This window comes from Candidatus Methylobacter oryzae, assembly GCF_003994235.2.
GTDB classification, from domain to species: domain Bacteria; phylum Pseudomonadota; class Gammaproteobacteria; order Methylococcales; family Methylomonadaceae; genus Methylobacter_A; species Methylobacter_A oryzae.
The window spans coordinates 57,672-114,626 of record NZ_RYFG02000121.1 but is presented as its reverse complement, the minus strand read 5'-3'; the positions used below and the strand labels follow the sequence as shown (position 1 = coordinate 114,626).

Sequence of the window (56,955 nt, the reverse complement as noted above, 5' to 3'; positions counted from 1 at the left end):
GACTCGATTTCACACTGATGCAAGGTTTGGGCTTGGGCATCGTCGAACCGGCGGAATACCTGTTTAGTCATCGCCCGGCCTATGCCGAATTCGAACAATGGATCGTGCAAAAGCTTGGCGGCGTTCCCGATTGTGCGTTAGTAGATCGCCTCAATAAAATGGTTAGTGCTTATCTGGAACAACCGCCCCATCATTATCCCATCGAGGGCAGCGATATTCAGGAGCCGGTATTGTCGGCAGAAGACCTGGCGTTCTGGCGGCAAAACGGCTACGTGGTGCTGCGCAATGCGATTCCCGTAGAAGATTGCCGGGCCGCCGAAGCGGCGTTATGGGATTTTCTCGGCATGGACCCGCAAACCCCCGAGACTTGGTATGACGGAACGCATACTTTTTGGATATCGCTGTTCCAACATCCGGCGCTGAACAAAAACCGCGCCGCCCCGCGTATCCGTAAAGCGTTCGAACAACTCTGGGGGACCGATGATTTATGGGCTACCGTAGACCGTTCCAGCCTGAACCGGCCCGAGCAAAACGGCATCGATATATCCGGCCCCAGCCGCCTGCACTGGGACGTCAGCATTGCGCTGCCTATCCCTTTCGGCATCCAGGGCTTGCTGTACTTAAGCGATACCAGCGCCGAACAAGGCGCTTTCCGTTGCGTGCCGGGCTTTCATCGCCGCATCGATCAATGGATTGGAAAACTCGCGCCGGAGCAGAACCCGCGCGACCAGGATTTGGAAAGCCTGGGACCGGTGCCGGTCACCGGTTGCGCCGGCGATTTCGTGCTCTGGAACCACGCCTTGCCGCACGGCAGCGGCCGCAATTTGGCGCATTATCCGCGGGTCGTGCAATACATTACGCTGTTTCCGCACGATTACGGCATTCATCCGGTTTGGAAATAATCGGCCTCTATCGCATTGACGCTGCTAATGCGGGGTAAGTAAACAACAAGAAATGCAGCGAATTCAAACTGAAATGGGTCAAAATCGAAGCTTCTATACGCCCGGTGTGGCGGTAGGCGCAGCCGTAACCGATACCTGCAACCGTAGCCAGCAGAATGTAGTTAATGCCGCCCATGTAATGCCTCAATCCGAACAAAACCGCCGCAATCGCTATCGCAAGCGCATCGCCGTAGCGGACTCTCGACAAACCCTGCACCAAATGTTTTTGAATAAAACCGCGAAAAAACGCTTCCTCAACCATACAGGTAAACAACAGATTGCCCCAGGCCCAAAGAAAAAATATCGGCGTCCATTTCGGTTGCCATTGCACGTAGCCGAGCCATAGCGACAAGCACATCACGGTCAGCCAAGTCAGCGGCGTAATCAGCGTCATGCCTTTTAGCGTCGACCGCCATTCCGAAGCGCCGCCCAAACGTTGATGACCGAAGCCCAAGATGAATAACGCGATCAACGCACTGTCGAAATTCAGGTATTTATTGTACGGAAGAGCGTTTTCGCTTAAATATAAATTCGCGATGATTTTCGGATTGTCAAACCCAGGCAAATAGTGCATCAGCAACCCGCCGGATAGCAAAAAAACGCTAGCGAACAACGCGCGTTTAACGGCTAAGCCCAAGTCTTTTTGAGTTAAAGCCCAAGCGCTACCGCCGAATAGAACAATCCACAATAAAGCCGTCGGCTGCAATATGTTGAAAAACAACCCGGCGATAATGGCGAGGACAAGAAAGACAGACCATGGCGCATATCGTGAAAGATGAGTTGTCCGCGGCAGCCATAAATCGAGCAACGCGAAGGTTAAAAAGCCATAGGTGATGAGTGTTGCGGAGTTTAACTGGATCATTGACCTGATTATTCGGCGGATGGAATGATGAGCCGGGCGCTAACCGCGCGATTATACACGTTGGGCATGCTCTACTTACCGCTTTAATTAACCAATCCCCCGATTTGTAAAGAACGGCGAATGAAAGCCTGAACTTTCTTTTCAAATTTACATCACATTTTTCAATGATGCATATAGGTAAAAACTTACTTCTGAATTAACTTGACCCGTATTTTCTCTTAGACAGCCGTAAATAAACCTATTGATTATGACCATACCTCAACCATGACCGATTTTATTCAGACTCTTGTCTATGCAAAGAACAACAAGCCTTGGCCCGATTCGTCTGACATAGAGCTAAATTTTGCGGTGACCCGCCCAATAAAATTAAATCTATCCGAAAAACACTCCGGCATACTGGAACACTTGCTATACCTGATTACACGCAATCCTGAAAACTTAATTGCTCATACCCAGCGCATTTTCTTTTGCTACCGTGAAAATTTGCCGGACCACTTAGTCGCTGCATTGATTGACCTGACGATTGCATTGGGTGAACGAGGAGCGACACTGAAACGCCGAATGTTGTCAGGCGCTAAGGCCAAGCTGAACGACGAGCAGTGGCGCTTGCTGCAAAACGCCGGACAGCCATTACAGACTGTTCCGTTCACTTTACTGACAACTGGGGCCGTAGGAAATATTCAAGTAGTGAAGCAAAGCGCGGCCGTACAATCGGATAGACCTGACGCTTTATCCTTGGCGCTCGATTACATTAACTACAGCCAATTGAATGAGGCGAAAACGGTGCTGGAATCGGCTATCTTGGAAGAGAGCCAAAAGGAAGATTTACAGCTTGAATTATTGGCTTTATACCGTTCCACTCAAGACGCTGCCGCTTACCGGCGTATGGCCGGCTTATTGGCCGAGTTCGAAAACCCCCATCAACACCTATGGGACGAACTGCGTTCGTCTTTCCCGGAACAGGTACATGAAGATTAATCAAAAGCCTTTGCAGCTCGCTTTACACGGCATGGATGAACGCGCTCAAAAAATGATGGCGATGTTTTTGCACGGCCCTTGCCAGGGAGCTGCCATGGTCGTTGCGAACAGCCAGGATGCACAAGCGAACGTGATTGATGCCGATATGGCCCGTTCACAAGCTGTGCTTAACGACATTGTGGACAAACATCCGGAAAAACCGGTCATCGTCCTTTCGGTACAAGACAGCCAGCCTGGGCAGGAAAAACTGATCCATGTTAAAAAACCGGTGACCTCGGCCCGGATGCTGACAGCGGTGGAGCAAGCAAAAAATCTCATTGCCCTAAACACCGGCCCGTCCACAGAGATGCAGCCGGACAGTTCGCCTGCCGATACTCAGGACTGCCAGGTCGCCCTCCTTAAAACCATTAACATCGGCAACGACGATCGCGCCAAAATCTCCAAGCATCAAGCAGCGATGAATATGGACGAACAAGGGTTTTCGGCGTTTATCGGCATAGCGCCCAACATCGACTTTAGCGACCCCGGTCAAGTAGTCTTGGCATCCTACAACGCTAAACTACATTTTCAGGGTATTGTGCAGGCAGCCTATAAATTTGCGTTTGAAAAAGTGCGGGCTATCAATTTGGGGTCCGGTTGGAAACCACTACTGATTTTTCCCGACAACCGTGAAATTTGGCTCGATGCCGACGACAAAATGCTCAGGGCTTTCGCCGGCATTAAAATGAATTCACCCTCCCCCACCATCGCAGTCATCGATGAACGCACATATACCGCCGTTAACGGTCAGCCCGAAAAGTTTCAAGATATGAATGCTTTTTTATGGAAACTGGCCATCTGGACATCAAAGGGGCGCTATCCACAAGAGCTTGATATTACCAAACCGGTGTATTTGAAAAGATGGCCCGAATTCACCCGTTGGCTTATTACTCCGCACGCTTTGCGTATAGCCGCCTTGCTGATTCAAAGCCCGCGCACGATGATGAATACCGCACAGGTGTTGAACATCAATCCCCGTTACGTGTTCGTTTTTATCAGTGCAGCTCATGCCGTAGGTTTAGTCGGGCAGACACAACGCGAATCTGACGACAAAATTGAAACGCCAGCTCATAAACCTAATGTACGCAAAGGCCTGATGAGCCGGATCATTAGCAAATTACGCCGAGATTAACCGCAAAATTACGGATCGAAAATGAGCCATTATAAAATTATCTTCACCGGACCGGTCGGTGCCGGCAAAACAACAGCCATCGCATCCATCAGCGACCAAGCTCCGGTTCAAACCGACGCTTCCGCCAGCGATATGACCAAGTCCCGCAAAGCCGCGACCACCGTTGCCATGGATTACGGCATCATGAAGCTGGCGGGAGGTGAAAAACTCCATCTTTACGGCACCCCAGGCCAGGAACGTTTTGATTTCATGTGGGATATTCTCAAAACCGGCGGTATTGGCCTGATTTTGCTGCTGGATAATACTCGCGCTGATCCGTTCCAGGATATGCGTTTTTTTCTGGATGCGTTCAAAGATTTTATCGATAAGACGCAGGTTGCAATCGGCGTTACGCAAATGGATTTAAGCAGCACCCCCACTATTGACGATTACCATACGCATATTCAGGGCCTAGGTATCAACCCTCCTATTTTTGCCGTCGACCCCCGGGCAAAAAAGGACGTTTCTATCCTGATTCAGGCTTTGCTCTACTCATTGGATCCTGAACTGGAGGAATAATCCGTCATGAGCCAATATACCCTGACCGAGAGTTTGTACCTGTATCCGACACCGGCAGGCGCTTATTATGCGGTTTCCTCAACAAAAATCGATAAGCCTGCTCAATTTCTCAGGCTATTGTTACTGGAACCGCAAACACCGGCAATGAATCTGGACACACTAAAGCGCTTAATGGATATGAAAAATGCTGAACAATGTCTGGAATTATTACTGCATTGCCAGCAGTTAGGTTGGGTGCAAGGCGTTAATGAACCTATCGGCGCTCCGGAAGGTTCATTAGAAGTCATCTTGCCGGATTTATTGGCAGCCATCTCCTTACAAGGCAAAGTATTATTGGCTGATAATCTCGGTTTTTACCTATCGACCAGCGGTTTCCCCCACGAAGTTGCCGAAGAGCTCTCTGCACTTAGCGCCGAAATCGCAGCCATCCATGAACGCCGGTCCGGAGTTCTATCAAATAACATGGGCATTTCCAGCAACGCCTGGGCCATCGTCGACGCCGCCGGCAACAGTAAAGTCGGTTTCTGGCCTGTCTATGTGGGCACTAACAGGTTTGTCCTAGTCATTTCCGGTATTCCCTACTTTAACCGGCCTGAGCTGGTAACCCTGATTTGGGCTTTAAGCATTCGCTATGCTTAATTAAAACCAAGGACTCCAATGCTTGCGTTTAGGCACTCGAATGGCATGATTAAAGCAAGCACTAAACATTAAAATTAAAATTAAAATTAAAATTAAAAATATTCAAGGAGAATAAAATGAGAGCAGATATGTTGACTTCTATACTGAAGCAACTGAACGGTACTTCAGCCGAAATTGAAGCTTCAGGAGTGATTTCAACCGATGGTTTGATGATGGCTGCGGAATTGCCTCAAAGCCTGGATGAAGACCGGGTCGGCGCTATGAGTGCGGCGATGTTGTCGTTAGGCTCGCGCACAGCGCAAGAATTGGACCGCGGCCATATGGATCAAGTATTGATTAAAGGTGAAAAAGGCTATGTTCTGATGACCCAGGCCGGACAAGATGCGGTCTTAACTGTGTTGGCCAAACCTAATGCAAAATTAGGACTCATTTTTCTGGATGTGAAACGGGCGGCGCAATCTATTCAAGAACTGATTTAACCCTTTTATTTTGATTTAATTCGAAGCATCGCGGAGGCGGATATAACATGATCCAGGATATGAAGCCTGAAAATATTGTAGGAGAGTTCAAGGAAATCATTCTAAATTTATACGGTGGTTTTAGCCGGAAAATTTACTATTCCGAGCTGGAAACGCCTTACCCCGACGGAAAACTGATTGTGTCGACAACCGATCCTGCTGGCGTTATTACGCATGTCAATCAGGCTTTTATCGATATGTCGGGTTATACCGAAGACGAACTCATCGGCGCGCCGCATTCGATTCTCAGACATCCGGATATGCCGCCGGCAGCGTTTAAAGAGCTCTGGGATACTGTGCAAAAAGGTGAAAAATGGCAGGGGTTTGTTAAAAATCTGCGCAAAGACGGCGGTTATTATTGGGTTAAAGCGACAGTAATCCCTAATATCCGGAACGGGATTACTGTCGGCTATACTTCGGTGCGCCGCAAACCGTCGAAAGCCAAAGTCGATGAATGCATCAAACTATACCCAACCTTATTTTAACCAACTTCCATTACCAGCGATCCTATGTCCTATATTTTCACAGTCAGCCCCGATTTTTCGCCTGACCATATTTCCGGGTGGTACATATTCAATACTTGGCTGCAAAAACACACAGATCTGGCCATCCATTTGGAGATGTATAACAATTTTCACAGTCAGCGTTCGGCTATTCAAAACGACAGCATCGATTTGATTTACGCCAACCCTTACGATGCCGCAATACTGGTCAGGGACAAAGGCTTCCGCCCTTTGACAAAGCCCAGGGGATGTTGCGACGAAGTCATTGTCGCCACCTCTATCAATAGCCCGGTTCAAGATATTGCAAATTTGCAGCCCGGCATTAAGGTTGCCACAACCGAAGATCCGGACGTCAACATGATCGGTATGATTATGCTGGAATCGGCCGACCTGAATGCGGCTAATATCGAATTGAAGACCTCCGATTCTTATGTTTTAGTCGCGAAGCATCTGCTACGCGACGATAGCGATGTCGGTTTTTTTCTGGCCGAAGCTTTCGACGATTTATCCACGCTGATAAAAAATCAGCTACGGATATTGGTTCGCAGCCAAATCAGCGTTATTCACCACTCGTTAATGCTAGGCCCCAAACTGGCCGACCAACACGACCTCATCAGCCGCCTGCTTCTGGATATGGATGCCGATGAGAAAAACCGGGAAGTGCTCTCCAGTCTAGGCTTTACCGGTTGGGATAAAGTTGAAGATGAGGAAATGGAGTTTATGATTGATCTAATGGACACGTTGAAAGTTTAGGCCAATATCCCGGACCCAGACCGATTCTTCATTGCAAAGAACGACAGGCTGTGTAGAGGCTATAGCCTCTACATATTCACAGGCAACAGCCTAGCCAGCAACTGCAACGGATGCTCCACCCTGCCCCCGCCGGCGTTCAAATAAACCGCACAACCGAAATTAGCGCTAACCACCAAATCCGCTTCGGAATCGCCGATCGCCCGCCGTTTCAAATCGCGCAACTGCCCGGCATTGTCGGGATGAGTCAGCATGTAGCTGCCGCCTGCACCGCAGCAGATGTGATTATCGGCCAGCGCGGCAATGCTTAAACCGGGAATTTTTTCCAGCAACGCATAAACGGCTTGCTGGTTTTTCAGTACGTTGCGCTGGCTGCACGGCTCATGCACCGCGACTTTCAACCCGGATGCCGTCAATTGCAGTTCGTCCGGCCAATGTTGCAGCAAAAATTCGTTGATGTCGCACAAGCGCTGCCGAAACCGTTGCCCGGCGTCATCGTCGGCTTGATATTCGCTTAGCATCGCGCCGCAACCGGTGGCTGTGTGGATCACCGCATCGACGTTCAGCGCGTTGAACACGGCGATGTTATTGTCGATCAATGCGGCGGCGGATTGGCCGTTGTGCTGGTGTATCGCTCCGCAGCAGCCTTGTTGCGGCGGCACCAGCACGTCGTAGCCTATCGCATTCAGCAGTTGGATTGCAGCCTGTAAAGTTTCGCGGTCGAAATGCTCGGCGATACAACCGGTGAACAACGCCACTTGGCCGCGCTTCGCCGCCCTCGCAGGATAAGAAACGACCAATGGACGCAATGCCGGTTTAGCCAACAAGGCTTCGGCCTCCGCCAAACGCAGTTTTTTCAGCAATCCGCTAAAGCGTAACGGTTTTTGCAGGCCGGATTTCAGGTAAACAACCAACAGCGGCATTAAGCGCCTCAACCAGTGTTTGTTTTCAATCAGTTTGAAAGCCAGTTTCGCCAGCAGACCCGGCTTAACTTTTAATTCGGCTTGTGCCTGATCGAATAACTGCCCGTAAGCCATCCTACTTGGACAAACGCTCTCGCAAGCCCGGCATTGCAGGCAGTTATCCAGATGCTTGCGCTCCTCGGCACTGACCGGCTGCTTCTCAACCAGAATCCTGCCGATCGTGCGGATGCGCCGGCGCGGGGTTTCTTCGTCGATCTGGAACAGCCGGAAAGTCGGGCAACTGCTGACGCAAACGCCGCAACGCATGCATTCCCCGGCATCCGGGATATAAGGCCCCGCTCCCACGGGTTCGTAGGCTTCATCGTAGTCGATGTCCATAAAATCAAACATAGTAAACCTACATCACTTTGGTATAGGCGCGGCGCAGCAACTCCATTTCCGCAGGCGGCCTGCCGCGCAGTTCCGGCAGGGTTCTCATCCGACAATCCCGGCTTTGCATCAATTTGTGCGGCGGATCGAGCAGCATGAAGCGCGCCATATGCACGGTAATAATGCCGCCGGGCGCGTCGATTTGCTCGCTAAATTCCGGCTCGACGCGCAACAGGTCATTGTCCAGTTGCAACAGTTGGTTGATGTTGTTGACCAGCGTAGCAGGATGGGTACTGACCTTGCCGGACTGAAACTCCTCCGGTTCCAACGCGCTGGACAACGCCGGCAATGCCTCTGGAAAACAAATGCTGCCGTTGCTATGCTGGGCGAACAGCACCAACGCGCTGATGTCGCCTTTGTAGTAAAGCAACAAACGATGGTTGGCGAACCGGCTCATTAGACAAGCACTGTAGAGACCAGCTCTTCGACATCCACATCCAGGATTTCCAGGCCTATTTTTTTGCAATAACGAATTTCTTTGTCGGTCGGATTTTTATTTAAAACCCAGCCTTTTTTTTCTGCCGCACCGTAAATAATGTCGCTCATGACCATGCGCTCCGAGTCCCTGTTTAACGGCACGCCGATGAACAGGTATTGCTTGCCCTTGCGGTATTCTTTAAGGAACTCGGGGATCGCAAAGCCGCCCATCAACTCGGTGATGTAATCGACATAATCGGCATCCGAAGCGATATAGTTGGCTTCGGGCCTGGGCGTACCCAGCGGTTTAAATAAAATCGGCAGTTCTTTGTCGACCTGTTCCTGGGAGATTTCAAAATAATCGCTGCCGTCGAAATGATATATTTTGTATCGGTATTGGCTGGCGGTAATTCTTGCGACGCCTACGATTAAAGTGTGTTCTTCGTCGGCGTAAGTATCCTGCAACTGCGTGTCCCTGTTGATGTCGATCACATAGGCGGGCCGCCATTCGGCCAGCCAGTCGTGTACTGCGGCGCGCGTATATTCGGTTTCGCCGTAGAGCTTGGTCAGGAACTGGCCCAGAAAATTCCGGCCTTTTTTCAGCTCCTGGTTCATCGCCGCCCTCGGAAACTCGTACATCAGTTTGGGCGCCATCGGCACGCCGTTATTCATCGCCAAAATCAGGCTGTTGCTGTCGGCCGGCATCGGGGCTCCGGTTAGTTTATTGGTTGCATCGAAAAGCGCACCCGGCCCCAGGTAAGGCACAACGCTGTTTTCGTATAAACCATCGAGTATTTCGGAAAAAACAGTATCGGACATTGCAAACTCCTATTTTAAGTATGTGTATCTTTGTACTTAAGCAATATTCAATCCAGTTTCTTCCAGTTTTTAATGAATAACTTAACCGACTGAATAATATAGATTTACATATCTTGATTTACTGCTGAATGACGCTAGCGGTTTGTTCTGTTTATAACAATTCTTCTGTAGCCTCGTTTAATACAAACATAAAAGCTTTAATACATTTACCTTTTACATAAGGAGCCAAATGAGAGCTCTCAATATCCCTAGATTTCGCTGACTCCCAAAGCCCCGGCTCTCGTCGTTATACACATCTCGGATGTAGCACGGAACCAATTCCCTATGCCGCGCCGAGCACCGGAGCTTTCGCCAGGGAATTGCCCGCAGGGGCGCGGCAGGAAGCAAGCGGCATGGGGCCGCCTTTTCTTTGGTTACTTTCTTTTCGACTGCACGGATGCAGGAGGTACGACCCCACGGATGGGGGAGGTAGAATCGCGTCTGGAACAGCGATCGAGAGCAACGCAGGGAGCAATTGCCGAGGCGACGCAAAAGAAAGTAACTCGCCCTCGGGGGCGAGACCCCGATTCAAATAAACTGTCGCGCTAGCGACGCCTTAAGTCTAAATTCGACTGACTGCGTAACATCAATTACTCAAAATAATCCCAAGGATACTCAGGAGTTAAAATTGGCCGAAAACCGGACGGAACCGGAAAAGGCGCGGAAATAAATTCATAAACGCCTACCAGTTCGCGCGTAACCGTCATTCCCAAACCGGTAGCAAGGCCGATAGGAAAACCCACGGCGCCTTTAGCCTGGGTTTCCTTAACAATATTGCCCGGTATTTCAAGAAAGCCTGTCGTCATTCCCGCCAATCCCCTGCCGAACTTTTGCGCCGCGGTATGCCCGACCGATGTATGTTTAGCCGGTGAATGCGCATAAGCATTAGAAACAGAAAATACTGTTAAAACCGCTAACAAACAAATATGTGATTTTCTCATGAGCTGTTTTCCTTATTTTTGTATGAAAGTTTCATCTTAACCGGATAGCCAACACTACTTAGTAACTGTAATAAGCGTTTTTTGCTGTTGTGACACAAAAAAATCGAGCGCTTATTAAAACAGGTACCGCAAAATACGGACTATTCGAACAATATCGAATAACCGCACTGTTACTAAGCTTACAGAACATTACAAAATGTTTGAAAGACAACGCTACCCCGCCTCGCCAACAAAAAATATTTATATTATAAATCATACAGTTAAACTAATTTACAACACTTGGCACAGCCATTGCTTTAACCCTAATGTCATTAACAACAACGTCCTAATTAAGAGGAGAAGACCATGGCATTACGTCAATGTGCAATATACGGTAAAGGTGGAATCGGTAAGTCTACTACAACTCAAAACCTGGTTTCTGCATTAGCGGAATTAGGCAACAAAGTGATGATCGTCGGCTGCGATCCAAAAGCCGACTCTACACGTTTAATCCTTCACGCGAAAGCCCAAACTACGATTATGAGTTTGGCTGCCGAAGCAGGCAGCGTTGAAGATTTAGAACTCGAAGATGTACTGAAAGTCGGATACGGCGGCATCAAATGCGTTGAATCAGGCGGTCCGGAGCCCGGTGTTGGTTGTGCGGGTCGCGGTGTTATTACAGCGATTAACTTCTTAGAAGAAGAAGGTGCTTATGACGATGAACTTGACTTCGTTTTTTATGATGTACTTGGGGATGTTGTGTGTGGTGGTTTTGCCATGCCAATCCGTGAAAACAAGGCGCAAGAAATTTACATCGTCTGTTCGGGTGAAATGATGGCGATGTATGCGGCCAACAACATTGCCAAAGGTATCGTGAAATACGCTAACTCAGGCAGTGTCCGTTTGGCCGGCTTGATTTGCAACTCTCGCAACACGGCTCGCGAAGACGAACTGATCTCTGCATTGGCTGCAAAAATCGGCACTACTATGATTCACTTCGTACCGCGCGACAACGTTGTACAACGCGCTGAAATCCGCCGTATGACTGTTATCGAGTATGAACCCACTGCAAAACAAGCCGACGAATACCGTCAATTGGCGATGAAGATTCGCGATAACAAGAACTTCATTATCCCTACTCCAATCACTATGGATGAACTGGAAGAACTGATGATGGAATTCGGTATTCTCGAGCAAGAAGACGAATCGATTATCGGCGTAACAGCGGCAGCCGAAGCAGGCGCTTAATACCAAATAACCGTAGGGTACGTATCGCGTACCTTTTGGCAAGTCCAAAAAATGGTACGCGCTGCCTACCCTACGATTTCCATCCTAAAACCTGTCTGTTGGGGGATTACCCACGGCATAGTAGGAGACAATCATGGCAGCTCTAACAAAAGAAGAGACCGAAGCGCTTATCCAAGAAGTGCTGGAAGTCTATCCCGAACAAGCAAGGAAAGATCGCGCTAAGCATTTGGCGGTCAACGATCAATCTCTGGAAAAATCGAATAAATGCATTACTTCAAACCGTAAATCTCAGCCCGGCGTAATGACCATTCGCGGTTGTGCCTACGCAGGTTCCAAGGGCGTGGTTTGGGGTCCGGTTAAAGATATGATTCATATCTCGCACGGCCCGGTCGGTTGCGGACAATATTCGCGCGCCGGCCGCCGTAACTATTACGTCGGCACAACCGGCGTTAATACGTTCGGCACGATGAACTTTACGTCCGATTTCACTGAAAAAGACATCGTTTTCGGCGGCGACAAAAAGCTTGCCAAAATCATGACCGAAATCGAAGAACTGTTCCCTTTAAACAAAGGCATCAGTATCCAATCGGAATGCCCGATCGGCTTGATCGGCGACGATATTGAAGCAGTCGCTAAAAAAGCCAACAAAGAAATCGGCAAACCTGTCGTTCCGGTTCGTTGCGAAGGTTTCCGCGGCGTTTCCCAATCGTTAGGCCATCACATTGCTAACGATGCGATTCGCGACTGGGTTCTGGAAAACCGCGACGGCGACGATAGCTTTGCAACAACGCCTTACGATGTCGCAGTGATCGGCGATTACAACATCGGCGGCGACGCCTGGGCTTCGCGTACGTTACTCGAAGAAATGGGCTTGCGCGTGGTTGCGCAATGGTCCGGCGACGGCACGATTGCGGAAATGGAAAAAACGCCAAAGGTTAAATTGAACTTGATCCATTGCTATCGTTCGATGAACTACATCGCCCGGCATATGGAAGAAAAGTACAAGATCCCCTGGATCGAGTACAACTTCTTCGGCCCTACCAAAATCGCCGAATCTTTACGTAAAATTGCTGCGTTATTCGATGAAACGATTCAAGCCGGCGCTGAAAAAGTTATCGCTAAATACCAAGCCGAATACGATGCGGTCATCGCCAAATACAAACCGCGCCTGCAAGGCAAACGCGTGATGTTGTATGTCGGCGGCTTGCGTCCTCGCCATGTAATCGGCGCTTATGAAGACTTAGGTATGGAAGTGGTCGGTACCGGCTACGAATTCGCCCACAACGACGATTACGACCGTACCATCAAAGAAATGGGCAATGCGACGTTGATTTATGACGACGTGACCGGCTACGAATTCGAAGAATTCGTTAAGAAGGTTAAACCCGATTTGATCGGTTCCGGCATCAAGGAAAAGTACATTTTCCAAAAGATGGGTATTCCGTTCCGGCAAATGCACTCTTGGGATTATTCAGGCCCCTATCACGGCTATGACGGCTTTGCGATCTTCGCCCGCGATATGGACATGACCTTGAACAACCCATGCTGGAAACAAGTTAAAGCACCTTGGAAAACAGCTGAGAGTTCAGACGTAGCGGTCGCTGCAAGCGCTTAATTTTGTGTAGGAACGGCCCCTCCCCCTCAGAGCCGTTCCTACTCCTTCAACCGTCGTCCACAGATTAGTGGCGCGTAGGAGATTATCATGAGTCAAGAAGTCGAAAACATACAACCGAGTTATCCTTTATTCCGCAACGACGAATACAAGGAAAACCTCGCCAATAAACGTGAAGCCTATGAAGAGCGTCACCCGCAGGAAAAAATCGACGAAGTGTTCCAATGGACAACAACCAAGGAATACCAAGAAGTCAATTTCAACCGCGAAGCGTTAACCGTAAACCCCGCTAAAGCCTGCCAACCGTTAGGCGCTGTGCTCTGTGCATTGGGTTTCGAAAAAACCATGCCTTATGTTCATGGTTCGCAAGGTTGCGTCGCTTATTTCCGTTCTTATTTCAACCGCCATTTCAAAGAGCCTGTGGCTTGCGTTTCCGACTCGATGACTGAAGACGCGGCGGTATTCGGCGGCCAAAAGAACATGATGGCCGGCTTGGAAAACGCCAAAGCCTTGTACAAGCCCGACATCATCGCCGTATCAACCACTTGCATGGCGGAAGTTATCGGCGACGACTTGAATGCGTTCATCAACAACGCGAAAAAAGCCGGACATGTCGAGCAAGACTTTCCAACGCCTTTTGCGCATACCCCAAGCTTTGTCGGCAGCCATACCACCGGCTGGGACAATATGTTCGAAGGCATGATCAAGTATTTCACGCTGAACGAAATGGACGGCAAAAAAGTCGGTTCCAACGGCAAGATCAACCTGGTTCCGGGCTTTGAAACTTACCTGGGCAACTTCCGCGTCATGCATCGCATGATGAAAGAAATGGGCGTCGATTATTCGTTATTAAGCGATCCTTCCGAAGTTTTGGATACGCCTGCCGACGGCTCGTTCCGCCTGTATGCCGGCGGCACGACCCAAGCCGAACTGAAAGACTCGCCTAATGCAATCGATACTTTATTGCTGCAACCTTGGCAATTGGAAAAAACCAAAAAGTATGTACAAAGCATCTGGCACCAGCCGGCTACCGCAATCAACATCCCAATGGGCCTGGAATGGACCGACGAGTTCCTGATGAAAGTCTCCGAACTGACCGGCAAACCGATTCCTGCTTCGTTGGAACTGGAACGCGGCCGCTTGGTCGACATGATGACCGACTCGCACGCTTGGCTGCACGGTAAAAAGTTTGCGTTGTACGGCGATGCGGATTTTGTTATGGGCATGACGAAATTCCTGTTGGAAGTAGGCGCCGAGCCGACCGACGTATTGTGCAACCATGCCAACAAACGTTGGAAAAAAGCCATGGACAAAATATGCAAAGATTCGCCATACGGACAAAAAACCGAAGTCCATATCGGCCGCGATTTATGGCATTTCCGTTCACTGGTATTCACCAACAAACCGGACTTCATGATCGGCAATTCTTACGGCAAGTTCATCCAACGCGACACCTTGTACAAAGGTGAAGAGTTTGAAGTGCCGTTGATCCGCATCGGTTTTCCAATCTTTGACAGACACCACCTGCACAGAATGACAACGCTGGGTTACGAAGGCGCGATGTATATGCTGACTACCCTGGTTAATGCAGTGCTGGAGCAGTTGGATAAAGACACCCGCGGCATGGGTACAACCGACTATAACTACGATTTGATTCGTTAAGTTAGAAGATTTCACCATGAAGACACGAAGGCTTTAAATCAAGCGGGACGGGGTTTGCAACCCCGTCCTTAACGTTTAGCAATATTCCTCGTTCCCAGGCAGCGCGTGGGAACGAGAAACTTACCTTGTTTTCTTCGTGTCTTCGTGGCGAATCAATCAGTGTATCAACTGCGTTCCCAAGCGGGAGCTTGCGGACGAACAATCGGAGAAGAAAATGCCTAGTGTCATGTTGAAAAAAAATGCAGAAGGCAAATTAGTCTTCTACGTACCGAAAAAAGATTTGGAAGAAGTCGCGGAATCCGTTGAATTCGACAGTCCCGACAAATGGGGCGGCGAAGTTCTGCTCAGCGACGGCTCGAAATATTATTTCGAACCGCTGGACGAACAACCGGATTTCCCCGTCACCTTGCGCGCAAAACGTTTAGATTAGGAGAATAACCATGGCCTTATATATTGTTGAAGCGGATTGTATTTCATGCGGCGACTGCGAACCGGTCTGCCCGACTAATTCAATCAGCGAAGGAGCTGTCGTTTTTAAAATCGACAAAAAAACCTGTACCGAATGCGAAGGGGATTTTGACGTTCCTCAATGCGTCAAAGTATGTCCTATCGATAACTGCATTTTGCCTTTAGAGGCATAAGCCAATGAACAGCCAGGCTGCACTCTCGCGAGAACTGGCTTTACGTATCGGGCTGGCCGCTCGCGCCTTGCCCGATACCGATGCCAAACGCCTGCTTTCAGTCTTGACTGATTGCATCGGCCTTCCTATCACCGAAGAAAAAATTGCCGGCATTAACCTTAATACCCTTAAAACCGCTAAAGCCGGTGAGTTTATCGATGTCGACGAACCGCTGTTGACTCACGCTTTAAGCATTCTTAAATCCGGTTTTAACGTCCCCAAGCAGCAAGCTTATGTTGACGGCGACATGCCCGGCTCGGTCCGCATCGCTTGCGCCAGCAACGACGGCATCAACGTTGACGGTCATTTCGGCTCTTGCAGCCAATTCATGATTTACCAGGTTTCCGCCGATGAAGCCCGGTTAATCGACGTGCGCACTACCGATATTCCGGACGATCTTGAAATCGACGATAAGAACGTATTCCGAGCCGAACTGATCCGGGATTGCCAAGTGCTTTATATCGCCTCGGTCGGCGGTCCCGCGGCGGCAAAGATCGTCAAATTGGGCATCCATCCGATCAAACTTCCCGGTGTCGATTCTGTCAACGAAGTGATCGGACAACTGCAAAGCGTTATTGCCGGGACGCCGCCCCCGTGGCTGGCTAAAGTCATCGGTATTGAAGCAAACGACCGGTTCAGGTTTGAGCGGGAGGCGACAGGATGATTACCAGCGAACAAATCAACGCGATCACCGCAAAAATAGAAACGATGGGGCTGGGCGATGACACTGTCTCAGAACTCAGACAGCAATATCAACCGATCCATTTCACTTACTGCATGGACGACGACCTGCCCAATAACACGCCGGTTTTTGAGCATAAAGATTTCAATCTTTACTTAATCGACGGGCGCGAACATTGCCTGTGCCTGACCACTGATTTTGATATTGCAACCGGCATTGTCGTTGCAGAAATCATCCCTGACTAATCGGAAGTTCCCATGTCCGATCATAAAAGCCCTGTCAGCGTTCCGTTTGCCGATTGCAGCCTTTGTCCGTTTCGCGGCAAAACGCTGCTGATGGGGCGCTGCATGCCCGGCGACACCTGCGTGTTCGTCGAAAGCGGCCGCCAGATCGACCGCTTTTTCCGTGTTAATCCCGCTTACGCCGAGCAATACCTGCACGACCGCTTTTGGGAAAGGCGCGCGATTGCGGTTCGTTACGCGCCGCAAAAAGCGCTTGCCGAGCTGATCGACGACGAAGACGAAGTAGTCAGGCGCGCGGTCGCCTATCGGATATCGCCGTCGCAGTTACACCTGTTAATCGACGATACCGACCGGGAAGTGCGGATGACCGTTGCCGACCGTCTGCCGCCTGAAGACCTGGAAAAAATGGCCGGCGACAAAGACTATATCGTCAGGCTGACGATAGCCAAAAGGCTGCCGAAAGGCCGCCTGTTCCGCTTCATTCGCGACGAAGACCTGCAAGTACGGAAAATCGTCGCCGAACGACTGCCCGAAGTCAGCCTGGGCTTAATGATCGACGACTGCGCGCCCGAAGTCAGGCGCATCGTCGCCGAGCGCATGGACCCGGTCGATGCGGCGGTCATGCTGAAAGACGCCGATTGGGTCGTACGTTACACCGCTGCCCAACGCGTCGTGCCCGAAGCATTGGCCTGTCTGCTTGACGATCCCGAACCCGATGTCAGGGCGCTGGTGCAGGATCGATTAAATATACACTCTCATAACACCGAGAAACCGGGAGCAGCGTATGACTGACCAACCTTTTCGGCTTGACGGACAACAGCTTGCAAAAATCTGCAAGCACACCCTGCCCGACCAGGACGACGAACTATTACTTTCCAAACTTCAAGCGCTGAACCCCGGCTATCCGATTCGCTTGGCCAAAACCGGCGAAGAATGGTACCGGCTGGGCGGCATTGTCGATATGGACGGCAAACGCATCGCCAATAATTTGATCGAATGGACCGAACGCACCTACATCGAATGCGGCAAGAATTTACAAACATTGATCGATCATGCGCGAGAGCAGCAATTCATCGCCACCCGGCAAATCGGCAACACCCTTTATTTTGTTATCCAAACCGGCGCCAAAGCGGAACAATTCATCCAGATCGACATCGATAAAACCCATGAAATGTCGGACCGGCTGCTTGTTAACGGCGATTATCCGCCGGAGGATCTGGAAGAATTTATTGATCCACTGGACCCGGAATGCATAGAAACATTCGGTATTGGAACGTCGCGTTATTCTTATCGACGTAAAACTGACGTGGCGGTTTTCATGGATGAAATCAATAAATACCATGTCAGCGAACATCCCGTGCAGCGCTTCATGGACGACTGGAACCGCAGCAGCGCGCAGCAAAAAGCCGTGCTTTCCGACGACTGGATTGTTCGTCCATTCAGGCACACCGGCCGTTTCGGCGAACAAATCATCAACGTGGAACTGATCAATACCCTGCAAAAAAACGTACCGCAAATGGAAGACATTAGCGGCAAGAAAGGCACGCCGCTGCATAACCTGCTGACCCGTTTCGATAGACAAGCCGGTTACCCGTTTGCCTGGTTTTTCTATATGGTCAAAGGCAAACTGGTTTCGCCGAACTGCGGCGTAGCGGTTTATAAAGATATCAGCGGAGATTTTTCTTACCTGCCCGAGCGCGACGTTGCGGTGCTTAAAGACTGGATTGATACGCCTTATAGCGTGTAGCAGATACTAAATTCCCGTAACTACTTTATTGGAACACGGATGACGCGGATTGGACGGATTTACACGGATTTTTTTACCGGTGTTGATCAGGCGCCGATCTTGGGTACCGGTGCTCTAGGAGATAAGTAGTTGCAAATTTCCAACTGCTTTGTAATGCAGTAATTTTCAACAAAAGGAGTCAACACAATGTCAATTGCACAAATAAAAGCATTCTCTGAACTGGCAAAAACAGATAGCGAATTAAAAGAGAAACTGTTAGCCGTACAAAAAATCAGGGAACTGATTGCATTAGGCAAAGAATATAATTTTGAATTGGATGAAGTGGAACTTTATCCGCCCAACGAACCGCAATTCGTTGAAGAGCAGCTTTCCGAAAAAATGGCTAAGGCGTTGTTGAGAGTTTAAATTCTGCGTAGGGCGTACCGTGCGCGCCGTTGCCTAGATTGAAAAAGCATGCACGGCACGCCCTACAGCGTAGTAAACTCTTTCCCAAACTCCCTCTCTCATCGTTACACACAATTCCGCGAGTAGACCTTCCAGGTTTTCAAAACCTGGAAGGTCTGTCCTCATGATCCGCTCGTTCCCAAGCTCCAGCTTGGAAACGCAGTGCGGGAAGCTCAGCTTCCGAAACACTTGCCCCGAATAGTTGGCGCCGGCACCAACCTACACAACATCCGATATGCCGTCTTGGCAAAGCTGCTGCCAGGACGGATGCTGTTGCAGAATCGTCAATGCCGATTCCAGCAATGTAATCCCCGGCTCTTTACGATGCCAAGTCGACGCACCGGACGGATGCGGCAACGGAATCGCTTCTGTATGATGACCGTGAAAAGTAACCGGATGCAGTTTACCGATCACCTCGTCGAGCTTTTTGACCGGCATCAATTGGACTATCGCCAGCTTGCCGACCGGCAGGATCAAATCGGGTTTAAGCAAATCGACCTCGGCTTGCAGCCAACCTGCACAATTATCGATTTCATCCGGACTCGGCACACGATCGCCGCCTTTCGGATTTTTACCCGGAAAACAGCGACACACCGCAGCCATGTAAACACGCTGACGGAAATTTTCCTCATCAATCCCGATGCGCTCGAACCATTTAAACATCGTTTTGCCGGCCGTCCAGGCAAACGGCTTGCCGAATCCGCCTTCCTTATCGCCGGGCGCTTGGCCGATCAGTAAAATCTTCGATAGCACCGGGCTGCCGCTGACGACAGGACCGATCATTTCCGGACATTTGCTGCAATTGAATAATGCGGTCCGGTGTGTCCTCATCATTTGTTCACGCATAGCCATCATTTAAACTCTGCATATCCGATTTTTTTATTTACCGCGAAGACACGGAGTTTATGTTTTACTTCGTGTCTTCGTGGTAAGAAAATATATTTGACTAGAATGTGTTTTTTCATGGAAATGACCTAACCGTCGTTAAAGATCGATCTCGATGCCGACCGGGCAATGATCCGAACCCATGATTTCGGGCAGGATAAAAGCCTGTTTGACCTTGTCGACAATCGCTTCGCTGGTCAACACGTAATCGATCCGCCAGCCGATGTTCTTGGCTCGGGCTCCGGCGCGGAAACTCCACCAACTGTAAGCGACGCTATCCGGATAAAAATGCCGGAACGTATCGACCAATCCGGCATCGAGAAAACGGCTGAAGCCGTCGATTTCAACCTGGGTGTAGCCGGACGATTTATTGTAGTTCGGCTTCGGGCGGGCAATATCGATTTCCCGGTGCGCGACATTAAAATCGCCGCAGGCAATCAGCGGTTTTTGGCTTTGCAATTTTTGGCAATAAGCCAGGAATTCGCGATCCCAAGTTTGGCGGTAATCCAACCGCCCCAAGGCCTCGCCGGAATTCGGCACATAAACGTCGAGCAGGAAAAAATTCTCGAATTCGGCAACGATCACGCGCCCTTCCGAATCATGCTCGGCAATGCCGATATCGCAGATGACTTGCAACGGCTCTTTCCGGGACAGAATCGTCACGCCGGAATAGCCCTTGCGCTCGGCGCAATTGGAATAAATCCGGTAGCCGTCGATGCCCTCCAGCGCCTTGTCGATTTGGTCGGCCTGGGCCTTGGTTTCCTGCAACAAAATGCAGTCGGCGTCGAGCAGCGCGAGCGTTTCGGCAAAACCTTTGCTTTGCACGGCACGAACGCCGTTGACATTCCAGGAAATTATTTTCATGCGGAGGTTCCTTCTGGTGGGTTAGAAGTTGGAATTGTAATGATGGATCCGGAAGCTCTCTTCCCTTGTTTAAACAAATAGCTTACGGCTATCCAGCCGTCCTTATATTGTAAGTTAAAATTAATTTTAACTGCCGTGTTCAGAGCTTTCTGAACTCGGGGTTGAAAATATTTTGATTTTAAAGCGAATGTAAGATATAAATTACAACGCATTATATCCGGCTTGCCCCCGACCCCGGCGCCGGATTCATGAGGCCCAGAACACGCCTTGTTAAGCTACCCGCAATATTTGACTTCTATCAGCGGGAATTGACGAAGAATGCCCAATCGGCAGGAGAAACGCGTGTTCAGGCAACTTGTTATTTTCTTTTCAGATCACCGTCGCCAAAATCCGAGTGATATTGCTTTAGTGCTTTGCTATTTATTTATAGCAACCCGCGCTCATTATTCATCGGCATTAGCGTGAATACTATTCATCGTTCAGGCAGACTTCCTCCGGTCAGTTTCATGGCTATTCCGCTGAAACAACTGAATTCCCCGTTGTTCTACCTTTCTGAAACTAGTCACGCTAGCTTTATGTCTATCGAGAAGCAAATTGTGGAAGTGAGCCTTAGCGGGGGAATCATACAGCATTACTACAAACAAAATCCGGCTCCCTTCATTAAATACTTAATACGTAATTATTGTAAAAGATTTACATATCCGCTGATTTATAAATGGGATCGTAGATTATGAAGATTAATATGCCTGTCACTAACCAAGAAATATTCATCAAAGAAGGTTTGTTGTTAGCCACGCGTACAGATTTAAAAGGCGTTATTACTTACGCCAACGATGAGTTTGTTAAAGCTAGCGGGTTTACCCGCGAGGAATTGATAGGATCAGAGCACAATATTGTCCGGCATCCGGATATGCCTCAGGCGGTTTTTGAGGATTTATGGTTAACCTTACAAGAACTTAGACCCTGGCAAGGACTAGTAAAAAACAGGACCAAGTCCGGCGATTATTACTGGCTGGAAGCGAATGCGATGCCTGTATTTAAAAACGGGCAGGTTCATGAATATCTTTCCGTTCGCCGTGTTCCAAGTCGCAAAGAGATTGAAAAAGCAGAACAATTTCACAAACAGCTTAACGCCAATAAGGCAACCATGCGCCCCTCCGGGTTAGCGGCAGCAGCCAAATCGATCAAGGAAATGGATGTCAGTAAGAAAATAACCTTTGCATCGGCAATGCACTTGGTTCCTGCCTTCTATTTGATGTATCAATTATTTTTAGCGCAGGATTATCCGCTTTTAGCCGGCGTTTTAGCGTCCTCAATCGCGGCATCAGCAATAGATTTCAATGTAGCCAAGACTTTCAGCCGATTGTTAAATAAAACAATCGGTACATTTTATCGTTTGGCCGAGAAAAAGTTTGGCAAAGCGCCGGACTTAAGCAGGAACGATCTAATCGGTGATTTCCAGCGCGCCTTGTATTCGATGGAAATGACGTTACGATACGATTTGACGCAATCCAGGGAAGACGCATCAAAGGCCATGCGCTTGACTGAGGCGCTCGATCATGTTCACGCCGGTATTATGGTCGCGGATACCAACCTTGAAATTATTTACGCGAACGACAGTATTCGGGAAATGTTCAAGAAAGCGGAAAACGCCATCCGTAAACAGTTGCCGAATTTCAATGCCGATAAATTACTGGGCTCCAGTATCGATTTATATCACACTGATCCTGCCCACCAACGCCGTCTCCTAAACAACTTAACAAAACCTTATAACGCCCAAATGGTCGTTGCGGATCAACACATGCATGTTATTGCCAGCCCGGTTATTAACCAGGAGGGCGAGAACCTCGGTTTTATCGCGGAGTGGCAAAACAGAACAGCCGATGTGTTAATTGAACAAGAGATTGAACAATTAGTGCAGGCCATCAAAGTGGGCGATCTGAGTACGCGAATTAGTATGGATAATAAAGAAGGCATTGCAAAAATGCTGTCGGCTGGAATTAATGAATTATCGGATGTCATAGAAAGTGTATTTAATGACGTCAATAGCGTCATGGAAAGAATGGCTGAAGGCGATTTAGCTTGCGCTATTACTCATCACTACGAGGGCATTTACGATGAATGTAAGGATAATATCAACGACACTCTGGCAAAGCTGAGCGATTTTATAATTCAAATCAAAAATGCCGCTAATTTCATAGAGAGTTCATCACAGGAAATGGCAGCGGGTAACAATGATCTTTCCAGTCGCGCCGAGCAACAAGCGGCCAGCCTTGAAGAAACGGCTGCCAGCATGGAAGAACTCTCCAGCACGGTAAAGAACAATAGCCAACAGACGGTTCAAGCAACCGAGGCGATTCATTCTGCAATTCAAGTCGCTCAAAAAGGCGGCGAAATTGTTAAATCGGCTATCGCTGCAATGCAGGAAATTAATGTCAGCAGCAATAATATTGCTGAAATTATCGGCGTGATTGATGAAATCGCCTTCCAAACCAATCTTTTGGCTTTAAACGCAGCAGTAGAAGCGGCCAGAGCGGGAGATCATGGACGTGGATTTGCGGTAGTCGCGACCGAAGTGCGCAACCTGGCCCAACGTAGCGCAAATGCCGCCAAACAAAGTAGCGACCTGATCCAAAACAGTGTGGAAAAAGTTCGCGCCGGAACAGCGTTTGTCAATGAAACAGGCACAACGCTAATCGAGATTGTTGATAACGTTGAGAAAGTCGGTGACATTATTTCGCACATTGCCAGCGCCAGCGCTGAACAATCAGCGGGTATTGGCCAGGTCAATCAAGCGATTTCTCAAATGGACGACATTACTCAACAAAATGCGGCGTTGGCGGAACAAGCCGCAGCGGGCGGTATCTCAATGAGCGAACAGTCCACTAATATGGCTAAATTGGTTAGCTTTTTTAAAGTCAATTCAAACGAAACAGACGATTCTATTAAAACATTTAAACATGGTAAAACACCGGCAGTGCCAATAAAAGCCGCCGCCAAAACAGCGACAGTCTCTCAGGCATTACTATCAACTAAATCGGCAATAGACAGTAACGACGACTGGGAGGAATTCTAAAAACCATATCCCATATATTAAAAACGACATCACCAAGCACTGCTTGCGTTAATACACATCAACCCTATAGCACCTTAATAAAAAGAAAAATTATGAACTTAGATACTGCAATTCAAAAACACATGGAATGGAAAGTTAAATTCCGTACGGCCATCGCCAAACAAGAACAAATGGATGCCCTGACGATTGGCAAGGACAATTGCTGCGAACTCGGCAAATGGCTGCACGGGGAAGGTAAAACGCAATGCGGCACTTTACCGAGCTATGCAATGACCTTGAATAAGCATGCCGCTTTTCATATTGAAGCCGGCAAAATAGCAACCTCCATTAATGCGAGGAAGTTTGACGAAGCGGAGGCAATGCTGGGTGGCAGTTCACCTTTCTCTACAATATCCGGTGAAGTCGGCCTGGCGCTGATGCGTCTAAAAAAAGAAGCGGCTTAATAAAGCGAAACCGCCCACGACAAAGAGCTACGTTGCTTTAGAGCTTTTTGTCGTGGGCGGAAATCTTCCACTCCTTGCAGGCTTTAGATAAATTCGTGATAAACAAACACCCGCTGCATTACATTCGATTTTCTATACAAGAGCCTCGGCCATGAGCAAACTTTGGCTGCGTTATCCGGTTCGATTGCCCACTATTCTTGCAACATTATTTGGATTTTTGTTCCCGATTAGTACCATCCTGCTTTTACTTTGGCACGATAAGATGGCCTTTAGCTGGGGCAATATCGCCGCACTGCACCATCTTCATTACGATTTACTGATTGTTTGGACCGCACCTCTGATATTGGGATGTTTCGGCAATTTTAGCGGTAAAACCAGCTGGCTGCTGAAGCAAAAAATGGACAGTCTGGAGCAACACAGCACTCAGCTTAATACTATTTTGGATACCGCTGCCAGTGCAATCGTCAGCATAGACAAAACCGGTGCAATACTAAGTTTTAACCATGCGGCCGAACGGATTTTCGGTTACGCCGCCAGTGAAATCATCGGCAAAAACATCAACTGCCTAATGCCGGCGGCAGTCGCTGCGCAACATGACCTTTATTTACAACGTTATCTGGAAACTAAAAAAGCCAATATACTCGGCAATCGCCGGGAAGTGGAAGCGCAACGTAAAAACGGCGAAATTTTTCCGGTCCTGCTTCGCGTTAACCCGATGGAACTTGACGGCGAATTGTTTTTTTCCGGTTTAATCGACGACATCAGCGAAACCAGAGCCTTGCAAGCCCAGCTGGGCCAGGCGCAAAAACTGGAAGCCATCGGTCAATTAGCTTCGGGTGTTGCCCATGAAATCAATACCCCGATCCAATACATCGGCGACAATCTTTCCGCATTGCACGATAACTTTATCGACATCATCGATTATCAAAACGCCCTGCGCGATCTGGTTGATCAGTCACGAAAGCCTGAACTGGATGCGCTGCAAGACAAATACGATATGGCATTTATCCTTGAAGACAGCCCCAAAGCCATCCGGCAAGCTAAGGAAGGCGTTGAGCGCGTCGCGGAAATTGTTAAAGCGATGAAAGCTTTTTCGCATATCGAACAAGGTCAGCATAAACAGACTATCGACCTGCACGAAGCGCTGAAAAGCGCGCTGACCATCAGCCGTAACGGCTACAAATACATTGCTGAAATTGAAACCGACTTTAGTCCCGACGTCGCCACTATCGAATGTTATGCCAGCGAGCTCAACCAAGTGTTTCTTAACTTGATCATCAATGCCGCCCATGCAATTGAAGAAAAAAAGGCCGGCATGGGCCTGATCAGGATAGCCACCCGCAAGCAGGGCAACATGGTTGAAATTCTGGTCCAGGATAACGGCGCCGGCATTCCGGAGGAGATTCAAGAGAAAGTTTTTAACCTGTTTTTCACCACCAAAGAAGTGGGCAAAGGCACCGGCCAGGGCTTAAGCTTGTCCCACAGCATTATTGTTGAAAAACATCGCGGTAAATTATTTTTTGAATCTAACGCAGGAATCGGTACGACATTTCATATCCAGTTGCCGGTTCGGCTCGCAGACTAAATCATCAAAATAAAGTTCATGAACAAAAAGAATATTCTGTTCGTCGACGATAACGAAAACGTAATTAGCGGTATCCAACGCCAATTACGTCCTTATCGGGAGCAATGGCAGCTATTTTTTGCCGGCAACGGCGCTCAAGCGCTGCAATTGATGGCTCAGCAACCGATTGACTTGATCGTCAGCGACATGATGATGCCGGGAATGCGCGGCGATAAATTGCTGAACATAGTCAGCGAACATTATCCAGCGACTGTGCGAATGATACTCAGCGGCGATGCCGACGAAGAAAGTTTAAAAAACGGCCTGGAAGTCGCTCATCAATACCTCAGCAAGCCTTGCAGCGCGGAAACTCTCCGCGAAGTTATCTCCCAAGTTTTCAAAATTCAAACCTGCTTACGAAATCCGCGTATCGTCGCCGGGGTTGGCGATGCCAATCAGCTGCCCAGCCTGCCGAGAATCTATCAGGAACTGAACAAAGCCATAGCAGACGAGAACACCACGACTCAAGATATTGCCAATATTTTTGCCAGCGACATGGTGCTGTCCGCCAAATTGCTGCAACTGGTCAACTCGCCTTATTTTGGTTTAAACCGGATTGTCTCCAGCCTGACCGACGCAATCAATCTGATAGGACTCAAAAAGCTTAGCAGCCTGGTACTGTCGGTACATGTTAAAACCTCATTTTCGATCAATGATCCTGAAATAGCGCATTATATGGAGTGTCTCTGGCAAGATTCCGGCCGCGTTTCCGAACTGGCGCGACAGATAGCGCTTTCCGAAGGCCAACAGGAAGACCGGCCCGATCAAGCTTATCTAGGCGGATTACTGCACAACATGGGCTTGCTGATCTTCATGTCGCGCGGCGGCGATAAGCTTAAGACCTTGATCGAACGGCTTAAAAACACCGACACCCCCACTGCCGCACTGGAAACGGCTATTTTCGGTTTTACGCGCTCGGAAGCGGCAGCTTATGTATTGAGTCTATGGAAAATTCCTCCACGCATTATCGAAGCCATCCTGTTGCAAAACTCGCCTAGCGATACCGGCTACGACGGCGTCAATGCGCTGACCGCCGTGCATATCGCGGCCTGTCTATTAAAACCCCCGGCAAAATCGGACTGTGCCCGACTGTTTGAGATAACCCTGGATACCGAATACCTGCAACGCATCAACAAACTTGATCGCTTGCCCCATTGGCAGACATTGGCGGACAAAATAATCGCCCATCACGCCGCTAAGTAAGAGATATTCATTATGCCCCTAAAAAACTGCCGATAACATCATGCAATCCACTTACCAAGCCTTGGAGCGGAAGCTGTCTGCCGCTATCAGCAAAAAAGTCTTGTTCGTTGACGATGAAACCTTATTACTGGAGGGAGTCAAGCGCCAACTAAGAAAGGAATTCGACATTACCGTCGCCGAGGGTGGCGAAGCGGCACTGGCGGTATTGGCCGATAACGGACCGTTTGCCGTGGTCGTGTCGGATTACAATATGCCGGGCATGGACGGCATTACCTTTCTGAACGCCGTCTATCAGCGCCATCCGCATACCATATTAGTGATGCTGACAGGCCGTGCCGAGCTGGACGTGGCCGTCAACGCCTTGCACAACGCCCATGTTTCGCGCTTTCTAAACAAACCCTGCCCCAAACAAATATTGCAGGAAACGCTGACCGACGGCCTGGAACAGTACCGTCTGCGAATGTCCGAACAATTGCTGCAAGCCGAGCTGCAACAGGCCAACCGGCAACTTAACCTGTTGAACGGCCATTTGGAAACGTTGGTCGCACAAAAAACCCGCGCCCTGGAATTACAATACCGCTATGCTGCGAATATGAACCAAATGAGCAATTCGCAAGCCATTACCGATGCGCTGGTGAACGCCGTTATCGAATTAACCGGCCTACGCGACATCACTTTATGGCTCAGGCCCCAACAGGATGGACGCTTTACTTGTCATTATCCGGTTGACCAAAAACTATCCGGTTTTTATATGAAAAATTGCCCCGACGGAGTGATAGCGAACATTCTTGCCGATAAGCAAACCTGGCAGCGCGGCGCTTTCGAAGAATCGGCGCTGAATGCTTTTGATCAATCGCTATTTTGCGGTCAACCGTTCATGTCCATGCCATTGTCGGATGAACAGGGTGTGTTGGGACTGCTCAACCTGGCCGGTGAAAACGCGCAGCTGGCAAGCGATACGCTGGAAGCATTAACCGCCATGGCCGATATTACCGCCACAGCCTTGCAAAGCCACTGGCATCGCGAAGCCTTCGACGACGCCCAGGACGCCATCATCACCGCACTGGCCAAGTTATCCGAATATCGCGACCCGGAGACCGGCTCGCATTTGCTGCGCTTGAAAAAATATTGCGCACTGATTTGTGGGTTCTTGGCCAAAACCGACAAATACCGCGATATTATCACGACGGAATTTACTAAAGACTTGGTGCGTTCCTCGCCGCTACATGACATCGGCAAAGTCGGCATTCCCGACGCGATCCTGAAAAAACCCGGCCGCTTGACGCCGGATGAATTCGAGATCATGAAAAACCACGCCCGCATTGGCGGCGATACGCTACGCACGGTCTATGAGAAATATCCATCGCAAAGCTTTATTAAATGCGGTATGGATGTCGCCTATAGTCATCATGAAAGATGGGACGGCAGCGGCTATCCCTGCAATGTGCACGGCGAATCGATTCCGCTGGTAGCGCGAATTTTAGCGCTGGTCGATGTTTACGACGCCCTCACCTGCCGACGCGTTTACAAAGCGCCGTTCTCGCGCGAACAGGCTAAAGAGATGATAGCGGAAGGCAGCGGCAGCCATTTCGACCCGGATATCGTCGAAGCTTTTTTAAATAACGAGGCAGAGTTTTATCTGGTTGCTGAGCAGTATGCGGATATGGTGTAGCTCAAGAAAACGATGGGCGTCCTTCGTCAACTTGTCCTATAACAAAGTATTTAACAAGTCGTTCTCGGCCTTTCGGGAAATTTGCTCAATCTCGGCCAGCTTTTGACCTAAATCGGGCGGCGCAACAAAAACAAACGAATTTCCGTATTTACGTTTAGTGAGAATCTTGAATTGGTCGGACAGTTTCAATAAGTCCGTCCGTGCCGTTTGATAAGTAATTTTATGTGCCGCCTGATGCTCTTTTATATTGTAAATGGCATTGGGATGATCCAGCGCATGGCGCAGGATAGCCAACTGGCGATGATTTAACTGCCCCTGCAAAACCGAGCCGTCCAAACGTTTTTCAATGGAATGCAGTTGCTCCGCCTTTTTTGCAAGATGTTCATGCAACGCATTGATCGCTTTCTTGATCACTTCCAACTGATGGATAATGAAATAGGTCAGGTCGTTGTCGTCGGTTTCGGTGTACAGGTAGGCTCTACCGTATTGCGCCGGGGCTTGTTTGATGATCCGGGAAATGGAAATAAACTCCATCAGCCAATATTGCTGATTCGCCATCGACCAATAAAATAGCGCCCGCGCCGTACGGCCGTTGCCGTCAACAAACGGATGATCGTAACCGATCATAAAGTGCAGGATAATCGCCCTGATTACCGGGTGGATAAAATCTTTACCATTCAAGTCGTTGGCAAATTGGCATAGACGTTCGGCTCTTTCCGCCAGTTCCGATGCGTCCGGCGGGGTATGCAACGAAACTGTTCCAGAGGCATCAACCACATGAATATCATCGCCCGCGTCCCGGTATCGCCCTGCTTTGTCTGCATCATCCAGCGTTGCTTCCGTAAGAATACGGTGCAGTTGCAAAATCATCGCCTGAGTTAATTTTTCTTCTTTATATTCCCGGATGAATTGCATGGCCTGATAGTTATTAAAGATCATCTGTTCGCTGTGATCTTTAGGCTTTCTACCCTGCCTGAGCATTTCTTTCGCTACATTTCGAGTTGTTGACGCACCTTCCAATTGGCTGGAACTGATAGCCTCTTCAATCAGTGAGCCAACAAGATAAGTGTCGCGGGTATGCGGATTGGTGACGGGCTTATCCATGCCGATACGGCCGGCCGCATTTTTATCGATCCAATGTAAATCTCTATTGATGCTGTCAGTCATACAAAACTGAAATGGCTCGCCGGATTTACTAGTAAAAGGAAGTTTTTTATAGAGGCTTTTTCGGGCAAATTTTAGTGCCAACCAATAATACTCTGAAGTCCAGCCTTCGGGCGGTTTTAAATGTCGTAATTTATCCCAATGTAAATAACGGCCTTCCGCATCGGTTGGCCCAAAGTTTGAGACAAAATATTCAACGAATTTTTCATCGAAAGCTTTTTTTAAAAGGGTTTCAATACGAGGTGGAGAGAGCGGCAATTTCATGGCTATCACCCTAATTACTAATTAATGAAAAATTAGTATAACACTCTAACCACACCATAATACTAATTTCTTATTAATTAGTAGCTCGCTGTAACTATAGGTTTTTTCTTCATCATCAATATTGCTCTAATGTTCCTGCTTGTCATATTCCGCCTCCCACTTTGTAAGCTTTGCTACAAAGAAAAACCCAACAAAATCCAATATTTTCAACATAATACAAAATGGCACAACCATTGCTTTAGCTTAATCAAACAAAGCTATTGTGGTCAAGCCGATGAAATCAACTAAAGACATTGCCGCGCTGCTCGACGAACCTGCCTGCGAGCATAATAAAAAGGAAAAGTCCGGTTGCGCCAAACCTAAACCCGGCGCTTCGGCGGGCGGCTGCGCTTTCGATGGCGCGCAAATCGCGCTGCTGCCGATTGCCGACGTCGCTCATATCGTCCACGGCCCTATCGCTTGCGCGGGCAGTTCCTGGGACAACCGGGGTACGCGTTCTTCCGGCGCGGATTTATACCGCATCGGCATGACCACCGATTTGACCGAGCAGGACATTGTGATGGGGCGTTCGGAAAAACGCTTGTTCCATGCAATCAAACAGGCCATCGATACCTATCATCCGCCTGCCGTGTTTATCTATAACACCTGCGTTCCTGCATTGGTCGGCGACGATATTAACGCGGTCTGTAAATCCGCCGAGCAGCGCTGGGGCGTACCGGTCGTGCCGATTGATAGCGCCGGGTTTTACGGCACTAAAAATTTGGGCAACCGCATTGCCGGCGACGCGATGGTCAACCATGTGATCGGCACCCGCGATCCCGACCCGCTGCCGTTAACCGTCCAACGCGCGGAAATCATCATTCATGACGTCAACCTGATAGGCGAATACAACATTGCCGGCGAGTTCTGGCATGTGCTGCCTCTTCTCGACGAATTGGGACTGCGGGTATTGTGCACCTTGTCCGGCGATGCCCGCTTCCGCGAGGTGCAAACCATGCACAAAGCCGAAGTCAATATGATGGTTTGCTCGAAAGCGATGGTTAACGTCGCCCGCAAATTACAGCAAAAGTACGGTACGCCGTGGTTTGAAGGCAGTTATTACGGCATAACCGACACCAGCCAATCGTTAAGGGATTTCGCAAGAGTGCTTAACGATCCCGACCTGACAGAACGCACCGAAGCGCTGATCCTGCGCGAAGAAACCCGGATCAGGAAAGAACTGGAGCCGTGGAAAGCGCGCCTGAAAGGCAAACGGGTGTTGCTGTTTACCGGCGGCGTCAAAAGCTGGTCGGTGATTTCCGCATTACAGGATTTGGGCATGGTCGTCGTTGCGACCGGCACGAAGAAATCCACCGAAGAAGACAAGGCCCGGATTCGCGAACTGATGGGCGAAGATACGGTGATGATCGACGACGGCAGCCCCAGGGCGTTGCTGAAAATCGTCCATGATTACAAGGCCGACATCCTGATCGCCGGCGGCCGCAATATGTACACAGCGTTAAAAGCCAAGGTTCCGTTTTTGGATATTAACCAGGAACGCGAGTTCGGCTACGAAGGTTATCAAGGCATGCTGGAACTGGTGCGCCAGTTGGCGTTAACAATTGAAAGCCCGGTTTGGGAGGCGGTCAGAGCACCCGCACCGTGGAAAAACAGGAAGGTGTAACATGGCTGACATCCTGAAAAGAAACAAAGCATTATCGGTCAATCCGCTAAAAGCCAGCCAACCGATAGGCGGCTCTTTGGCTACACTGGGTTTTAACCGCGCAATGCCGATGCTGCACGGCTCGCAAGGCTGCACCGCGTTCGCCAAAGTATTTTTCGTGCGTCATTTCCGCGAGCCGATTCCGCTGCAAAGCACGGCAATGGACCAAGGCAGTTCGGTGATGGGCGCCGATGAAAATGTCGTTGAAGGCATCAAGACCATCGCCGAAAAGTCACGCCCTGCCCTGATTACGATTTTGACCACCGGCTTGGCCGAAACGCAAGGCGCGGACGTGCATCGAAATGTCCGGGAATTCAGGGAAGCCAATCCCGAATTTGCCGATGTTGCGGTGGTCGCGGTCAATACGCCTGATTTTACCGGCAGCGTCGAAACCGGCTTTGCCGCAACCCTAACTGAAATCATTCGCGCGCTGGTGCCGGATGCAAAGGAAGCCGGAACATATCCGGGCAAACGCAAGAAGCAAGTAAACGTCCTGGTCAATTACATGCTGACGCCCGGCGACATCGAAGCGCTCCGGGATATTTTCGAGCAATTCCAACTTAGGCCGGTTTTCGTGCCGGACCTTTCCGATTCGCTGGACGGCTGCTTGACGGCTGAAGATTTCAGCCCGGTAACTATCGGCGGCACTTTAATTTCGGAAATGGCGACGCTCGGCGATGCGCTGGCGACTGTCGTTATCGGCCCGTCGCTAGCCAACGCGGCAAAATTGCTGGAGGAAAAAACCGGCGTGCCGACTTATGCGCTCGATCATCTTTACGGCTTGAAAGCCAACGATGCATTGATAAGCGCATTGGCCGAAATCAGCGGCCATGACGTGCCGGAGCGCATTGAACGCCAGCGCGCGCAGCTACAGGACGCGATGCTGGACACGCATTTCATGCTCGGCCAATTGCGCATTGCGATTGCAGCCGACGCGGATTTACTGCATGCGTTTGTCGATCAGGTTCAGGAGATGGGCGCGGAAGTCGTTGCCGCCGTCACCTCTTGCAACGTGCCGCTGTTGTCGCGGATTCCGGTCGCCAGCATCAAAATCGGCGATCTTGAGGATATGGAACTGATCGGCAAAGCCAACAACGTACAACTGGTGATAGGCAACTCCCATGCGGTCGATACGGCCGAACGCTTGGGCACGCCGATTTTAAGAGCCGGGTTTCCGCTCTACGACATCATCGGCGGCTATCAAAAAACCTGGATCGGCTATCGCGGCTCACGGCAAACGTTGTTCGACCTAGCCAATTTGGTCATCAATTATTCGCATGAAGAAATCCCGGTCTACCGTTCGATATACGGACAAAAACCGGCCGGCGAACTTACCGACTACCCACTGTCATGTCATTAACAAGACGCATGCACATAGTGCAAAGCACTGATCAGAGGAAATTTATGGAAACCGCATTAAAAATAGCGTTTGCGACTACCGATATGGAAACGGTAAACCAACATTTCGGCTCGGCCAAATCTTTCGCGATTTATGCGGTGAATATGGACGATGCGCAATTGCTGGAAGCCGCCCAGTTTGGCGAACTCCAGCAGGACGGCAATGAAGATAAATTGTCGATCAAGATTGAATTGCTGAACGGCTGTGCGGCAGTGTATTGCCAGGCTGTTGGCGGCTCGGCGATTAATCAGCTGATCACCAAGGGCATTCAGCCGGTCAAGATCCATGAAGGCGGCAGAATTAAGGACCTGATCGTAGACTTGCAAAATGAAATGAAGGCGGGACCGTCCAGTTGGCTGGCAAAAGCGATTAATCAACATAAAACTCCCGATCCTGAACGTTTTAACCGGATGGAAGACGAGGGTTGGGACGAATGATGCTTTTACGCATCCGTTTCATAAGCTCCTGCTTTGGAACCAATGGGCGCGTCCGGCACCGCATTTCCTCGCAAGGCGTGGGAACGAGAATACATTTACTACTTAACGGAGAAAAACATGGCCACTGCTGCATTAGTCGTACAAGAAGACGACGTTAATCTGAATTCCGACATCGTCAAAGACATGATCAAACAATTACGCGCGATTGATACTTACGACACTTACGAAGGCTGGTCGGAAGCAAAGATCATCGACCCTGTCGTATTAACCAAAGAACGCAAAAAGAATATTCCGGTCATCGGCGATCCCGATGAAATCACCATTGCCCGCTTAAAAGCCTACTACAACTCATTGGCGACGCTGATCGAGAAAAAATCCGGACTGATGGCGGCGCCGATGGTTCATCTCAGCCACGAAGGTTTCGGCCGCGCATTAATCATGGTCGGCAAGCTGATTGTGGTCGATAAAATCCTGCGCGACACCCATCGTTTCGGCTTCTCCAGCCTGGAAGACTTGTGCGAGAAAAGCGATAAAACCATCGAAAAAGCGCTCGGTTTGATCGAAAAATACAATGCCGCCGCAACCGACTAAGGAGGCCGTATGTCTGAAGAATTAAGAAAACTGGAAAAAGAAGTCAAAAAAACCAAGCGCCTAGCCAGCGAACAGGCGATGGAATTGCACGATCTGATTGAAGACCGTCTGCCAGAAGCCTACGGCGAACTGATGGGCATTGCCCAGGCTACTTACGATGCCTGTAAAGCCTGGGACGAAGCCAACCGAAAATTAATTGCCGCGCAATCCGAAGCGGCCTGAGCAGGAGAATAACCATGTCTGAATTTGTAACCGGCGTTACTTTTGGCGGCAGCGAATGGACGCCCGCCTACGTCACCGACATCAATCAGAAAACCTGCATCGGTTGCGGACGCTGCTTTAAAGTCTGCCCGCGCGATGTGTTCGATTTGGTCGAAAAAGCCGACGTGCTTGATGCCGATGATTTTGATGACGATTACGGCGATTTTGAAGACGACGATGACAACAGCATGGTCATGAGCATCAAGAACAAACTCGATTGTATCGGCTGCGAAGCCTGCTCCAAAGTCTGTCCGAAAAGCTGTTTTACTCACGAACATAAACAAGCGGCTTAAATTTTAAAAAATAGAACACGGATGGCACGGATTAGACGGATTTACACGGATTTTTAAAAGTCGGTCAGGCTGGACGGGTGGGTTGCCGTTCCTAACGTTTTTTCGATGTTTGGACTTAACTGATGCCGAACGTTTCGGACGGAGTTACAAGACCCCGTCCAGCAATGCCGCTTTTTCCGCATTTTATCCGTGTTGATCCGTCCAATCCGTCTCATCCGTGTTCTATTAACTTAACAATTTCACCGCTCAATTTGTAATAAGGACCACGATCATGCCTAGACCCGAAAAACACGTATTCGTATGCACCCAAAACCGTCCGCAAGGCCATCCTCGCGGTTCCTGCACCAGCAGCGGTTGCGCCGAAATCATGAACGAATTCATGAATGAAATACAAGCCCGTAACCTGTTCGAAAAAATCGCCCTGACCAACACCGGCTGCATGGGACCTTGCATGATGGGCCCTAGCGTACTGGTTTATCCTGACTCGGTAATGTACGGCAAGCTGAAAAAAGACGATGTCAAGACCATCATCGAACAGCATCTGCTCGGTGGCGAACCGGTTGCCAACCTGATGGTTCCTGCCGAGGTCTGGTAATGGCTGCAGTTGCATTTGTAGATGAACGGGTGATGTTTAGCCCGAATATTCCCGCCGAAGTTAATCATCTTCTGCAAGCGGCTGTGGCTGCAAGCTCGGTTGACCAAAGCCGCGCGGAATCCTTGTTTTTACAAGCGCAAGAGCTGGATAGCCGCTGTTTGCAAACCTATTTTGCGCTGTATAAATTTTACTTCTTCCAGAAGCGTCTTGTTGATGCCGAGCGGACTGCCATAGCAGGCCTGGAAGAAGCGGCCAGACAAGGCGGTTTTCCCAACGACTACCGCCGATTGGCAAAAAACCGGCAAAAATGGGATTTGTACGCCAATGAAATTACCCTGTTCTATTTATATACATTGAAAGCTTTGGCATTCATCAAGCTAAGACTTGGTTTTTCGGTCGATGCGCAGTTGGTATTAACGCATTTGCGGCAACTGGACCCCGAAGATCTTTCCGGTGCGTCGGTCATTATGGATTTAGCGGCAGGAGTAAGCGAGTAATGGAGCTATCAGAACACATTGCACTAAACCGTCCGCTGGCCGAATCTATCTGTCAACGGCTGGTTGAAGAGATCCATGAACTGGGCTTTACCAACGCGGATATCCAACGTTATCCCAGTTACGACGATGCCGATTTTGTATTGGTTAAAGACCCTTATGCGGGAACGGATCACTTAACCTGCTATTGGTATGACGGTGCTAAAAGACAACGTATAGGCCGGCTTCAGTTTAATAGCGACGGCACTTTTTACGCGGAATACGATGTCGTCAGACCGCATCCAACCAAAACCCGCCGCTTTGTTGAAGGCGTTACCGCCTGGGGTAAAGCCGAACAGATTAAGTCCGAAGCCAAGTTGCTGGAAATGCCCGCATAGCCCGCTATGGAAAATCCTGCACGCCTTTACGAGCTATTGTTGGATTATGCCGGTAGCGATACCGAAGTCACCGAATTAAACATCGGCCTGGTCTGGACGCTATGCAAAACACAGCATATCGGTTTGGCGATGAGTCCCGGCATGCCGACCCGTACCTTGCCGTGGCCGGGTACGCTGGCCGGTAAACCGTTGGCGGAACTGGCCGGATGGATTACCGATTGGGAGCCGTATAAGGCGACGGTGGCGATGGCCGCGATAAACTGCAGCCTGAACCGTTATGAGCTGCCGGCCGGCATCACTTTATTACCGGCTGCGAACCGCGCCAATCTGGCCGTTTTCGATCATTTCCTGCCCCGGCTGCAAGGTAAAAAAGTCGTCGTGATCGGCCGTTATCCGGGCATTGAGGCCTACGCCGAGCAATTCAGTCTCAGCATTATCGAGCGCCAGCCTTCACCGGGCGATTATCCCGATCCGGCCTGCGAATTTTTATTGCCGGACGCCGACTGGGTGTTTTTAACGGCCAGCTCGATTACCAATAAAACTTTCCCGCGTCTGGCCGAACTTGCACAACACGCGACCACCGTATTAATGGGACCGACCGTGCCGTGGCTGCCGGAATTGCACGAATTCGGCATTAATTATCTGGCCGGCATTGAAGTGGTCGATCCGGCCAAGCTATATCGAACTGTCGCGGAAGGAGGCGGCGTGCGCATTTTTGACGATGCAGTGCGCTACCGGATTGTCGATTTAACGCCTGAAAATAGTATGACCTGGTTGAAGGACCAGATAGCCCAGGATTATGCGGACAGGCAACAATTGAATCTGGCGATGGAGCAATGGTACGGCTCCGGCAATAAAGGACGCTTTCCGGAATTTAACCTGCTCAATCAAGTCACGGCCAAACTTTCGCGGATGGACAGCAGTTATAAGCGGCTGTGGGATGCATGCTCGTCCTAATCGGTCCATCTTGAAAAAGCAGTTCATCAAAAAATCAAAAGTAAATCCCTCTTAGTCTCTCTCCCGCATTGCTACACTCCAGCTTCCAAAATTGACGCAGCTAACTTTAATAGCTAGACTTGCTCCTTTATCTTGTATACCTCTCGGTTCATCTCGCAACAAAGATTCCGTAAAAACATACCGACTCTAAACATCGAAAAAGGCAATAGAGTCAATGTCTACAATTTCATAATTAATATTTTTGGAAAATCACATGCGTTTAATGCCCATTGCACAATTGATCGTCGCGTTTTTACCCGCCGTTACAGCTTTTGCCGACGATAATCCAACCTATAAAGAAGGACTATTGACGATTCCGAGCATAGATACTGCCGAGCAAGTGGGTAAATATCAGGATGTGCAATTAAAGCCGACTGCTGAAGGTACTTGGCAGTTATTAAGCTTGAAAGAAACGTCTATGGTAAATACGGGAAATAGATTGACTTTTGCTCCAATATACAAAGTTGAAGTGATCACCACGAGTTCTTTTCCAACTCAAGTTTTTTTAAAACTTTTTGGCCGCTTTAATGATTGCGGAAGTTTGAGCCCAGTCGTCCATCAGCGCTTTGACGGTAATCATTTTGAGGTGGTTCTAAATGAAGTTTATCCAACTGGCGATGTGCTTGTGGCATGTGCTGTATCGGTTTCGGGATTTGCTAAAACTATCCCTTTATCAGTCTATGGTTTAAAAGCCGGAACTTATTCCTATAGTGTCGCCTCTACAAACTCAAATGCCAGTGGCCTTACCGGCACATTTAAATTGAATGCCGATAATGCGTCAGTGAATGACAGCACCGGTGAAAACCTCAACATCCCTGTTGTCTGTGAAGTGTGTCAGACACAACCATAAACAATGTTAGGCGCCAACAGCACCCTAATTTGGCTTAGCTTAACGGCTTGTTCCACTCCCCTCATTCGACAAGGCCTTTAGTCCTGAGCGGTAGCCGAAGGATCAGCGCGAACGGAACAAGTCTTAACTTAATGGCAGCAAGCTGTCGACACTTTTCGCATCGTTCTCATCCTTCAGCCGTCGCATTAAAAAATGCTGTAGCATCAATTTCACACAATCCCTGCCCTCTCCAACGTCATTTTAATTTGTCTGCTTTCCGACAATTTCTTACAAAGTAAATCGGCGTTGTTGAGTTAAACATCATTAAGCACGGCATCCCACTCCCTTCAATTAGCCCCATCCATTTGTTTTAAAAGTAAAACAATCCAACATCCAAACATGGCATAAACCCTGCTTTATTAAGGTTAATAGTTAACCCCCCATCTGGAGAAAACACAATGCTATTAGAAACCTATCAAAATAAAGGATTATTAACTGTCACGTTGGTCAACGGTCAAACCGGCACCGCGGGCGTTTATGCTTATCGCGGCGACTTGGTTTTAAAAGAAGGCGCGTTGCGCGAAGGCTCAACAAGCGATCGCAAACCGCCCGAAGCGCTACTGATTCATTCGGCGTTGATTATTGAAAACGACAAGATCAAGTTTGTTAACGGCCTATTACCCACGCTCGATTTATTACCGGTTTTTGTCGAAAAATACAAAGCCGATATTGCACCTGACTGTGTTGCTTTAATTTACGTAGAAAACATCGGTAAAGCGTTGCAGGTTGAACTGGAAGGCATTAGCTATAAATTACTGCCTTTCAAGGAAGGCTTGGTGTGGAATGAATTGCTTGAAGAGCTCTATATTGAAAAAAGCGATCTAAAAGGCCAATCCGCCGAAGACAAAGTGGCTGTCGCTTATGACGCTGCTAAATCCTATAAGCCGAAATCACCGCTGGTTTCATTTGCCGAAGCCGAAGAAAACACTTTTGTGGTGGTTAAAGAAGCGGCGGTAGGCGCAATTTAAACGCTTTTGATTTAAACATAACTTTCTGCACTTGTTATGGCTAACAACGCTGACGGAGGGGCATATCCGTCAGCGTTGCTTAGTTTCCCGTTTTATCATTTCAATGCCTTAATATAGAGAATCTATGAAACTTCAAATTGAGCGCAAGTATGTAGAAGCGATGGTGAGTGAGTTTCCAGGACTATCGGCATTGAACGATCAACTGCGCTTCGGCAATAAAGCCGAAGTGTCGTTCAAACAGCTTTCCAATACCGAACTCGATTTTCTAAAGGACCTTTATAAAAAAGCCGGCACTGAAATGCAGGGCCATGTCGCGTTGCTGTCAACGCTGCAAAAAGCAATGAACGACGATACAGTCAAATTTGAAGAACATGACCTGGAAATGCTGCTGCCGGCCATTGCGCGTTACCTGATTAACGGCGCGATACGCGGTTGGTTATTCCAGACTAATGTTGCCGGCAAAGCGATGGCTTACGTGGTCACCCGGCTCGACTTTACGCCTTCGGGCGAGGAAGAAACCGGACGCGTTACGCTTGAGCTGAAAGCTAACGCCAAAGGCAAAGTGGCGATCTCAACGATTACTATCCGCGCCCGTGACATTGCCGACAAAACCATTACCGAAATCTTCGTTGCAAAAGGCTTTCTGAAAGAAACGGCCGAACTTATCGCCGCCTATGACGATGCCGCCGAACGTTATTTCGAATGGTGCGGACAGTCCGGTACACAATTTCTCGGTAAAGGCACCGGATTTTATGCGGAAGATCCGACCGCCTCGCACCGCAGTACCGATTGGGCACGCAAAGATGTCGTGGTTCTATCTACGGAAGGCGGCTCCGCCCGCTTGGTCAACGACGAAAGCATCCTTAGCGAGCGCGTGTTAACAATGGATGCCAAAGGCGACATCCTGGCTAAATATTTACGCAAAGCCGCCAAAAGCAACCGCTACGACTGTAAGGTCGAAAATGAAGTCGAGGCCTCGCAAACAGAGATTCCCCACGGCTTATTTACCGAACTGCCGGTGCATTGCTACCTGCTGATGTTTCACCTGGAGCTGCACCATCATTTGTGGGTGCATGTGAACGACATCAAACCTTATCAATATCAACCGGAATTAAAACAGAAGCTGATTCTCCGCGACGAACAGATCGACCTGATCGACATTCTTACCGCCGAAATGGACGTATTGATGGACGATATTATTGAAGGCAAGTCGGGAGGCACGACTGTGCTGTGCGCAGGGCCAGCCGGGGTCGGCAAAACGCTGACGGCCGAAGTCTATTCAGAAATTATCAAGCGTCCGTTATACCGGGTGCACTCCGGGCAATTGGGCCTCAACGTCGGCGAAATGGAAAAAGCCTTAAAAGACGTTTTAACCCGTGCGCAACGCTGGGGCGCGGTAATGTTGATCGACGAAGCGGATGTTTACATCAAGCGGCGCGACAATAATATCGCAATGAATGCGGTGGTCGGGGTATTTCTACGCGTGCTGGAATATTTTAACGGCCTGCTGTTCTTGACTACCAACCGCGTCGATGACATTGATGAAGCGATTGTTTCCCGTTGCATTGCGCTGATTAAATATTATCCGCCCGACGCCGACGCTCGCCGCCGCATCTGGCAGGTCATGATCGAACAATTCGACCTGGACGTTGATGAGCAGTTAATTAATCAATTAGTGTCCAGCTTTCCGGAAGCGACAGGCCGCGACATCAAGGGGCTTTCCAAACTGGTCGCAAAATTTTGCCAACATAAAAAAGTAACTCCGACGCTGGATGTCTTTAAACGTTGCTCAATCTTTCGCGGCATGGACCTGGAGCAATCCATAGCAGATGCCCTAAATTAGGGCAGCTAAACAACACAAATCATTGCGTTTGGTGCAGACATTATATTTGTTAACCCGGATAAACAGCCGCAACACCTTAAAATACGAAACAAACAAACATTGGCATTATTACTGCATATCTATTTATATGATTGAAATTCGTTTGCAGAGCCTTTCCTGAGCGTTGTACCTTCAGCGTCCTATATTCTCGACTAGGGCGCTTTTTTTTGCCTGAAATTCCCCCTCAACACCAGAAAACACGGGACATTTAAGATTATGGCAAATAACTTGCTTGATGAGTTCATATAGCTTCTATACGCCTGTTAACGTTAAGAAATAGAGCTACTCGTTACATTTAACAGCAACAAAACCTGTTTCTTTGTTGGTTTTCTTACAATCTTTAGCCTGTTGAGGAAATGACTTTTTAAAGTCATTTAACACGACCATGAAAAAATACAAAACCATTTCCGTTGCCGACTCCGAACAACTGATTAAAGAGTCCAAACCTATGATCCTGGACTGTAGGGATATGAAAGATTACAAAGCCGGACATTTGGAAGATGCGCTGCACGTTCATGAAGGCTTAAAAGATTCATTGGTTAAACGCGGCGATAAGCAACGCAGCCTGTTGATTTATTGTTATTACGGTCATGCCAGCGAACATTTGGCCGAATTTTTTAGCGATTTCGGCTTTAAAGATGTTTACAGCCTGGAAGGCGGTTATTCCGTCTGGAAAGAAAAACATCAGCCGGCATGATGAATGCTGAAATACGAAACTGGTTACAAAACAATTATTTTTCTGTCGCCCAACCGGTTTTAAAGAACAACGACGGCATTTACCCGCTAATTTTAGCCAGTCAACAAGGTCGCATTGATGTCGTCCGTTTTTTGATCGAACAAAACGCTACGCTGGATGTAATGGATCAATACGGCAATAACGCATTATGGGCTGCTTGTTATGCCGATAGTTGCGACTGTATCGAAGCGCTGATCCGTGCCGGCATCGACATTAATTATCAAAACTCCGCCTCCGGCGCTACGGCTTTGATTTTTGCGGCTTCCAGCGGCAGGGAAAAAGTTGTCGAACAACTACTGGCAGCCGGTGCCGATCCGGAACTTAAAACGCACGACGATTTCACTGCGTTGGACTTAGCCTCCACCTTAAAAATACTCAAATTATTATCCAAGCTTGTTAAATCAGGAGATTAAAATGGAAGCATTGCCCCGAGAACTCGCCTTACGCATTGCCTTAGCTTCACGTATTTTGCCTGGTATTGACGTACCCAGGCTGCTGGAGATACTACACGAGCGGGTAGGTTCGCCCTTAGACGATGAGAAATTAAAGTCCATCACCGTTACCAATCTTAAAACCGGTTTAGGCAGTTTGGACGGCGAAGAAGACGGCGAGGATATAGGCATCGGCCTTGCCAACATCAAACTGGCCGTGCGCTACCTATGGGGCGATGAGGCGGAAGACGAAGACCTACCGGAAATCATGCCTTATAAAGACGGCGATATGCCCGATTCTATCCGTGTCGCGATAGGCTCAAACAGCGGCGCGCTGATAAACGGCCATTTCGGTTCCTGCATACGGTTTTTGGTTTATCAATTATCGCGCGACGATTACCGGCTGGTCGATATACGCTCGACTATCGAAGCCGACAGCAGCGATGACAGGAACTTGTTTCGCGCCAATTTGATCAAGGATTGCCATGTGATGTTCGTGCAATCGATTGGCGGTCCGGCCGCGGCTAAAGTGATACGCGCCGATATTTACCCAATCAAGATTCCCGATGTGACTGAAGCGGTAGATCAATTAAAAGAATTTCAAAAAGTATTCGATGCGCCACCGCCATGGTTCGCTAAAGCATTGGGGCGCTCTGCTGAAGAACGCGTCAGGTTTACTCATGACGAAATTTATCCAGACTTGGCCAATTGACGCAGCAAGTAGCAGGATGCTCTGCCCTGCTAACGTTGGGTTGCCGAATTCTTAAAGGAGCTAAAAGTCAGCAAAGCTAATCGTGCTCAAACATTGCTTTTGACCCAGCGGATAATATCCGCCGGGCTCATTGCCCCGGATACACGTGCTATCTCACGACCCGATTTAAATATTATCAGCGTAGGAATACTGCGAATATTAAATTGAGCGGCAACGCCCTGCTCCTGCTCGGTATTGAGTTTGGCCAAGCGTACATGAGGCTCAAGTGATGCAGCCGCTTGGGCATAAGCGGGCGCCATCATCTTGCATGGTCCACACCAGGGCGCCCAGAAATCAACAACAACGGGAATTTCATTTCGTGTAATGTGCTGATGAAAATCTCTACCGGTTAATTCCAAAGGATGTGCAATAAATAAAGCCTCTTTGCATTGACCGCAACGAGGATGCTGGCTTAATCGTTCGGAAGCAATACGATTTACAGCATGACAGTGGGGGCAGACGATGTGCAATGTACTCATGGAATGGCCTTATTGTTAATAATTCAGTTACTAAAAATATGAGGTCATCAATGCCAAAACTCAACTTTTAAATCAATCCGATAGTCTATTTATCTACCCAATAGCCCCGTCTTCATCATAATCATGAAATTCATCACCAACAAATAATTGTCTGGCTCGTTTGGCAGGTTTTTCTAATTAAAATTATTCAAGCCAGCATCGTCATACTTAGCATCCAAGCAAAACCTCAAATTAAAATTGCTAATCGCTTAAAAAAAACTAGCATTTTTAATAAACATTAATTATACTATCATTTCTTTGCCGGGGTGGCGGAACTGGTAGACGCGCCGGATTCAAAATCCGGTGATGGTGACATCGTGCCGGTTCGATTCCGGCCCTCGGTACCAAATATTGGTTCAGAGCCGTGCAAAGAACTGCAAAACCCGCAAGCCGAAAGGCTTAGCGGGTTTTTTATTGCCTGTAATAATTGTTTCGTTTTAATGAAAAGAAAAACTTTGGCATTTAGAACTTACCTTAAAATCCGAAAATCAATAGTCAAACATTCCGCCAAAGTTCGTATTCAATCCGAAAAATCAATGCCATGCTTCTGTCAACATTTGCTACTTGTCCAGCCGGCTCCAAGAGTCCGTAAGTTATTTCACTTGGCGCTTTCTTTTCATTACCTGGCAGCATAAGGATGAATACAGTAACAGTCGACAATTTATGTACTAAGCTTTACATTTACTTTTAGCAGTTAACTCATGACTTAAAGAAATACTAACGAATGTAACCTTACGCGATACATCTGGAAACGTACGGAAGCAAAGTAAAAGTATCAGGTGAATTATGAATAATAACAATAGAAGAGCAAGCAGGTTCCCAACCACTGCGGATGTGGAGTTCGATATTCATGCAATGAAAACGGTCACTGTAAAATACAGTGGCGGCTCACTGGTTGAAGAGACCATCGGCATTCAAGCAATTACCGGGATTGGTGTTGCATTAAACCTTAGCACTACCGGGCTTAAATTCACCACGCAAGAACCTATTGAGCTAAATACACAATTGCGCTGCTTCATTTACATGAAAAAAGGCAACAGGATTGTGAAACTTCGCTGCGAAGGCCCAGTAGTCCGGGTATCGCAATGTCAACATGGTTTTACGGTTAACCCGGACGATCCGGAAATGGTGACAATCCAAGAATGCGGAAATTGTTGGGAAATAGCAATTTCATTCACAACCCTAGATTGGTAATAACTGCTGCTTCGTGCCACTTGAGAATTGTAACCCCTCGTCAATGCGCAATTTAGTTAAAAGATGCCTAGATGAATAAGTTTTCCAACAATTTTTTAAATTGTCCTATTGGGGATCCGCTCCCACCACCTGGCAACTGCCCTTAACGGCCAAAGTAAATGCACAAGGTGCATCATCGTTTACTTGGCGATCCAATCGAGCTGAGCAACCGGCATCTTCCATAATCGCTCTGCTACCGTCTTTACTGCACAACAACAATACCGCGTACGCTTTTTGATAACGCGCTTTCAGCAAATAAGGCTCAAATTCGGGACCCAACAGGCTGCGATCATGACGAATTGCATTTTCCAAAAGAACATCGCCGCTATCGACGGGTTCCTCGGGCAGTTCGGCGAAATATCTGTCTACCACTGAACTTAGTTTTACCATCTTGGCAGCCAGACGTTCGCGCTCACCTGCATCGGGTGCGCCTGTAATATAAGCACACCCCTCTATAAGCAGGGCAATAGCAAGACTAATCAATAACCGGTGTTTCTTCATAGTCTTTGCCCGAGTAAATTATGTGGATGTTTTTCACCGTTATCGGCATCAAAACCCCAATCCGCCAGATTATCCCCACCAGACATAGTATTTTCTCCTTTTAATGCAACAACCAATTCAGTCATTGTATGTTTCTTTATCCGCATTACCTTAGACCTAAAGTTATTTCTTAAATCAATTGCTCGTGCATGACATAAATATCCGGTATCGACCAGTTAGCCGGGATAAGTTGTATCATTTTGAGAATTAAAGCAGCCAAAGCTGGATCCAGTTTCGGACTTCTGAAATTGGTATATGGGAAATTGCGCTCTATATACCTGACTGAGCCGCCAGTTAGAACAGACAGTGTGGTTTATCTCGATACTTTATCTCAAACCACACCTTGTGTATGCCAGCCAAAGATTATTTATTTGTAAGCTTTTTACTCATACAGAATATTAAGAGTAACAAGCCGGCAATAAAAATGCTTCCGTCTCAGTTTATTTCAATAACCGAAAATTTCTGAAGCGCTTGTTACCGAAGCAGTTACCCCGCTACTTGAAAGCGAGTTCCTTAGCAGTTTTTTAGACACGCGGTAATTATTAACTGATGTTACGCATACAGATGATAAATAAAGCGTAGTCCACAAAGATAGTTAACCCCCATCGTTATAGACAGCTTGTCTGCGGGCAGTCGTCATAACAACCGTCCTTGATTTAATTTTAAGCAAGAAGCCTGCCGTTAGGCAGACCTTCCAGTTTTTTTAAACCTGGAAGGTCTAAGGCACCGTTTCGAATAGACAAAAACGTTAATAAAGGCCGGATAGACACGGTCGGCGAGAAATCATAATCGCAAAGAGAACGTCATTTTTATTACCTTACTGATGTTACTTTAAACAGACGATTTGCTAAAAACGCTAAAGCCTTTCTTGGCAATAAACTGCCCTGCCCCTTTAGATTGCCGCCAAAGCCTGCGCCAATAATCTTCTTTATGATAGGCTTTAAGACAGCGCAGATAACGCACCTGCCGGGCTTGGTCGAGCTGCTGAAAAATAGCCGGCATCAACCCTTCTTCAACATTATATTCAAAGCCCGGTTTTAAATTAACCGGTGCGATCTGTTCGCCATTTAAACCTAATTCTGCCGTTACCACGTCCATCATCTGCCTGATTGCCTGGGCTTTTGCCGAATCAGGCTTGATAACATCATAAGGCGGCGCCCACTCCCTGGCAGGCCGCAGCAGGTCGATATGCGTCAATGCCACCACCACGGGCGGTAAATTGCTCCGGTCTCTGGCGGCAAAACACTGCTGAATGGCTTGCAGCATTTTCTTATCGGGATCGCGCGCAACATTGGTTGCGGAAATCACTAGAATAATAATGTCGCTACGGACGATTTCTTCGGATATTTTGGCAATAGAATCCCGGTAATCGCCGCCGTAACCCTCGCAGTCCAATATAATCACAGATTCCAAGCCCGGATGTTCAAACAGGTACGACGCAAAACCTTCCGTAGTGGGAATCACATTGGTTTCGGCTTTCTGCGCACCCAGCAACACATTGATCAAACTGGACTTGCCGGCATTGGTCTGGCCCAGCACTAAAATCCGGAGCGGTTCCGCAGACGTTGCCGTTTCCCTGTGCTTGATTCCGTCCAATTCCTGTTGAGACCGTTGCGTCGCATTGGCAAACAAACTGTCGTCCAAAACCATGCTGCCGCTATAAAGTTCAATCGCATAGTAGCCGATTTTCTTGATGTAAGCGTCTATAAGCCAGCGTTTCAAGTCATCGGCAGAATGCGACAACAAACTGTCGGTGGCGAGTATCCTAAGCTCGCGAACCATCGCCGAAACCGGGTCCAAGCCGGCCGATACGATACGGAACAGGCGATAGAGCTCGCGCCCGCGATTCGCCAAGCGGTGACTGGCGACAATATCGTTTACCGAGAACATATGGCTGCCGGGCACATTCTCGGCAAGTCCGACACGTAATTCCTGCGCCAGCTTCTCGATAACCTTCAGTAAATAAGGCAACTTAATTTCCATCAACGCATCCTTACGATTCGGATAATACTGCTCAGCGACAGCCCGCATTACTTCAAGCAGGGTCTGCATATAAAATTCCGAAGAAGCCAGATCGGGATCGCTGTTTCTGTACGATGCGGAAATTCGCTCAATTTCTTCGCACGCCTGCTTGCTTTGAGCATTTTTTTCGACCGCCGGCGAAATATCCAGCAATTCCAGATCCAAGCGCTTCAAACGTTGATTAATCAGCCACCAAAGCGCGCCCAACACAGCCGAAAACGCCAACCATAAAATCAATAACTGATGCAGCCATAACCAATAAAAGCCTGCTGCGAGAGGGATGCTGAACGGAACCATTATGACTAATAAATGTATTGTCCAGCGTGTTTTCATTTTCATTCCAGCACCTTTTGCTGAATTTCATTCACGTAATCCTTCAACATCAACCGCCCCATTTCAAACTGTTCCTTGTAAATGACCCGAAACACTTCGCCGGACAACCTGTTGCCGCTATGCAAACTTTCAAAATAAATTGTCAGCGTCTTGCCTAATGCATAAGTAGTTGCAGCAGTCAACGCGGAAGACACGGCCGAACCATAGACAGGAATCAACTTGATTAACTCGCGGCGGCCGATATTGGTTAATAGCGTAATGCCGAGCGAACTACTGATTTCAGCCCAGTTTTCCCGGTCCAGCTTGTAATTGTAAATCGACGCAATGGTCTGGAACATTTTGGCCTGAATCAGCGTCACCAGCGGTACATCGACAAAAGGGACAGGCACGGCTCCGGCCGCGCCGGAAGTCAGCGCATAAGCAATAATATGGGGATGGGCTGCTTTACTATAGACATCGTGCAGCTCCCGGCGAACTTCCTTCATGCCGTGAAGCACCATGGCGATACCGTGCGGCAATGCAATCTCCAGGCTACGCCATAACGCTTCCAACCCATAATTGACCGCTTGGTAGCCGTCCTCCGGCAACGTAAAATCAAGCGGGACAAATTGAGTGGCTATACCCTTGAATAACTTTCGTTGTTCAAGCAAAGACCGGCGCAAATCATCGGGAACCGTTTTAGGCCAATCTTCGCTATCGAACGGATAAGGACTTAAATGCTCGAAAGCCGGATCGGGATAACCTTCGTGCAAGGCCGTTTGCGCAACAATAACCGGCCAATCGGGTTTGGCTTTATGAATCGTTCGAATCGCCTCCATCACAGCCTGCTGGGAATGATCCATCGCTTTCATAACCACGATCAACACGTGAGCCTGTTCGCTGAAAGCCTCGATATCTTCATCCGGTTCATAATCCACCTCGCCCAATCCCCGCGTATCCAGAAAGTGCATGATGCAATCCTGGGAATCGGGAAAATCATAAATGAGTGAATTTCTAGTACAAGCCTGCATACCGTTCCCTATCCGGGCACGGTCGTCTCCGGTCAAGGCTCTGATAATAGACGTTTTTCCGGATTGAGTCTTTCCCAGCAACCAAAAAACCGGTGTCGGCATAAACGATTTGATCGCTTCAAGACGCTTGCGAAGCTCCTCATCATCGAGACGAGGCGTGAAAACGGTTGAGTAAATTCTTTTCCACATAGAGGAAACCTCAAGCTTTTGAGAAATATTTTCCATGCTTTATACACTTTTTGAATGGCACCAGTCGAATGCGCGCGCCAATCTTGGCATATTGTTAATACTACAACCTCCTGCTCAATGGATTTAGAGTATTTCTTTGTTAGTTAACTGATGTTACTCAGCGTCCACGAAGTACACGACAGGCGCGAAAAAATAGCAACCGTCGATTGCTCGCCGACCGTGTCTATCCGGCCTTTATTAACGTTTTCGTCTATTCGAAACGGTGCCTTAGATCTTCCAGGTTTAAAAAAACAGGAAGATCTGCCTAGCGGCAGGCTTCTTGCTCAACCTTAAATCAAGGACGGTTGTTATGACGACTGCCGGCAGACAAGTTGTCTATAACGATGGGGTTTAACTATCTTCGCGCCTTTCGTGGACGACGCTTTATTTATCATCTGTATGCGTAACATCAGTTAGTTAAGTAGCCGCCAGCGCAACGGTTATTTGAATCGCGTTCCTCACTTTCACCGTGCGTTGCCGATTTGTCCCGGCGAAAGCTCCGGTCTCGGCGCGGCAAACGGGAGAAGCACGCCCCGCGCATAACACCAGTCAACAATCATTTCTCACACTATTTTCTTTCATCCTGCATCCCACCGAATCAAAGCATTTTAATGCCGCATGCGTGCAACTACTTATTGACGGAACCCGGCATATATAACAATGTGGAGTCCCAATAAAATCCTCAACAAGCGAAAAGTTTTCTATCAGAAACCGCCACTCTATAATTTCCGAGGAGAACTCAACATGGCTAAATTAGATGACTTTGTTAAGAGCGGCACCCCTTTGGGAATCGTCATCGGCATTGGCGCCACGGTCGTAGCCGCAACTTTTATTCCAATATTACCGGCACTTGCCAGGGCCGCGCGCCCTACTGTCCGCGCTGTCATCAAATCCGGCATAGTGTTCACAGCACGGGCGCAAGAATTAATAGCCGAAACCAACGAACAACTTGAAGATATTTTTGCCGAAGCCAGGGACGAACTGATAAAAGAAAGCGAAATCGAACTGGCCGAAGAATCTGCCGAACGCCATGGCCAATCAGCCCATAAAGAGGATGTATGAGCAAGCATCCTTCCGCATACGTTAAGCATCAATTGCCTGGGCGCGTGAGGTTGAAAATTCCGCAAAAAAAAGGCGACGCGGATTATTTTGCCCGCATTGCAAAATCATTCTCCAAATTCCCCGGCATCACGCAACTTCAATTTAACCCTAACTCAGGAACTATTTTGATTCGCCATGACGAGGCCAAAGCTCAATTGGGCAATATTTCCGAATTCGCGCAAACAAACGGCCTGTTTAACATAGCCGAACCTCCGCCGGAGAAGACTTTCTCGATCCCCCATCAACCTATAGCCACACTGACTTCAACGCGCCTGAATCGTTTGGATCAATCGCTGATGGAGCTTAGCGAAGGCCTGATCGATAGCCGTTCTTTATTTTTATTGATATTAACCGGGTTGGCCGTTCACCAGATAGCCAGGGGCAAAATCATGACGCCTGCGGCCAGCCTGCTTTGGGGAGCCGTTGAATTATTGAGAGAAGAGAGCATTGCCAGGTAGAGTGCGGACTGTACAGTATCGTCTTAGACCTTCCAGGTTTTACGACTGCCATGGATGGCGGGAGCGGCTCCAGTAAAAACCTGGAAGGTCTGCCTATCTGATAACTATTATTCAACAAGCAAGCAAGCCTGCCTTGTCGGTTCTCTCCCACGGCAATCCATCAGCGCCAAAGTGACCGTTGGCCGGCAATTTTTGATAAAAAGCACCGCAGTGGCTTTGAGTAAGTTCCTGTAATTTTAAATCCCTGATAATAGCTCCCAGGCGGAAATCAAAATGGCGGAGCAATCTCTTGCGTATCTCCATGTCATCGATAACGCCTGTCCCTTTTGTCGTCAAACAGACGCTGACCGGCCCCGGAAAACCAATGCTATAACTGAGCTGGACTTCGCATTGTTCCGCCAACCCCGCCGCGACGATATTTTTAGCCGCGTAACGGGCCGCATAAGCCCCAGCCCTATCGATACGCGACGGCCCTTTGCCGCTCAAGGCCGCTCCGCAATGCCGGGCAAAACTTCCGTAAGTATCGCTATCGGTCTTGCGTCCGGTCATGCCCGAATGCGTAGCCGGGCCGCTACGCCGATAAGGGCCGTTCGGATTAATCGTAATGCGGGTCAAATTGTCCGGCTTGATCGGCGCATTTTTAAACACAGGATTAATCACATAATGCCGTAGGTCTTCCTCGATGCGTGCAAAACCGGGCGGCGAGCCGGTATCTTCGCAACCGATAACGAGGGTGATACTATCGATCCGGCTCGGCCCATCATTCACGAACTCGACGCCGACTTGCGAAGTACAATCCGGCGACAAGTACGCAATATCGGCGTCGCGCCGGGTTTGAGATAATTGCCGCGCCAAACGGTTCGCCAAACTGATCGGCAACGGCATTAATTCGGGGGTATGGCGACAAGCATAACCGAACACCGTCGTTTGATGGGCAACGCTGATCCGGTCTATTTGGTCATCCTCAAGGTCTGCAAAAACGATGTCCCTGGGACTTTTCGTTTGTTCTATATGACTGCTCACAACGGTACATTCCGCCGCATCGAAATCCTCAGGCCGGTAACCGACGCCTTTGATCACGGTACGCGCCAGCTCCGGCATATCGACAATCGCCTCGCTGGCAAACCGTGCGGCAAGAAACAGCACGTTTTTTGACAGCGCGCACTCCGCGGTAATCGCGGAAGTCTGGTCCTGCCGGAGAAAACCGTCGACAATCGCATCGCTGATCGTATCGCAAAGACGGTCGGGATGGCCTTCGGTAACGGATTGAGAGGTAAAAACAAAGTCAGTGATCATTTTTGATTCCCCTGAATAAAGCTATGTGCGCGGTAATTCATTAACAGACATTGATAGGCTAGTAAATAAAGAGAACACGGATGACACGGATAGTACGGATTTACACGGATTTTTAATCCAAGCCAAGTTAAATCAGCGATGATCCGTTTAATCCGTGTCGTCCGTCGACTGCATGGATGCAGGAGCAATTGCCGAATTCCATTTCTCTATGTGCTTAGACCTATATTTTTATTGATCCCTTTTATCGCCTCGTTAACCAGCAGCGGCAATCCGGCGCCTGCCAGGATCGCAATCATATCGGCAGCCGTTATCGGCCCCAGCCTTAACAGCCCGCGCAACGGCGGCCAAGCCGCCGCCAGCGCCTGCATCAATGCCGACAAGCCGATTGCGCTATCGAGATAACGGTTAGCGGGACGGCTCTTTGCATCGAAAATAGAACTATGCTCGGACCGGCATCGATAAGCATGAAGCAGTTGCGCAAATGTCAGCGACATAAAAGCATGGGTGCCGGCATTTTGTCCGGGACCGTAGCGCAGGCGGCTGTAGCCGTAAACACCCAAGGCTCCGGCCGTGATGATGCTTGATTCCCGGATCAGTTTGGCATAATCGCTTCGGCTTACAATCGCGGCATTCGGATCGCGCGGCGGCCGTTTCAGCACGTCGGCTTCGGGCGGGTCAAGCGCCAAAGCCAAAGCCGGAAAAATGTCTGTTATTAAATTAATCCACAACAGTTGCATCGGATTCAGAATTTCGGCCCCGCCCAATACCACGCTAACCAGCATCACTTCGATTTCGCTCAGATTCGTCGACAACAGAAAATGCAGGCTTTTACCGATATTGTCGTAGATCGCCCTACCCTCGCGTATCGCCGTGACCATGGTTTGCAAATCGTCGTCCGCCAGAATCACATCGGCTACCGAGCGCGCCACATCGGTGCCTTTTTCGCCCAGCGTGACGCCAATATTGGCGGCTTTGAGCGCCGGACCGTCGTTGACGCCGTCGCCGGTCATCGCAACAACCTTACCGCTTCGCTGCAATGCTTCGACAATGCGCAACTTATGCGCCGGACTGACGCGGGAAAAAATCGCCGCCTGCCCCACTAAACCGGCCAGCACCGAAGGATCCAATTTTTCCAGATGACCTGAATCGATGATTTCCAACGATTTACCCTGAACGCCGTTTAAGCCCAGCCTTTTGCCGACCGAATAAGCAGTCGAGCTTTGATCGCCGGTAATCATTACTGTTTCAATGCCGGCCTGATGAAACTCGGCGACCAGCTCTGCCATGCCCGGACGGAGTACGTCTTCCATGCCGACCAGTCCCAGCCAGGTCAATTCCCGCCGCTTGCAGCCGTCGGCCTCGCCGGAAATGCAATACGCGACGCCCAGAACGCGCAACGCATCGGCGCCCAGTCTTTCGTTCCCGGTTAGAACCGTTTTACGTCGATCCTCGGATAAATCTTCCACGCGCCCGTCAATACTGCATTTTTGGCAAAGCTCTAGCACTTCGGCAGGACTGCCTTTCACAGCCGAGAAAAATCGCCCGTCCGCCAACGCATGAACGCTGATCATATAAGGACGGTCTTCGGCGCGATAATCCACTTTGAGCGGCGGACGATCTTTTCTTAAGAACTGAACGTCTTCGCCGGCATCAATCGCTACCTGCAACAATGCTTTTTCGGTAGGTGAGCCGGTTTCTTTCTCGGCCAGCGTTGCTTCATTGCAAAGCACCAACACTTCCATCATCGGCTGCAATGCCCCGTCAATCCGGTAAGGATCGATTTTGGCGTTGCCGTGATAAAAACCTTGAGGCTTGACTTTAATATCGGCATGCAAGGTTTGCAGCGTCACGACGCTCATCTGGTTTAAAGTCAGCGTACCGGTTTTATCGAGACAGATAACCTGCACAGAACCCAGATTTTCAACCGCAGGCAATTGGCGGATCAGCACTTTCCGGCGTTTCATCTCCCTGATGCCGAGCGCGAGCGTCGTGGTCGCAACAGCCGGCAGTCCTTCCGGCACCGCGGCCACCGCCAACGAAATAGCCGACATCAACATTTGCGTCAACGGGCGGCCCCGCAACAGGCCGATAGCGAACACCGATACGCAAATCCCGGAACTGAGTAAAGCCAACTGTCTGCCCATGTCATCGATTTGCTTTTGCATCGGCGTTTCCGGCGCTTTCGCTTCTCCGACCAATTGCTGGATTTTGCCGATCTCAGTATAACGTCCGGTCGCAACGGCTATCGCCCGGCCGTCGCCTCCGCTCACCGTCGTGCCCATGTAAACCATGTTTTGCCGATCGCCTAAAGCGGTCCCTTCTTCGCCCAAGTATTCATGATTCTTAGCGACCGGCAGGCTCTCGCCGGTCAGCGGCGATTCGTCGACGGTCAAGCGGTGGCTGGCTAATAAGCGGGCATCGGCCGGAATATAAGCACCAGGTGACAGCACCAGCAGGTCGCCGGGCGCGACGTCCGGCAGCGGAATTTCCTGCGTCTTGCCGTCGCGAATTACGATTGCGCTTTCCGGAGTCAACTGTCCGAGCGCATTAATGGTTTTTTCGGCCGTTCTTTCGGTCACATAACCGATAACCGAATTGACCATCACCACCGACACGATAACGGCCGTGTCCGCAACGCCGCCGGTAGCCAGTGAAACCGCGGCCGATACGCCCAGCATCGCGACCGGCGCCGACATGAATTGTGCCAAGAATATTTGCCAGGAAGAGCGCCGGGCTTGCTCGGACAACACGTTAGCGCCGTACTGAGACAGCCTTTGCGCGGCCATTTCTTCAGTCAGGCCTTGCTTGCTACCTTGCAAAAAATCGACGACGCGGGTTCCGGAAAGCGTATGCCATAAGCGTAACGGCTGCTCTTGATATTGCGTAGCTTCGGGTCTTCGCCGTTTTCGCGGCACTCGCTTTCTCGTAGGGCGATCGATACTTTCAATATCGCTAACCAACGGCAAGCCCAATTCCTGTTCGAGCAGCCGGGCAATATGCTGCGGCATTTCGCCGGTATCCAGGGACGCCGCATATTCAACCAGCAAATTGCTGGTTAAGGTGTTGGCGTGCGCGAGCCTGATTCCGTCCCGGCCGGCTAATCTCGACTCCAGGTTCGCGCACAGACGCTCATTCCGGTACAAACCGGGCACTTTGACGCGGATTCGCCCGGCAACCCGGTCGTGAACGATCTGTAGATAATTTTGCGCGTTGTTGTGTTGCGTAGCGGCGTTCATCATTGTTGACCTTCAATAATAAACTTGAGCTGTCTATCAGGCCGCCCGGCCATTGATAAACAGGAAATACGAATTGATCAAAAGCAGCGACAGCAGCATCCAGCTGATCCAGCCTACCATTTTCAATAGCCGCTTTTCAGGGCGAAAAAACAGGCCGGTAATCGCGAAACCGGTCATGATTAACGAGGTCATCACCGAGACAGCATGAACCGGCGCTATCTTCGAGAACAGCGGCCCCGGCTTGTAGACAACGTCTTCTATTGCAAGAATCGCCATATTGAACAGGTTGCTGCCGAAGATATTGCCGATTGCCATATCCAGAGCATCAATTCTGACCGCCGTTACTGCAACGATGATTTCCGGAAGCGTGGTGATAAAAGCAACCAGCAGCGTACCGACGAAACTTTCCTGCCAGTGCATCAGAGAAGCAGCTTCCTTGGCGATCAGCGGTAAGAATATGCCGGTGACGATAACGACTACAGCGGCGGCGACGTATCGAGCAATAACGACACCCAGCGACAGGCCCGGATAAGCGTCGGGCTCTTGTTCGGTGTATTCCTTGACTTGGCGGCTCTCGTAATTAAAAACCGTATAAACCGAAACCAAGTACAGTACCAATATCACTAGGCTAAAGATCCCAATATGACCGAGCGCAGGTTCTTCCCTGTTTAACGCCAGATTCATGCTCAGCCCGCTAAAACCGATCATCACAATCCCGAACGCGGCCGAGAGAATATGCCCTTGGCTGGCTGAAGAGAAAACCGAGCCTTGGCGATACAACAAATCCAAAATCACGATGATAGCCAGGTTAAAAATGCAGGCGCCGAAAATAGCCCCCACCGCTAGATCGGGTGCATCCGCTAAAGTGACGGCGCTGAGCCCGTTCGCCAAGTCAGGCATCGACGTGACAATGCCTATCAACAAAAAGCCTATCCAATTGCCGCCCAAGCCGGTCTTGTCGGCAATAGCGTCGCCGTAAACGGTCAATCTGACGCCGGCATAGCCCACCAGCAACAGGCAGGCTAAGAACTGCAACCAGACAACAACGACATCGTTAATGATAATGACCTCCTTCGGAAATCACATCCTGTGGCTAATGGCGCTATTCCGGGAATCAAAGTGTAAGTTTTGCTATGTTCGCTGATGATAATTTTGCATGTTGATTTCCAGAATAACTGCGAGTACCGCGGATTATCAGGTGTCATTGCGAGCTGTTTTAGCAATTGTTCAGGGGAATGAAAGAGGAGATACAACGATTAATGCGTTAAATCGAAAGCTGCTAATTTGTTTCCCTCTTATGAAATCAAGATACCTTTACCTTGTCTCAATACACAATAGGTATAACTGCTTAAAGGAACGGCGTTGTCGAAGGCCGTATTGCTTTTGCGATGCGCAAACGAGCGAGAAAGATCGTTAACGTTTTTTACCTTAACGCTGTTGACTCAGGCAATTAGGGCAAAACCGCCGTTCACTCCCTACAAACTCGCGATTACAGTCGTTTGGCCGATTTTCATAACAGACAATACAGCGATTTAAGCGCCGCTGGTAACGGCAGTAAGCCCATACGACCAAACGGTTAAGACGATCAAATTGAGTTTTGTTTTCTATAGGCCGTGTATATTGTTCAACTTGTAAGACTGCATAAAGATGACGAGCTTGATTGATTAAAGTGTCATTATCCATTTCTGAATTCTCAAGTTGTTGAATATTTAAACTTTAATATTCTGCCGGACAACGGGAGTGCAAGCTGTGCTTGCTCCGGCAGGCACAACTCACGCTCCTTACCTAGATAATCCACAGGGATGGGCCGCGATTGCTCCAGGCAATCTTGCGGCATTCCCACCATCCTTGGCAGTCAGCCGCGATTGCTCCAGGCAATCTTGCGGCATTCCCACCATCCTTCGTACAGTTTTCCCGCACACGGCTTTCCTGCTGTCTTCTTCCTACTGCATTACGACGGCACAACGCGTGCATACCGACTCCTTTCATCTCCGGTTACCGATGGCTGTATAACTTAATAATCATAGAGCCAGGACGGCGGGTGTAGTGGTCCTAGCATAACCGTATGACTGACATTTACGAGGCTTGTTAAAGTTCACTTTCGTTTACGGGCTGTACATTTGCGCGCACCCACTGTCTAGGTCGGAGGCAACGTTTTTCCGGCGTTGCTTCCACGTTTCAGTCGCCATCCACATATAC

58 protein-coding genes and 1 tRNA gene (1 of these 59 cut by a window edge) are annotated in these 56,955 nt (G+C 49.0%); 43 read left to right on the top strand and 16 right to left on the bottom strand.

Going from position 1 to position 56,955, the window contains the following annotated elements:
• On the top strand, positions 1–902 hold the 3' portion of the coding sequence (locus tag EKO24_RS21275; protein ID WP_127029508.1) for a phytanoyl-CoA dioxygenase family protein. The gene continues 139 nt to the left of window position 1, outside the view; the window shows 902 of its 1,041 coding nt (coding positions 140–1,041); its start codon lies beyond the left edge, outside the window; the stop codon is at positions 900–902.
• A 7-nt stretch (positions 903–909) separates the two neighbouring features.
• On the opposite strand, the gene EKO24_RS21270 is transcribed toward EKO24_RS21275, so the two are convergent.
• Entirely contained in the window at positions 910–1,803 is an 894-nt protein-coding gene (locus tag EKO24_RS21270; RefSeq protein WP_127029509.1) for a CPBP family intramembrane glutamic endopeptidase, read from the bottom strand.
• Positions 1,804–2,067: 264 nt separating this feature from the next.
• On the opposite strand from EKO24_RS21270, the gene EKO24_RS21265 reads away from it, so the two are divergent.
• From EKO24_RS21265 to EKO24_RS21235, 7 genes are all read left to right on the top strand, one after another.
• Positions 2,068–2,781, top strand: a complete 714-nt coding sequence (locus EKO24_RS21265; RefSeq protein ID WP_127029510.1) for a hypothetical protein — start codon at positions 2,068–2,070, stop codon at positions 2,779–2,781.
• On the top strand, positions 2,771–3,952 hold the full coding sequence (locus tag EKO24_RS21260) for a hypothetical protein (protein WP_127029511.1): 1,182 nt from the start codon (positions 2,771–2,773) through the stop codon (positions 3,950–3,952). Before EKO24_RS21265 ends, EKO24_RS21260 begins: the two co-directional genes overlap by 11 nt.
• A gap of 21 nt (positions 3,953–3,973) precedes the next feature.
• Positions 3,974–4,510, top strand: a complete 537-nt coding sequence (locus tag EKO24_RS21255; protein ID WP_127029512.1) for a GTP-binding protein — start codon at positions 3,974–3,976, stop codon at positions 4,508–4,510.
• Between the two features lie 6 nt (positions 4,511–4,516).
• Positions 4,517–5,149, top strand: coding sequence for a hypothetical protein (locus EKO24_RS21250; protein WP_127029513.1), 633 nt, complete (start codon positions 4,517–4,519; stop codon positions 5,147–5,149).
• Between the two features lie 116 nt (positions 5,150–5,265).
• Complete coding sequence (locus tag EKO24_RS21245; RefSeq protein WP_127029514.1) at positions 5,266–5,628, top strand: roadblock/LC7 domain-containing protein; 363 nt, start codon at positions 5,266–5,268, stop codon at positions 5,626–5,628.
• Between the two features lie 47 nt (positions 5,629–5,675).
• Positions 5,676–6,152 carry a PAS domain-containing protein gene (locus EKO24_RS21240; RefSeq protein WP_127029515.1) on the top strand — a complete coding sequence of 159 codons (477 nt, stop codon included), beginning with the start codon at positions 5,676–5,678 and terminating at the stop codon, positions 6,150–6,152.
• A 24-nt stretch (positions 6,153–6,176) separates the two neighbouring features.
• Positions 6,177–6,923 carry a phosphate/phosphite/phosphonate ABC transporter substrate-binding protein gene (locus tag EKO24_RS21235; protein WP_127029516.1) on the top strand — a complete coding sequence of 249 codons (747 nt, stop codon included), beginning with the start codon at positions 6,177–6,179 and terminating at the stop codon, positions 6,921–6,923.
• 68 nt (positions 6,924–6,991) lie between these two features.
• Here the strand turns inward: EKO24_RS21235 and EKO24_RS21230 are convergent, their stop codons facing one another.
• The 4 genes from EKO24_RS21230 to EKO24_RS21210 all read right to left on the bottom strand — a co-directional run bounded on the left by EKO24_RS21230 (position 6,992) and on the right by EKO24_RS21210 (position 10,488).
• Positions 6,992–8,233 carry a (Fe-S)-binding protein gene (locus EKO24_RS21230; protein ID WP_127029517.1) on the bottom strand — a complete coding sequence of 414 codons (1,242 nt, stop codon included), beginning with the start codon at positions 8,231–8,233 and terminating at the stop codon, positions 6,992–6,994.
• A 7-nt stretch (positions 8,234–8,240) separates the two neighbouring features.
• Positions 8,241–8,669, bottom strand: a complete 429-nt coding sequence (locus tag EKO24_RS21225) for a hypothetical protein (RefSeq protein ID WP_127029518.1) — start codon at positions 8,667–8,669, stop codon at positions 8,241–8,243.
• The gene (locus EKO24_RS21220; protein WP_127029519.1) at positions 8,669–9,508 is read right to left on the bottom strand and encodes an SIR2 family protein; all 840 of its coding nucleotides are present in this window, start codon (positions 9,506–9,508) and stop codon (positions 8,669–8,671) included. The genes EKO24_RS21225 and EKO24_RS21220 overlap by 1 nt, the downstream gene beginning before the upstream one ends.
• 629 nt (positions 9,509–10,137) lie before the next feature.
• Positions 10,138–10,488 (bottom strand): exosortase system-associated protein, TIGR04073 family, encoded by a 351-nt coding sequence (locus EKO24_RS21210; RefSeq protein WP_127029520.1) that lies wholly within the window; start codon positions 10,486–10,488, stop codon positions 10,138–10,140.
• Positions 10,489–10,833: 345 nt separating this feature from the next.
• On the opposite strand from EKO24_RS21210, the gene nifH reads away from it, so the two are divergent.
• The 10 genes from nifH to EKO24_RS21160 all read left to right on the top strand — a co-directional run bounded on the left by nifH (position 10,834) and on the right by EKO24_RS21160 (position 18,745).
• On the top strand, positions 10,834–11,715 hold the full coding sequence (gene nifH, locus EKO24_RS21205) for a nitrogenase iron protein (RefSeq protein WP_127029521.1): 882 nt from the start codon (positions 10,834–10,836) through the stop codon (positions 11,713–11,715).
• 133 nt (positions 11,716–11,848) lie between these two features.
• Positions 11,849–13,330 (top strand): nitrogenase molybdenum-iron protein alpha chain, encoded by a 1,482-nt coding sequence (nifD, locus tag EKO24_RS21200; protein WP_127029522.1) that lies wholly within the window; start codon positions 11,849–11,851, stop codon positions 13,328–13,330.
• Positions 13,331–13,417: 87 nt separating this feature from the next.
• Positions 13,418–14,989: a nitrogenase molybdenum-iron protein subunit beta gene (nifK, locus tag EKO24_RS21195; RefSeq protein ID WP_127029523.1), complete on the top strand. Its 1,572-nt coding sequence runs from the start codon at positions 13,418–13,420 to the stop codon at positions 14,987–14,989.
• A gap of 214 nt (positions 14,990–15,203) precedes the next feature.
• Entirely contained in the window at positions 15,204–15,419 is a 216-nt protein-coding gene (nifT, locus tag EKO24_RS21190) for a putative nitrogen fixation protein NifT (protein ID WP_127029524.1), read from the top strand.
• A 10-nt stretch (positions 15,420–15,429) separates the two neighbouring features.
• Positions 15,430–15,630 carry a 4Fe-4S binding protein gene (locus EKO24_RS21185; RefSeq protein ID WP_127029525.1) on the top strand — a complete coding sequence of 67 codons (201 nt, stop codon included), beginning with the start codon at positions 15,430–15,432 and terminating at the stop codon, positions 15,628–15,630.
• 4 nt (positions 15,631–15,634) lie between these two features.
• Positions 15,635–16,333, top strand: coding sequence for a nitrogen fixation protein NifX (gene nifX / locus EKO24_RS21180; RefSeq protein WP_127029526.1), 699 nt, complete (start codon positions 15,635–15,637; stop codon positions 16,331–16,333).
• A complete protein-coding gene (locus EKO24_RS21175; protein ID WP_127029527.1) occupies positions 16,330–16,596 on the top strand; it encodes a DUF6129 family protein in 267 nt (88 codons plus the stop codon). Before nifX (EKO24_RS21180) ends, EKO24_RS21175 begins: the two co-directional genes overlap by 4 nt.
• A gap of 12 nt (positions 16,597–16,608) precedes the next feature.
• Positions 16,609–17,385: a 4Fe4S-binding leucine-rich repeat protein gene (locus EKO24_RS21170; RefSeq protein ID WP_127029528.1), complete on the top strand. Its 777-nt coding sequence runs from the start codon at positions 16,609–16,611 to the stop codon at positions 17,383–17,385.
• Positions 17,378–18,340, top strand: coding sequence for a hypothetical protein (locus EKO24_RS21165; protein WP_127029529.1), 963 nt, complete (start codon positions 17,378–17,380; stop codon positions 18,338–18,340). The genes EKO24_RS21170 and EKO24_RS21165 overlap by 8 nt, the downstream gene beginning before the upstream one ends.
• A gap of 186 nt (positions 18,341–18,526) precedes the next feature.
• Positions 18,527–18,745, top strand: coding sequence for a Nif11-like leader peptide family natural product precursor (locus EKO24_RS21160; RefSeq protein WP_127029530.1), 219 nt, complete (start codon positions 18,527–18,529; stop codon positions 18,743–18,745).
• Between the two features lie 258 nt (positions 18,746–19,003).
• On the opposite strand, the gene EKO24_RS21155 is transcribed toward EKO24_RS21160, so the two are convergent.
• Together EKO24_RS21155 and EKO24_RS21150 are read right to left on the bottom strand one after the other, a co-directional pair.
• The gene (locus EKO24_RS21155; RefSeq protein ID WP_127029540.1) at positions 19,004–19,615 is read right to left on the bottom strand and encodes a uracil-DNA glycosylase family protein; all 612 of its coding nucleotides are present in this window, start codon (positions 19,613–19,615) and stop codon (positions 19,004–19,006) included.
• Positions 19,616–19,768: 153 nt separating this feature from the next.
• The gene (locus EKO24_RS21150; protein ID WP_127029531.1) at positions 19,769–20,533 is read right to left on the bottom strand and encodes an exodeoxyribonuclease III; all 765 of its coding nucleotides are present in this window, start codon (positions 20,531–20,533) and stop codon (positions 19,769–19,771) included.
• A 730-nt stretch (positions 20,534–21,263) separates the two neighbouring features.
• Between EKO24_RS21150 and EKO24_RS21145 the strand changes: the two genes are divergently transcribed.
• From EKO24_RS21145 to EKO24_RS21125, 5 genes are all read left to right on the top strand, one after another.
• Positions 21,264–23,609 carry a methyl-accepting chemotaxis protein gene (locus EKO24_RS21145; protein WP_127029532.1) on the top strand — a complete coding sequence of 782 codons (2,346 nt, stop codon included), beginning with the start codon at positions 21,264–21,266 and terminating at the stop codon, positions 23,607–23,609.
• Positions 23,610–23,701: 92 nt separating this feature from the next.
• A complete protein-coding gene (locus EKO24_RS21140) occupies positions 23,702–24,052 on the top strand; it encodes a CZB domain-containing protein (protein WP_127029533.1) in 351 nt (116 codons plus the stop codon).
• 151 nt (positions 24,053–24,203) lie between these two features.
• Entirely contained in the window at positions 24,204–25,637 is a 1,434-nt protein-coding gene (locus EKO24_RS21135; protein ID WP_127029534.1) for a two-component system sensor histidine kinase NtrB, read from the top strand.
• 18 nt (positions 25,638–25,655) lie between these two features.
• The gene (locus EKO24_RS21130; RefSeq protein ID WP_127029535.1) at positions 25,656–26,879 is read left to right on the top strand and encodes a response regulator; all 1,224 of its coding nucleotides are present in this window, start codon (positions 25,656–25,658) and stop codon (positions 26,877–26,879) included.
• A 40-nt stretch (positions 26,880–26,919) separates the two neighbouring features.
• A complete protein-coding gene (locus EKO24_RS21125; RefSeq protein WP_127029536.1) occupies positions 26,920–28,551 on the top strand; it encodes an HD domain-containing phosphohydrolase in 1,632 nt (543 codons plus the stop codon).
• Between the two features lie 36 nt (positions 28,552–28,587).
• Here EKO24_RS21125 and EKO24_RS21120 read toward each other — a convergent pair whose 3' ends face one another.
• Entirely contained in the window at positions 28,588–29,979 is a 1,392-nt protein-coding gene (locus tag EKO24_RS21120; protein WP_127029537.1) for a Fic family protein, read from the bottom strand.
• Positions 29,980–30,253: 274 nt separating this feature from the next.
• Here EKO24_RS21120 and nifE point away from each other — a divergent pair, with 274 nt between their 5' ends.
• The 16 genes from nifE (at position 30,254) to EKO24_RS21040 (ending at position 42,742) form a co-directional block, all read left to right on the top strand.
• Positions 30,254–31,642 (top strand): nitrogenase iron-molybdenum cofactor biosynthesis protein NifE, encoded by a 1,389-nt coding sequence (gene nifE / locus EKO24_RS21115; protein WP_127029538.1) that lies wholly within the window; start codon positions 30,254–30,256, stop codon positions 31,640–31,642.
• 1 nt (position 31,643) lies between these two features.
• Positions 31,644–33,041, top strand: a complete 1,398-nt coding sequence (gene nifN, locus EKO24_RS21110) for a nitrogenase iron-molybdenum cofactor biosynthesis protein NifN (protein WP_143733274.1) — start codon at positions 31,644–31,646, stop codon at positions 33,039–33,041.
• A 44-nt stretch (positions 33,042–33,085) separates the two neighbouring features.
• The gene (gene nifX / locus EKO24_RS21105) at positions 33,086–33,517 is read left to right on the top strand and encodes a nitrogen fixation protein NifX (RefSeq protein ID WP_127028662.1); all 432 of its coding nucleotides are present in this window, start codon (positions 33,086–33,088) and stop codon (positions 33,515–33,517) included.
• A 117-nt stretch (positions 33,518–33,634) separates the two neighbouring features.
• Positions 33,635–34,108, top strand: a complete 474-nt coding sequence (locus tag EKO24_RS21100) for a NifX-associated nitrogen fixation protein (protein ID WP_127028663.1) — start codon at positions 33,635–33,637, stop codon at positions 34,106–34,108.
• Positions 34,109–34,117: 9 nt separating this feature from the next.
• Positions 34,118–34,330 (top strand): CCE_0567 family metalloprotein, encoded by a 213-nt coding sequence (locus EKO24_RS21095; RefSeq protein WP_127028664.1) that lies wholly within the window; start codon positions 34,118–34,120, stop codon positions 34,328–34,330.
• 14 nt (positions 34,331–34,344) lie between these two features.
• Entirely contained in the window at positions 34,345–34,662 is a 318-nt protein-coding gene (gene fdxB / locus EKO24_RS21090) for a ferredoxin III, nif-specific (protein ID WP_127028665.1), read from the top strand.
• 271 nt (positions 34,663–34,933) lie between these two features.
• The gene (locus EKO24_RS21085) at positions 34,934–35,257 is read left to right on the top strand and encodes a (2Fe-2S) ferredoxin domain-containing protein (RefSeq protein ID WP_127028666.1); all 324 of its coding nucleotides are present in this window, start codon (positions 34,934–34,936) and stop codon (positions 35,255–35,257) included.
• Entirely contained in the window at positions 35,257–35,754 is a 498-nt protein-coding gene (locus tag EKO24_RS21080; RefSeq protein WP_127028667.1) for a hypothetical protein, read from the top strand. Before EKO24_RS21085 ends, EKO24_RS21080 begins: the two co-directional genes overlap by 1 nt.
• Positions 35,754–36,128: a hypothetical protein gene (locus EKO24_RS21075; protein ID WP_127028668.1), complete on the top strand. Its 375-nt coding sequence runs from the start codon at positions 35,754–35,756 to the stop codon at positions 36,126–36,128. Before EKO24_RS21080 ends, EKO24_RS21075 begins: the two co-directional genes overlap by 1 nt.
• A 6-nt stretch (positions 36,129–36,134) precedes the next feature.
• The gene (locus EKO24_RS21070; protein ID WP_127028669.1) at positions 36,135–37,085 is read left to right on the top strand and encodes a DUF364 domain-containing protein; all 951 of its coding nucleotides are present in this window, start codon (positions 36,135–36,137) and stop codon (positions 37,083–37,085) included.
• Positions 37,086–37,338: 253 nt separating this feature from the next.
• Positions 37,339–37,974 (top strand): hypothetical protein, encoded by a 636-nt coding sequence (locus EKO24_RS21065; RefSeq protein ID WP_127028670.1) that lies wholly within the window; start codon positions 37,339–37,341, stop codon positions 37,972–37,974.
• 437 nt (positions 37,975–38,411) lie between these two features.
• A complete protein-coding gene (locus EKO24_RS21060) occupies positions 38,412–38,981 on the top strand; it encodes a hypothetical protein (RefSeq protein ID WP_127028671.1) in 570 nt (189 codons plus the stop codon).
• Positions 38,982–39,105: 124 nt separating this feature from the next.
• On the top strand, positions 39,106–40,824 hold the full coding sequence (locus EKO24_RS21055) for an ATP-binding protein (RefSeq protein WP_127028672.1): 1,719 nt from the start codon (positions 39,106–39,108) through the stop codon (positions 40,822–40,824).
• 424 nt (positions 40,825–41,248) lie between these two features.
• On the top strand, positions 41,249–41,560 hold the full coding sequence (locus EKO24_RS21050; protein ID WP_127028673.1) for a rhodanese-like domain-containing protein: 312 nt from the start codon (positions 41,249–41,251) through the stop codon (positions 41,558–41,560).
• Positions 41,557–42,012, top strand: coding sequence for an ankyrin repeat domain-containing protein (locus EKO24_RS21045; RefSeq protein WP_241674748.1), 456 nt, complete (start codon positions 41,557–41,559; stop codon positions 42,010–42,012). The genes EKO24_RS21050 and EKO24_RS21045 overlap by 4 nt, the downstream gene beginning before the upstream one ends.
• A 1-nt stretch (position 42,013) precedes the next feature.
• Positions 42,014–42,742, top strand: coding sequence for a dinitrogenase iron-molybdenum cofactor biosynthesis protein (locus tag EKO24_RS21040; protein WP_127028674.1), 729 nt, complete (start codon positions 42,014–42,016; stop codon positions 42,740–42,742).
• A gap of 86 nt (positions 42,743–42,828) precedes the next feature.
• Here the strand turns inward: EKO24_RS21040 and trxC are convergent, their stop codons facing one another.
• On the bottom strand, positions 42,829–43,260 hold the full coding sequence (gene trxC / locus EKO24_RS21035) for a thioredoxin TrxC (RefSeq protein ID WP_127028675.1): 432 nt from the start codon (positions 43,258–43,260) through the stop codon (positions 42,829–42,831).
• Positions 43,261–43,559: 299 nt separating this feature from the next.
• Between trxC and EKO24_RS21030 the strand changes: the two genes are divergently transcribed.
• Together EKO24_RS21030 and EKO24_RS21025 are read left to right on the top strand one after the other, a co-directional pair.
• Positions 43,560–43,646 (top strand) — tRNA-Leu (locus tag EKO24_RS21030).
• A 439-nt stretch (positions 43,647–44,085) separates the two neighbouring features.
• Positions 44,086–44,493, top strand: a complete 408-nt coding sequence (locus EKO24_RS21025) for a PilZ domain-containing protein (protein WP_127028676.1) — start codon at positions 44,086–44,088, stop codon at positions 44,491–44,493.
• Positions 44,494–44,598: 105 nt separating this feature from the next.
• Here the strand turns inward: EKO24_RS21025 and EKO24_RS21020 are convergent, their stop codons facing one another.
• The 4 genes from EKO24_RS21020 to EKO24_RS21010 all read right to left on the bottom strand — a co-directional run bounded on the left by EKO24_RS21020 (position 44,599) and on the right by EKO24_RS21010 (position 48,626).
• Positions 44,599–45,033, bottom strand: a complete 435-nt coding sequence (locus EKO24_RS21020; RefSeq protein ID WP_127028677.1) for a hypothetical protein — start codon at positions 45,031–45,033, stop codon at positions 44,599–44,601.
• Positions 45,030–45,158 (bottom strand): hypothetical protein, encoded by a 129-nt coding sequence (locus EKO24_RS23450; protein ID WP_277752520.1) that lies wholly within the window; start codon positions 45,156–45,158, stop codon positions 45,030–45,032. Before EKO24_RS23450 ends, EKO24_RS21020 begins: the two co-directional genes overlap by 4 nt.
• A gap of 745 nt (positions 45,159–45,903) precedes the next feature.
• Positions 45,904–47,433, bottom strand: coding sequence for a GTPase family protein (locus EKO24_RS21015; RefSeq protein ID WP_127028678.1), 1,530 nt, complete (start codon positions 47,431–47,433; stop codon positions 45,904–45,906).
• Complete coding sequence (locus EKO24_RS21010; protein WP_127028679.1) at positions 47,430–48,626, bottom strand: YcjF family protein; 1,197 nt, start codon at positions 48,624–48,626, stop codon at positions 47,430–47,432. Before EKO24_RS21010 ends, EKO24_RS21015 begins: the two co-directional genes overlap by 4 nt.
• A gap of 783 nt (positions 48,627–49,409) precedes the next feature.
• Here EKO24_RS21010 and EKO24_RS21005 point away from each other — a divergent pair.
• On the top strand, positions 49,410–49,727 hold the full coding sequence (locus tag EKO24_RS21005) for a DUF5132 domain-containing protein (protein WP_161990641.1): 318 nt from the start codon (positions 49,410–49,412) through the stop codon (positions 49,725–49,727).
• The gene (locus EKO24_RS21000) at positions 49,724–50,224 is read left to right on the top strand and encodes an HMA2 domain-containing protein (RefSeq protein WP_127028681.1); all 501 of its coding nucleotides are present in this window, start codon (positions 49,724–49,726) and stop codon (positions 50,222–50,224) included. The genes EKO24_RS21005 and EKO24_RS21000 overlap by 4 nt, the downstream gene beginning before the upstream one ends.
• 111 nt (positions 50,225–50,335) lie before the next feature.
• Here the strand turns inward: EKO24_RS21000 and metK are convergent, their stop codons facing one another.
• The 3 genes from metK to EKO24_RS20985 all read right to left on the bottom strand — a co-directional run bounded on the left by metK (position 50,336) and on the right by EKO24_RS20985 (position 55,791).
• A complete protein-coding gene (gene metK / locus EKO24_RS20995) occupies positions 50,336–51,520 on the bottom strand; it encodes a methionine adenosyltransferase (RefSeq protein ID WP_127028682.1) in 1,185 nt (394 codons plus the stop codon).
• 206 nt (positions 51,521–51,726) lie between these two features.
• Positions 51,727–54,759, bottom strand: coding sequence for a cation-translocating P-type ATPase (locus EKO24_RS20990; protein WP_241674746.1), 3,033 nt, complete (start codon positions 54,757–54,759; stop codon positions 51,727–51,729).
• Between the two features lie 33 nt (positions 54,760–54,792).
• Positions 54,793–55,791: a sodium:calcium antiporter gene (locus EKO24_RS20985; RefSeq protein WP_206667324.1), complete on the bottom strand. Its 999-nt coding sequence runs from the start codon at positions 55,789–55,791 to the stop codon at positions 54,793–54,795.
• Positions 55,792–56,955: the final 1,164 nt, after the last annotated feature.

Excerpts from the sequence above, each read along its gene's own strand:
- EKO24_RS21095 (WP_127028664.1), top strand. The coding sequence starts at position 34,118 with ATGTCTGAAGAATTAAGAAAACTGGAAAAAGAAGTCAAAAAAACCAAG.
- EKO24_RS21080 (WP_127028667.1), top strand. The coding sequence starts at position 35,257 with ATGGCTGCAGTTGCATTTGTAGATGAACGGGTGATGTTTAGCCCGAAT.
- EKO24_RS21230 (WP_127029517.1), bottom strand. The coding sequence starts at position 8,233 with ATGTTTGATTTTATGGACATCGACTACGATGAAGCCTACGAACCCGTG.
- EKO24_RS21050 (WP_127028673.1), top strand. The coding sequence starts at position 41,249 with ATGAAAAAATACAAAACCATTTCCGTTGCCGACTCCGAACAACTGATT.
- EKO24_RS21170 (WP_127029528.1), top strand. The coding sequence starts at position 16,609 with ATGTCCGATCATAAAAGCCCTGTCAGCGTTCCGTTTGCCGATTGCAGC.
- EKO24_RS21085 (WP_127028666.1), top strand. The coding sequence starts at position 34,934 with ATGCCTAGACCCGAAAAACACGTATTCGTATGCACCCAAAACCGTCCG.
- trxC (WP_127028675.1), bottom strand. The coding sequence starts at position 43,260 with ATGAGTACATTGCACATCGTCTGCCCCCACTGTCATGCTGTAAATCGT.
- EKO24_RS21040 (WP_127028674.1), top strand. The coding sequence starts at position 42,014 with ATGGAAGCATTGCCCCGAGAACTCGCCTTACGCATTGCCTTAGCTTCA.
- EKO24_RS21270 (WP_127029509.1), bottom strand. The coding sequence starts at position 1,803 with ATGATCCAGTTAAACTCCGCAACACTCATCACCTATGGCTTTTTAACC.
- EKO24_RS21015 (WP_127028678.1), bottom strand. The coding sequence starts at position 47,433 with ATGAAAATGAAAACACGCTGGACAATACATTTATTAGTCATAATGGTT.
- EKO24_RS21055 (WP_127028672.1), top strand. The coding sequence starts at position 39,106 with ATGAAACTTCAAATTGAGCGCAAGTATGTAGAAGCGATGGTGAGTGAG.
- EKO24_RS21265 (WP_127029510.1), top strand. The coding sequence starts at position 2,068 with ATGACCGATTTTATTCAGACTCTTGTCTATGCAAAGAACAACAAGCCT.
- EKO24_RS21150 (WP_127029531.1), bottom strand. The coding sequence starts at position 20,533 with ATGAAAATAATTTCCTGGAATGTCAACGGCGTTCGTGCCGTGCAAAGC.
- EKO24_RS21100 (WP_127028663.1), top strand. The coding sequence starts at position 33,635 with ATGGCCACTGCTGCATTAGTCGTACAAGAAGACGACGTTAATCTGAAT.
- EKO24_RS21135 (WP_127029534.1), top strand. The coding sequence starts at position 24,204 with ATGAGCAAACTTTGGCTGCGTTATCCGGTTCGATTGCCCACTATTCTT.
- EKO24_RS21260 (WP_127029511.1), top strand. The coding sequence starts at position 2,771 with ATGAAGATTAATCAAAAGCCTTTGCAGCTCGCTTTACACGGCATGGAT.
- nifH (WP_127029521.1), top strand. The coding sequence starts at position 10,834 with ATGGCATTACGTCAATGTGCAATATACGGTAAAGGTGGAATCGGTAAG.
- nifD (WP_127029522.1), top strand. The coding sequence starts at position 11,849 with ATGGCAGCTCTAACAAAAGAAGAGACCGAAGCGCTTATCCAAGAAGTG.
- EKO24_RS20990 (WP_241674746.1), bottom strand. The coding sequence starts at position 54,759 with ATGATGAACGCCGCTACGCAACACAACAACGCGCAAAATTATCTACAG.
- fdxB (WP_127028665.1), top strand. The coding sequence starts at position 34,345 with ATGTCTGAATTTGTAACCGGCGTTACTTTTGGCGGCAGCGAATGGACG.
- EKO24_RS21220 (WP_127029519.1), bottom strand. The coding sequence starts at position 9,508 with ATGTCCGATACTGTTTTTTCCGAAATACTCGATGGTTTATACGAAAAC.
- EKO24_RS23450 (WP_277752520.1), bottom strand. The coding sequence starts at position 45,158 with ATGACTGAATTGGTTGTTGCATTAAAAGGAGAAAATACTATGTCTGGT.
- EKO24_RS21235 (WP_127029516.1), top strand. The coding sequence starts at position 6,177 with ATGTCCTATATTTTCACAGTCAGCCCCGATTTTTCGCCTGACCATATT.
- EKO24_RS21125 (WP_127029536.1), top strand. The coding sequence starts at position 26,920 with ATGCAATCCACTTACCAAGCCTTGGAGCGGAAGCTGTCTGCCGCTATC.
- EKO24_RS21210 (WP_127029520.1), bottom strand. The coding sequence starts at position 10,488 with ATGAGAAAATCACATATTTGTTTGTTAGCGGTTTTAACAGTATTTTCT.
- EKO24_RS21225 (WP_127029518.1), bottom strand. The coding sequence starts at position 8,669 with ATGAGCCGGTTCGCCAACCATCGTTTGTTGCTTTACTACAAAGGCGAC.
- EKO24_RS21160 (WP_127029530.1), top strand. The coding sequence starts at position 18,527 with ATGTCAATTGCACAAATAAAAGCATTCTCTGAACTGGCAAAAACAGAT.
- EKO24_RS21140 (WP_127029533.1), top strand. The coding sequence starts at position 23,702 with ATGAACTTAGATACTGCAATTCAAAAACACATGGAATGGAAAGTTAAA.
- EKO24_RS21175 (WP_127029527.1), top strand. The coding sequence starts at position 16,330 with ATGATTACCAGCGAACAAATCAACGCGATCACCGCAAAAATAGAAACG.
- metK (WP_127028682.1), bottom strand. The coding sequence starts at position 51,520 with ATGATCACTGACTTTGTTTTTACCTCTCAATCCGTTACCGAAGGCCAT.
- nifN (WP_143733274.1), top strand. The coding sequence starts at position 31,644 with ATGGCTGACATCCTGAAAAGAAACAAAGCATTATCGGTCAATCCGCTA.
- EKO24_RS21010 (WP_127028679.1), bottom strand. The coding sequence starts at position 48,626 with ATGTGGAAAAGAATTTACTCAACCGTTTTCACGCCTCGTCTCGATGAT.
- EKO24_RS21240 (WP_127029515.1), top strand. The coding sequence starts at position 5,676 with ATGATCCAGGATATGAAGCCTGAAAATATTGTAGGAGAGTTCAAGGAA.
- EKO24_RS21070 (WP_127028669.1), top strand. The coding sequence starts at position 36,135 with ATGGAAAATCCTGCACGCCTTTACGAGCTATTGTTGGATTATGCCGGT.
- EKO24_RS21185 (WP_127029525.1), top strand. The coding sequence starts at position 15,430 with ATGGCCTTATATATTGTTGAAGCGGATTGTATTTCATGCGGCGACTGC.
- EKO24_RS21165 (WP_127029529.1), top strand. The coding sequence starts at position 17,378 with ATGACTGACCAACCTTTTCGGCTTGACGGACAACAGCTTGCAAAAATC.
- EKO24_RS21250 (WP_127029513.1), top strand. The coding sequence starts at position 4,517 with ATGAGCCAATATACCCTGACCGAGAGTTTGTACCTGTATCCGACACCG.
- nifE (WP_127029538.1), top strand. The coding sequence starts at position 30,254 with ATGAAATCAACTAAAGACATTGCCGCGCTGCTCGACGAACCTGCCTGC.
- nifX (WP_127028662.1), top strand. The coding sequence starts at position 33,086 with ATGGAAACCGCATTAAAAATAGCGTTTGCGACTACCGATATGGAAACG.
- EKO24_RS21255 (WP_127029512.1), top strand. The coding sequence starts at position 3,974 with ATGAGCCATTATAAAATTATCTTCACCGGACCGGTCGGTGCCGGCAAA.
- EKO24_RS21005 (WP_161990641.1), top strand. The coding sequence starts at position 49,410 with ATGGCTAAATTAGATGACTTTGTTAAGAGCGGCACCCCTTTGGGAATC.
- EKO24_RS21045 (WP_241674748.1), top strand. The coding sequence starts at position 41,557 with ATGATGAATGCTGAAATACGAAACTGGTTACAAAACAATTATTTTTCT.
- EKO24_RS21020 (WP_127028677.1), bottom strand. The coding sequence starts at position 45,033 with ATGAAGAAACACCGGTTATTGATTAGTCTTGCTATTGCCCTGCTTATA.
- EKO24_RS21000 (WP_127028681.1), top strand. The coding sequence starts at position 49,724 with ATGAGCAAGCATCCTTCCGCATACGTTAAGCATCAATTGCCTGGGCGC.
- EKO24_RS21245 (WP_127029514.1), top strand. The coding sequence starts at position 5,266 with ATGAGAGCAGATATGTTGACTTCTATACTGAAGCAACTGAACGGTACT.
- nifT (WP_127029524.1), top strand. The coding sequence starts at position 15,204 with ATGCCTAGTGTCATGTTGAAAAAAAATGCAGAAGGCAAATTAGTCTTC.
- nifK (WP_127029523.1), top strand. The coding sequence starts at position 13,418 with ATGAGTCAAGAAGTCGAAAACATACAACCGAGTTATCCTTTATTCCGC.
- EKO24_RS21065 (WP_127028670.1), top strand. The coding sequence starts at position 37,339 with ATGCGTTTAATGCCCATTGCACAATTGATCGTCGCGTTTTTACCCGCC.
- EKO24_RS21025 (WP_127028676.1), top strand. The coding sequence starts at position 44,086 with ATGAATAATAACAATAGAAGAGCAAGCAGGTTCCCAACCACTGCGGAT.
- EKO24_RS21075 (WP_127028668.1), top strand. The coding sequence starts at position 35,754 with ATGGAGCTATCAGAACACATTGCACTAAACCGTCCGCTGGCCGAATCT.
- EKO24_RS21120 (WP_127029537.1), bottom strand. The coding sequence starts at position 29,979 with ATGAAATTGCCGCTCTCTCCACCTCGTATTGAAACCCTTTTAAAAAAA.
- EKO24_RS21130 (WP_127029535.1), top strand. The coding sequence starts at position 25,656 with ATGAACAAAAAGAATATTCTGTTCGTCGACGATAACGAAAACGTAATT.
- EKO24_RS21060 (WP_127028671.1), top strand. The coding sequence starts at position 38,412 with ATGCTATTAGAAACCTATCAAAATAAAGGATTATTAACTGTCACGTTG.
- nifX (WP_127029526.1), top strand. The coding sequence starts at position 15,635 with ATGAACAGCCAGGCTGCACTCTCGCGAGAACTGGCTTTACGTATCGGG.
- EKO24_RS21155 (WP_127029540.1), bottom strand. The coding sequence starts at position 19,615 with ATGAGGACACACCGGACCGCATTATTCAATTGCAGCAAATGTCCGGAA.
- EKO24_RS21145 (WP_127029532.1), top strand. The coding sequence starts at position 21,264 with ATGAAGATTAATATGCCTGTCACTAACCAAGAAATATTCATCAAAGAA.